The 47,229-nt window shown below is 39.5% G+C and carries 36 protein-coding genes and 1 riboswitch; of the genes, 26 read left to right on the top strand and 10 right to left on the bottom strand.

Annotation, left to right across the window (positions count from 1 at the left end; translation table 11 throughout):
- Window positions 1-64 precede the first annotated feature (64 nt).
- Window positions 65-277, bottom strand: coding sequence for a hypothetical protein (locus DCC39_RS13225; RefSeq protein ID WP_116555382.1), 213 nt, complete (start codon window positions 275-277; stop codon window positions 65-67).
- Window positions 278-429: 152 nt separating this feature from the next.
- Here DCC39_RS13225 and DCC39_RS13220 point away from each other — a divergent pair, with 152 nt between their 5' ends.
- Both DCC39_RS13220 and DCC39_RS13215 read left to right on the top strand, forming a co-directional pair.
- Complete coding sequence (locus DCC39_RS13220; RefSeq protein ID WP_116555381.1) at window positions 430-1,230, top strand: ion transporter; 801 nt, start codon at window positions 430-432, stop codon at window positions 1,228-1,230.
- Between the two features lie 151 nt (window positions 1,231-1,381).
- Window positions 1,382-2,215, top strand: coding sequence for a hypothetical protein (locus DCC39_RS13215; protein ID WP_116555380.1), 834 nt, complete (start codon window positions 1,382-1,384; stop codon window positions 2,213-2,215).
- Window positions 2,216-2,256: 41 nt separating this feature from the next.
- On the opposite strand, the gene DCC39_RS13210 is transcribed toward DCC39_RS13215, so the two are convergent.
- On the bottom strand, window positions 2,257-2,742 hold the full coding sequence (locus DCC39_RS13210) for a QueT transporter family protein (protein ID WP_116555379.1): 486 nt from the start codon (window positions 2,740-2,742) through the stop codon (window positions 2,257-2,259).
- An 8-nt stretch (window positions 2,743-2,750) separates the two neighbouring features.
- Window positions 2,751-2,795, bottom strand: a riboswitch (PreQ1 riboswitch).
- A gap of 264 nt (window positions 2,796-3,059) precedes the next feature.
- Between DCC39_RS13210 and DCC39_RS19650 the strand changes: the two genes are divergently transcribed.
- Both DCC39_RS19650 and DCC39_RS13200 read left to right on the top strand, forming a co-directional pair.
- A complete protein-coding gene (locus DCC39_RS19650) occupies window positions 3,060-3,194 on the top strand; it encodes a hypothetical protein (RefSeq protein ID WP_276309921.1) in 135 nt (44 codons plus the stop codon).
- 499 nt (window positions 3,195-3,693) lie between these two features.
- A complete protein-coding gene (locus DCC39_RS13200; RefSeq protein ID WP_116555377.1) occupies window positions 3,694-4,092 on the top strand; it encodes a hypothetical protein in 399 nt (132 codons plus the stop codon).
- Window positions 4,093-4,497: 405 nt separating this feature from the next.
- Here the strand turns inward: DCC39_RS13200 and DCC39_RS13195 are convergent, their stop codons facing one another.
- Complete coding sequence (locus DCC39_RS13195; protein ID WP_116555376.1) at window positions 4,498-4,671, bottom strand: aspartyl-phosphate phosphatase Spo0E family protein; 174 nt, start codon at window positions 4,669-4,671, stop codon at window positions 4,498-4,500.
- Between the two features lie 464 nt (window positions 4,672-5,135).
- Between DCC39_RS13195 and DCC39_RS13190 the strand changes: the two genes are divergently transcribed.
- The 4 genes from DCC39_RS13190 to DCC39_RS13175 all read left to right on the top strand — a co-directional run bounded on the left by DCC39_RS13190 (window position 5,136) and on the right by DCC39_RS13175 (window position 13,210).
- The gene (locus tag DCC39_RS13190; protein WP_165820871.1) at window positions 5,136-11,165 is read left to right on the top strand and encodes a Cna B-type domain-containing protein; all 6,030 of its coding nucleotides are present in this window, start codon (window positions 5,136-5,138) and stop codon (window positions 11,163-11,165) included.
- 136 nt (window positions 11,166-11,301) lie between these two features.
- On the top strand, window positions 11,302-12,426 hold the full coding sequence (locus DCC39_RS13185) for a response regulator (RefSeq protein WP_240613646.1): 1,125 nt from the start codon (window positions 11,302-11,304) through the stop codon (window positions 12,424-12,426).
- The gene (locus DCC39_RS13180) at window positions 12,423-12,989 is read left to right on the top strand and encodes a class D sortase (RefSeq protein ID WP_116555384.1); all 567 of its coding nucleotides are present in this window, start codon (window positions 12,423-12,425) and stop codon (window positions 12,987-12,989) included. Before DCC39_RS13185 ends, DCC39_RS13180 begins: the two co-directional genes overlap by 4 nt.
- A 5-nt stretch (window positions 12,990-12,994) precedes the next feature.
- Window positions 12,995-13,210 carry a hypothetical protein gene (locus DCC39_RS13175; RefSeq protein WP_116555374.1) on the top strand — a complete coding sequence of 72 codons (216 nt, stop codon included), beginning with the start codon at window positions 12,995-12,997 and terminating at the stop codon, window positions 13,208-13,210.
- Between the two features lie 8 nt (window positions 13,211-13,218).
- Here the strand turns inward: DCC39_RS13175 and DCC39_RS13170 are convergent, their stop codons facing one another.
- Window positions 13,219-16,314: a hybrid sensor histidine kinase/response regulator gene (locus tag DCC39_RS13170; protein WP_116555373.1), complete on the bottom strand. Its 3,096-nt coding sequence runs from the start codon at window positions 16,312-16,314 to the stop codon at window positions 13,219-13,221.
- A 257-nt stretch (window positions 16,315-16,571) separates the two neighbouring features.
- On the opposite strand from DCC39_RS13170, the gene DCC39_RS13165 reads away from it, so the two are divergent.
- From DCC39_RS13165 to DCC39_RS13090, 16 genes are all read left to right on the top strand, one after another.
- Entirely contained in the window at window positions 16,572-19,643 is a 3,072-nt protein-coding gene (locus DCC39_RS13165; protein ID WP_116555372.1) for a hybrid sensor histidine kinase/response regulator, read from the top strand.
- A gap of 263 nt (window positions 19,644-19,906) precedes the next feature.
- Window positions 19,907-20,689, top strand: a complete 783-nt coding sequence (locus tag DCC39_RS13160; protein ID WP_116555371.1) for an SDR family NAD(P)-dependent oxidoreductase — start codon at window positions 19,907-19,909, stop codon at window positions 20,687-20,689.
- A gap of 74 nt (window positions 20,690-20,763) precedes the next feature.
- Window positions 20,764-21,522 carry an SDR family NAD(P)-dependent oxidoreductase gene (locus DCC39_RS13155; RefSeq protein WP_116555370.1) on the top strand — a complete coding sequence of 253 codons (759 nt, stop codon included), beginning with the start codon at window positions 20,764-20,766 and terminating at the stop codon, window positions 21,520-21,522.
- Between the two features lie 73 nt (window positions 21,523-21,595).
- A complete protein-coding gene (locus tag DCC39_RS13150; protein ID WP_116555369.1) occupies window positions 21,596-23,170 on the top strand; it encodes an acyl-CoA synthetase in 1,575 nt (524 codons plus the stop codon).
- A 106-nt stretch (window positions 23,171-23,276) separates the two neighbouring features.
- The gene (locus DCC39_RS13145; RefSeq protein WP_240613645.1) at window positions 23,277-24,899 is read left to right on the top strand and encodes an acyl-CoA synthetase; all 1,623 of its coding nucleotides are present in this window, start codon (window positions 23,277-23,279) and stop codon (window positions 24,897-24,899) included.
- Window positions 24,900-25,002: 103 nt separating this feature from the next.
- A complete protein-coding gene (locus DCC39_RS13140; protein WP_116555367.1) occupies window positions 25,003-25,773 on the top strand; it encodes an enoyl-CoA hydratase/isomerase family protein in 771 nt (256 codons plus the stop codon).
- Between the two features lie 204 nt (window positions 25,774-25,977).
- The gene (locus DCC39_RS13135) at window positions 25,978-26,754 is read left to right on the top strand and encodes an enoyl-CoA hydratase/isomerase family protein (RefSeq protein ID WP_116555366.1); all 777 of its coding nucleotides are present in this window, start codon (window positions 25,978-25,980) and stop codon (window positions 26,752-26,754) included.
- A 155-nt stretch (window positions 26,755-26,909) separates the two neighbouring features.
- Window positions 26,910-27,950 carry a phosphotransferase family protein gene (locus DCC39_RS13130; protein ID WP_165820870.1) on the top strand — a complete coding sequence of 347 codons (1,041 nt, stop codon included), beginning with the start codon at window positions 26,910-26,912 and terminating at the stop codon, window positions 27,948-27,950.
- Window positions 27,951-27,959: 9 nt separating this feature from the next.
- Window positions 27,960-28,412 (top strand): hypothetical protein, encoded by a 453-nt coding sequence (locus DCC39_RS13125; protein WP_116555364.1) that lies wholly within the window; start codon window positions 27,960-27,962, stop codon window positions 28,410-28,412.
- Between the two features lie 73 nt (window positions 28,413-28,485).
- Complete coding sequence (locus DCC39_RS13120) at window positions 28,486-29,691, top strand: acyl-CoA dehydrogenase family protein (protein WP_116555363.1); 1,206 nt, start codon at window positions 28,486-28,488, stop codon at window positions 29,689-29,691.
- 18 nt (window positions 29,692-29,709) lie between these two features.
- Window positions 29,710-30,774 (top strand): phosphotransferase family protein, encoded by a 1,065-nt coding sequence (locus DCC39_RS13115; protein ID WP_116555362.1) that lies wholly within the window; start codon window positions 29,710-29,712, stop codon window positions 30,772-30,774.
- 323 nt (window positions 30,775-31,097) lie between these two features.
- Entirely contained in the window at window positions 31,098-31,496 is a 399-nt protein-coding gene (locus tag DCC39_RS13110; protein ID WP_116555361.1) for an OsmC family protein, read from the top strand.
- Between the two features lie 2 nt (window positions 31,497-31,498).
- Window positions 31,499-32,851 carry a purine-cytosine permease family protein gene (locus DCC39_RS13105; protein WP_116555360.1) on the top strand — a complete coding sequence of 451 codons (1,353 nt, stop codon included), beginning with the start codon at window positions 31,499-31,501 and terminating at the stop codon, window positions 32,849-32,851.
- A gap of 33 nt (window positions 32,852-32,884) precedes the next feature.
- Window positions 32,885-34,984: a hydantoinase/oxoprolinase family protein gene (locus DCC39_RS13100; protein WP_116555359.1), complete on the top strand. Its 2,100-nt coding sequence runs from the start codon at window positions 32,885-32,887 to the stop codon at window positions 34,982-34,984.
- Window positions 34,985-34,988: 4 nt separating this feature from the next.
- Entirely contained in the window at window positions 34,989-36,467 is a 1,479-nt protein-coding gene (locus tag DCC39_RS13095) for a hydantoinase B/oxoprolinase family protein (RefSeq protein ID WP_116555358.1), read from the top strand.
- Window positions 36,464-38,221: a hydantoinase B/oxoprolinase family protein gene (locus DCC39_RS13090; protein ID WP_116555357.1), complete on the top strand. Its 1,758-nt coding sequence runs from the start codon at window positions 36,464-36,466 to the stop codon at window positions 38,219-38,221. The genes DCC39_RS13095 and DCC39_RS13090 overlap by 4 nt, the downstream gene beginning before the upstream one ends.
- Before the next feature lie 69 nt (window positions 38,222-38,290).
- On the opposite strand, the gene DCC39_RS13085 is transcribed toward DCC39_RS13090, so the two are convergent.
- On the bottom strand, window positions 38,291-38,611 hold the full coding sequence (locus DCC39_RS13085; protein WP_116555356.1) for a type II toxin-antitoxin system RelE/ParE family toxin: 321 nt from the start codon (window positions 38,609-38,611) through the stop codon (window positions 38,291-38,293).
- Window positions 38,592-38,867, bottom strand: a complete 276-nt coding sequence (locus DCC39_RS13080) for a type II toxin-antitoxin system Phd/YefM family antitoxin (protein ID WP_116555355.1) — start codon at window positions 38,865-38,867, stop codon at window positions 38,592-38,594. The genes DCC39_RS13085 and DCC39_RS13080 overlap by 20 nt, the downstream gene beginning before the upstream one ends.
- Window positions 38,868-38,968: 101 nt before the next feature.
- Here DCC39_RS13080 and DCC39_RS13075 point away from each other — a divergent pair, with 101 nt between their 5' ends.
- Both DCC39_RS13075 and DCC39_RS13070 read left to right on the top strand, forming a co-directional pair.
- A complete protein-coding gene (locus DCC39_RS13075) occupies window positions 38,969-39,565 on the top strand; it encodes a DNA-3-methyladenine glycosylase (protein ID WP_116555354.1) in 597 nt (198 codons plus the stop codon).
- A gap of 345 nt (window positions 39,566-39,910) precedes the next feature.
- Window positions 39,911-41,143 (top strand): acetyl-CoA acetyltransferase, encoded by a 1,233-nt coding sequence (locus tag DCC39_RS13070; RefSeq protein ID WP_116555353.1) that lies wholly within the window; start codon window positions 39,911-39,913, stop codon window positions 41,141-41,143.
- 157 nt (window positions 41,144-41,300) lie between these two features.
- On the opposite strand, the gene DCC39_RS13065 is transcribed toward DCC39_RS13070, so the two are convergent.
- From DCC39_RS13065 to DCC39_RS13050, 4 genes are all read right to left on the bottom strand, one after another.
- Window positions 41,301-42,503: an acetyl-CoA C-acyltransferase gene (locus DCC39_RS13065; protein ID WP_116555352.1), complete on the bottom strand. Its 1,203-nt coding sequence runs from the start codon at window positions 42,501-42,503 to the stop codon at window positions 41,301-41,303.
- Between the two features lie 83 nt (window positions 42,504-42,586).
- On the bottom strand, window positions 42,587-44,317 hold the full coding sequence (locus tag DCC39_RS13060) for a class I adenylate-forming enzyme family protein (protein ID WP_116555351.1): 1,731 nt from the start codon (window positions 44,315-44,317) through the stop codon (window positions 42,587-42,589).
- Window positions 44,318-44,447: 130 nt separating this feature from the next.
- Window positions 44,448-45,872: a carotenoid oxygenase family protein gene (locus DCC39_RS13055; RefSeq protein ID WP_205948506.1), complete on the bottom strand. Its 1,425-nt coding sequence runs from the start codon at window positions 45,870-45,872 to the stop codon at window positions 44,448-44,450.
- Window positions 45,869-46,873 carry an NAD(P)H-dependent flavin oxidoreductase gene (locus tag DCC39_RS13050; RefSeq protein ID WP_240613644.1) on the bottom strand — a complete coding sequence of 335 codons (1,005 nt, stop codon included), beginning with the start codon at window positions 46,871-46,873 and terminating at the stop codon, window positions 45,869-45,871. Before DCC39_RS13050 ends, DCC39_RS13055 begins: the two co-directional genes overlap by 4 nt.
- Between the last annotated feature and the right edge of the window lie 356 nt (window positions 46,874-47,229).

Below are 47,229 nucleotides of genomic sequence, written 5' to 3'. Positions count from 1 at the left end.
CTGGCCAGTAACAAAGGCTTTCAGCCGTAGAGCAAACCACCCGTTCACACGGGTGGTTTTGATTTTACCTTTCGTTGTCGACGGGGTTCCCTCTCATTAGCCCTTCGAATTCTTTCATATCTTCATTGTTTAGTTCAGCAACATTATAAGGGTTTTTTTCTTTTTTATCTATTTTGATGCCCATTTTTTTGCCAATTGCGTCATTTAAAATACTTTCACGCCTTCCATCAAAGTTTGGTGTTGTTTCAACTCCAACATCATCACTTTCTCTCGGCATTGGGTTCAACTCCTTTCGTTCATAGCTTGGTTTTACATTCGCAAATTATACATGAATTCATTCTTTTTTTCATATTTATTTCTTGTACAATGAAAAGAAAAGGTAGGGGTGAAGTAAAAGAGTCTAAGCCGTAAAAAGAAAGGATTTGCAGGATGAGTGGGAACAATTCAAAAATAAGAACGATGCTTGCAGCGTTAATCAATGGCCATAAATTCAATATGTTCATTACAGTGCTTATTATTGTCAATGCGATCTTGATCGGGTTGGAGACGTACCCGGCTGTTTTTGAGCCGAACAAGAGAATGTTTCTTCTGCTGGATTACATCATTTTAATTATCTTTGCGATTGAAATTGCTCTAAAAATTATTGTTGAAAGAGCAAGTTTTTTTAAGAGCAACTGGAATATTTTTGATTTTATTATCGTGCTCGGAAGCGTCATTCTCTATAATACTCCCTATGTTAGTGTGTTAAGGATTTTTAGGGTGCTTCGAGTAATGCGTGCCATTACTGCCGTTCCTTCTTTAAGAAGAGTAGTCCGTGCGTTGTTTATGGCGATACCAACGATTACAAGTGTTATTATCGTCATGTCAATTATTTTCTATGTTTATGCGGTGATTGGGACAGCATTCTATTCAAAAATCGCGCCGGAGTACTTTGGGAACTTGCAACTTAGTCTTATCACGCTTTTCCAAGTTTTTACATTAGAATCATGGGCAAGTGGTGTATTTCGGCCAATTTTCGAAGAAATTGGCTGGTCATGGCTTTATTTTGTGTCGTTTATCATTATTGCTACGTTTATCATGATTAATCTTATTGTTGGTGAAATTGTAAATAATGCACAGAAAATATCGGAAGAAATTGAAAAAGAGACGAAAGAAATTAAAGATGATACATCAGAAATTGAAGATTTGAAATCAGACATAAAAGAACTAAAAACTATGTTGAAAAAATGAATAGAGAAACGTGATGGCAAAGCGGCTTCGGTTATCAGTGTGATTTCATGATGTAGAATCAGACTTTTTCCTTATTTTTTATAAAAAAAGGGAAAAGTTTTTTCTGTTTTTGATAGACTGTATAAGGCTAAGAAGAAAGGAAGTTGGTTTTATGGGCATTGCTTTTTTAGTGAAAGATTTTATAAACAATGATTTAGTTGTTCAATGGACGATCTATTTTCTCGGGTTTCATTTCATCGGTTTTTTCTATTTTTGGAAAGTCCACCCAAAATTATTTAAACCGAATGCAAGCGTTTTTCTTGCTGTTGTTTTTTCAAGCATTGGAATTGGCTTCGGGGAAGCATATAGCCGGCGTTTTTTAAGAGGCTTCTTCTTTTTAGGAGCCGTTACTGCATTTACAATCGCAAATAAAATCGAATGGATTCATTTGAGTGAGAGCACTTTTGAATTGAATCTTTTAGGATTGCTTTTTCTATCATTGCTCGATGCAGGAATTTGCGCGAGAGGCAGACAGAAAAAATTAATTGAAAAACGCATAGAGCAATTTTATCAAGAAAGAAAAGCTCAAATTGTAAATTTACATTCAAAAGGGTATGCCATTGCGGTTGATGCATCAATGCTTGTTCATGATTACGAAATTCTTGCCGAATTGGCTGAAGAACCTATTCAATTAACGATAAGCAACTCAACTTATGAAGTACTTGATGAATTGGGTGAATATGAATTCGATTTATGGGAAAATGTTATTCCGATTGTGAAAGACATTCTAAAAACCTATGAAAACAAAGGCATTTTAAAGGTTCTTGATGATCCAAATCCGGCTTTCCTTGAACGCTATGATCTTGGGGATGAACCTGAAGATAAAGAAATTGGAGCGTTTATGCATGAATCCCTCCATGGCAGCCAGAAAATGATCCTTTTTACATATGATGAAGCAGTAAAGTTGATCGCCCAAGATGTAGGTTTGCCTATCGCAGAAACATAAGAAGCAATGAAACCGAAAAGTTTCACTGCTTCTATTCTTTATTAGACCATTTTAGAAAAATTGATCCGTTTATTTAGCGCATACATAATCGGCGCACCAATAAGCATCACTGTTAATTCGCCGGCTGCCGTTGTAAGCCAGCCGAAGAAAAAAGGAACCCCAAAAGCCAGCTTTAATTCATACGCGATAATAAACATCGTAAACGTAAAGAGAGCGGTATTAAAAAGGAGGCGTGGCCATATTCCTTTAATAAATTTCTTTGCACCGATTAGGATAAGTAGTGTAATTAGCGAATGCCCGACACCAAAGATGAGATCGTATGCAACTAACGGTGAGAAAAAAAGATTCGTAAAAAAGACGCCTAACACCACTCCGAAAATATACTTCTTGTTAAAAACAACAAGATGATTAAATATCTCCGACACACGGAATTGTACATTCGTAAATCCAAACGGTTGGATTAGTGCGGATACAGCAATATACAATGCCGCTAAAATACCGTTGCTTACTAGCGTTTTTACATTCATATTCAATTGGCTCCTTAGTTTTTTTACGTGGGATGGTTTCGAACCACGGTGATTCTTCACAATTCATAAGTATAATAGAATCGTTGTTCGGCTGTCAAAACAAAGTTGTTCTGGCAGCTACCCAATGCCTTTTCCTGTCATACTGGCCGCAATAAACAAGAATTTAATGAATGCGCCAAGTAATTAGTCATTTTTTGTTTTGCCATAGTTGTTCCATCTTTCTTTTATAATTTTTTGTCGGATTGTGTTGGAATGGCTAAGTTGCCTTTAAAATTTTAAAAAAGAAGACGTTTTCAATAGACGAAGAAGGTGACTAGATGAAGAAAAAATTTAAATTTCCTCTAGCTTATCAAATCTTAGAATGTAATTATTTCTTCCTTACGGAAGCGGTCAAGGATTTAGAAAAGGAAAGTAAAGATATTAAAGAACAATTTTTTAATGGATTTTTATAATTGTTAAAAAATAAGAAGGTGGAAAATAATGAGTCTATATTTTCAAACTTATTTAAGGGTGCTTAAAAGTAACTTTATGTTAGTTGTCATGGCATCAGTCCTATTAGTTTTAACTTTTTTTATATGGGCTGGTTTTCCGTTCTTTTTAATTGGAGGCGCAGTAGCAGATTTAACTGCTAACTTAGCAATTATTCATTTTTGTATTTCACTTTCAAGGAGGACTACTTTTTTCCGTGTTCTTTGTGCCAATCAATCTAAAAGTTGCTAAAAATATAGCTAACATCAAACATCACAGTGTACTAAGTTCTTTTGTGATTATACAAACAATATGGACGTTAGTTTGTTCCGTCATTTTTGAAATAATTATGGGCATCGTTATTCAACTATAGGCGCATGAATTGAATTAGGAATCAATGAAAGGAAGGAATAGTTGAAGAAGGAATACAAACTTAATTACGGAATTATTGTCATTAGAAACGGTTTTTCAGGAGTTGGTTGAATGGAAAATTTAAATAAAATAGACTTTAGTTATTTTATCGGACAAGTTGTAACAGATGTAAATATTGATGAAAATCTGCCTTTGGGTATTATTTTTCAAAAAGGATGGCTAATGATCGAATGCCCTTGGAGAATTCGGAAAGGTAAAGAAATTATATTAGGTGAAACAGATTGTATATCCGAACCAAAAAAATTCTCACATAAAAACGTAAAAAATCTACTCGTTTCTAAGAAGATATTAAACATTTCATTTTATGAACAGCTAATATTTATTATAGAGTTTGAAGATAATCTTACCTTTGAATTATTTCACGCTAGCAGTTACTTCGAGGGATGGACACTACAAGGGGACAATGGATTTGACGTATTTACATTGCCTGGTGGGGAAGTCTGTTATTAAGCTAACGTATGCAATAGTGGAATGCCATTATTAGTCTTTAAAACATGTCTATAATGAAAACAAACTAGCCTTTTTGTTAATGGGTATTGATAAAGAGAATATTCTCGCTTTTGGTGTGCTAATCGTGTCCAAACTGTCTGAAAAACGAAAATAACCAACCTTAAGCCTGGCAAGTGAGTGATATTATCCCTTTTGTGTAGACAGTATGAAAAAACCATACTGCTATATAAGGGATTTATTTTGGCTTAAAAAAGGCAAAAACCATAAATTTGAAGGTGAAATGGCATATAAAGAACTTGCTAAGGAACTTGGTTTTCCTGACATACTTACTTATATTTATCGCTAGGTAAAAACGTATCGGGACTCGGGGAAGCAGGTCTTAATGATCATCGTGGGAAACCTAACTCACCTATACTTTAAAGAATTGTATATGTTCAAGGCTTGATCTAATTTTCTACTAAGTTCTAACGTTTCGTCATGATTTAATCCTTTAGTTACCCCAGAAAAAATCATTTCATCTCTTAGAAGTTTAATTTCATGTAAAAGCTTTTGTTTTACATCATTTTCAACATTATTCATTTCTACCCTCTCAAAACTCCCTATTTAGTATTTTCTAAACATACAAGAAAGAATTTTAGCAATTGTTTTAATAAAATACAAGCTTGTTGCAGTTTTTAGAAAATTAAAAATAATATCCATGATTTAGGGATTCAAAAAACGTCAATATAAACATATTTCAGACCGTCTTAAGCTTGGAAGTTTTGCTATTTAAACTGTAACAAAATAATGAACATCTTAATTTAGATGGCAAAATCCGCTGCAAAAGCGGTTTTATACTGTTTTTGTTCAGAAAATGTTCAGAAACGCAATGTATATTTCAAGGACATTAGACACAATCAAAATAGCGAACAAAGTGATGTTAAGACATCTAATGCAGGGATAAAAGCAACGATTCGTAAGGAGAAAGTCTCGTATTGCGGGAGAACGATGAAATAATTTTTGTTTCAAGCAATATTTTTGAAAATGATGAAAGGAGAATGGAATTGAGAAAAAAAATAAGTCTTATTGCGTTCATATTTATTCTAGTTTCCCATACGATTGCAGGTGGAATCGGGGTTCCCCATACGGCAATAGCAAAGGAACTAGGACAAAGTATATTGACAAACGTGAAGTTGAAGGATGAAAATGGTTCAATTATCGATGCCGGTAAAAATCATAATCATCTATCAAACTTAGATTCCGTGGTAAATGTGAATTATGATTGGACCTTAACAGGGTTGGAGGTAAACGGCGGGGATACATACTCATTTAAGCTTCCTGCGCAACTAAAGGTTCAAAAGAAACAACAAGGTAAAATAACATCGTCGGATAATATAGAAGTAGGCACTTTCAATGTTGCTGCAGACGGCACCGTAACAGTTACTTTCAATGAAGAAGTAAAAAACCATGCTGGTTCTGGTGGAAAGTTAACGATTGCAGCAGCTTTTAATAAGGAAATTATAGGCGGTAATGAAAAAATATCTATTCCTTTTAATTTAAAGGAACAAAAAAAGGTTATCAATGTTTCTTTTGAGGTTGATTCCAAACAGGAATCGGAAAAAATTCAAAAGGAAGATGAGAAAAACCAAAATGTGGAAGCAGAAGAAAAAAAAGACGAAAAAGTTGCAGATGAAAAAGACGAAGTAATCGCGGAGACGGAAGAAGCAGCGAAAGATGAAGACAAAGATATTGAAGATAATGATGAAGAAAACTTAACAGTAGAGACTCAAGACAAAGAAAAGGTTGAATCAGACTCAGATATTCAAGTGTTAAATGATGAAGAGCAACGAGAGCCAAAACTAATCGAGGAAAATATCATTAAAAATGGAACGTTAGTATTAGAAAAATCTGATGGTACATTTGTTAAAGAAAATGACACCCTTACTCCGGGAGATAAATTTCAACTAAAATTCGATTGGGAGTTGCCTGAAAACCATGAATACATCGCAGGTGATACATTCGAATTGCAATTACCTGAACAACTAAAAATTTATAATGAGATTACCGGTGAGTTATCAGAATTCGGATCGTATAAAGTTACTGAAGATGGAAAGGTTACCTTCACTTTTAATGAATCCATTAAAAATCATTCATTTGTCCACGGATATTTTCATGTAGAGACAGAATTAAATGAAGAAAAACTGACATCAACAGAAGATGTTTTGGAATTTAAAGTGAACGATGAGGTTGTAGAAAAAATCGCTGTGAACTATAAGCCAAAGGGTGGGCAAGCAATCGCTAAATCCGGTAAACCGGCAAATGGCAATAATTTCAATGCAGATGAAATTGAATGGACAGTGATTGTTAATACAACAAGGGAGTCATTAACAAAGGCAATCATTGAAGACGAAATATTAGCTGGGCAAGAGTTAATTATTGATTCTATTGAATTGAAGGAAGCTGAAGTAAATTTACAAGGTGTCATTATTAAAGAAAAAGACGTTGTAGACGTTGGTGATGGCAATAAGTCAACGGCCGAAAAATTATTGCTTGAACTTGGCGATACAAATAAAGCTTATAAACTTACGTTTAAAACAAAAGTGAAAGAAGAAGAAAAAGATAAAGAAGGCGTAACTGTTTATAAAAATACTGCGAGGTTGACTTCGGATAATAAAGACGGTGCCCAAGCAGGTGCATCCGTTTCTATTACACGCCCTGAATCACTTGTGAAAACATCCAATGCCTTCAATAAAGGGGACCGCTCAGTAGAATGGGAAGTGAAAGCAAACTTTAACGAAAAGAATCTTAAAAAAGGAGATACAGTAACAGACGAATTTACCTTTACTGTCGGTAAGGAACAGTACAATGATAAATTTGAAGTTGTTGACATTGAGATTTTACAAGTAGATGCCTTTGATGAAAACGGCAATGCTACGAAAACTTCCGACGCTTCTCGCATATTTGGATATCACATAGAAGGCAATAAAGTGACATACACATTGAAAGAAAATACGAACAAAGCGTTTATCTTCAAATATAAAACGAAGCTAAAAGAAGGCGAATATATTACCCATGATGGAAAAATTACAAATAAAGTAACGCTTGATGGCGAAACAAAAACAAGCAGTCAAGGCGTATACCAGCAAGTGGGTAAAAAAGAGCATGCTGCGATTAACTATGAAACTAAAACAATCGATTGGAAAATCACAATCAATGCAGATAAACAAGATTTGCGCAATTTCAAGTTAAAGGATGACTTTTCAGGATCCGGTCAAAAACTTGTAAATGGTTCAATAAAGATTGAGCCTGAGGCAGCTAATGCCAAAATTAACATTAATGAAAATGATGAAGGCTTTGAGATAGACTTTGGTAATATAACTAGAGATTATACCATTACTTACCAAACAACATTTGATTATGACTTTGGCAGCGAGGACAAAAAACCAAACTTCGTTAACAAGGTAAAATTATCATATGAAACGAGCGACGGAACAGAATATGGGCTCGACCTTGAAGACAAAGTCGATCCAAATACTCAAACGAAAAGCAACGGTGCGAAAAAAGGTGAACCTAATCAACAAACAAAAGAAATCACCTGGTCAGTGGATATTAACTACAACAAGTTAAAATTAGATAATGCAAGATTCGAAGATAAAATTGCAGACAATCAATCACTAGTAGAAGGCTCAGTTAAAGTTTATGAAACTACTATCAAGTCTGATGGTGGTGTAAATGTTGGCGATGAAGTAACGGATCAATTCAAAAATACAACTACTATAGATAACGATAAAATTACTATTGATTTCGGGGAAATCAACAAAAGTTATCGTATTGAATTTAAAACCGTTGACAAAGATGGCATCTATAACCGCGGTGAAAAATATGAAAACACAGCACAATTTATCCCGCGCAAAGACGAAACGCATAACTTAAATGCACATGTTCAATTGCCTCATCAAGGAGAATTTTTAGGTAAAAAAGGTGCCCACAATAAAGAAGATTGGACAATTGATTGGCAAATCGTTGTAAACAAATCAAAGTCTAAATTAACGGATATAATCGTAGCTGATGATTTGGGCGATGAAAAGTTACAGCTTTTACTTGAAGATACGATTAAAGTGACAAAAGAAGGATCAAACGAGACTTTAGCCGCCGATGAAGATTATGAGTTAGAAGTGAACGGAAACGGGTTCAAGCTGAAATTTATTAATGAATTTAAGGAAACAAATGAAACGTTCATCGTAAGCTACTCGTCCTATATATTGGCTCAAGAAACTGTTGACTTAAAAAATTTAGCAAATGTTTCTTCAAATAGTGAAATAGTTGGACAGACAGAAAAAGTAGATACTATTCATGTAGGAATTAGTACAGGCGGCGGTGGCGCCGAAGGTGTCACTGGAGATCTTCACCTGAAGAAATTTGAAGCTGGTTCGAACAAACCACTTGAAAATGTCGCTTTCGTATTAAAAACAAAAATCGGCAATAAAGAAATTACCGTTCGAGAAGGAACGACGGATTCAGAAGGTAAACTTTACTGGCCAGGACTAAAATATGGTAAGTACACATTAGAAGAGACGGTACCTGAAGGCTATTTAGCTGAAACACCATTAGAAATCGAACTTGTACGTGATCAGATGCCTGATGGGGTCAAAACGGTTGAGATTAAAAACAAACGTCAAGAAGGCACAGCAAAAATCATCAAACAAGATGCAGTAACAAAAGAGAAGCTAGCAAATGCAACTTTCAAAATCACTAATTTGGAAACAAATCAAGACTTCACATTAACGACTAATGAACAGGGTATTGCAGAAGCAGATGTTCCTTTTGGTGAGTACTCTGTAAAAGAAATTAAAGCTCCCAAAGGATATAAAAATGCAAAAGAGCTTAAGAATATTAAAATTGAAATCGGAAAAACAACAGAAATTACGATTGATAACCATGCAGTCGTCAATGTTTCCGGAGAGAAAACATGGATCGATGGCAATGAGACAAATCGTCCAGAGTCAATTACTGTTCAACTATTAAATGGTGATACAGTTATCCAAGAAAAAGAGGTAACTTCTAATGACAATTGGAAGTACACATTTACAGACTTGCCGAAGTATGACGAAAGTGGAAAGGAAATCAATTATACAATTAAAGAAGTTCCAGTAAATGGATATATTACGAATATTGATGGAGTCAATCTCATTAATATTGAAAAGACTAAATTAGATGGAGAAAAAACATGGAAAGATGGCAATTCAGAAGAACGTCCAAAATCGATCACTGTTCAAGTATTAGACGGTGACACGGTTGCTGCAGAGAAAGAAGTAACATCTGATGATAATTGGAAATACACATTTACAGAGTTACCTAAATATGATTCTGAAGGCAAAGTAATTAACTATACGATTAACGAATTACCCGTCCCAGGATATCATGCAGAAATAAATGGAACGAATATTACAAACACGAAATCAGCGAAAATAGATGTTGAAGGAACCAAAACATGGAAGGATGGGAATGCAAAAGATCGTCCAGATTTTATTACAGTTAAGCTTCTAGCAAATGGCGAAGAAGTAGCCGCTAAAAAAGTAACAGCTGAAGATAATTGGAAATATAGTTTTACAGATTTACCTGCCTATGATAATGAAGGTTTAGCAATTGAGTACACAATTAATGAAGCAAAGGTAGAAGGTTACAAGTCGATAGTAGAAGGCTACAATATCACAAACCTTCGTGTAGGCAAAACATCCGTAGAAGGTACAAAGACTTGGAAAGACGATGACTCCAAAGAACGTCCGAAAAAGATCGAAGTTCATCTTTTACAAAATGGTAAGATGATTGATACGCAAGAAGTCTCGGCTGAAACTGACTGGAAGTACAGCTTCTCTATTTTGGATGAATTTGACAAAGATGGTGCAGCTTACAAATACACAGTCGGAGAAAAGCCAGTGGCCGGTTACAAATCAATTGTAGAAGGCTACGATATCACGAATGTACGCGTGGGCAAAACATCTGTAGAAGGTAAAAAATCATGGAAAGACGATAACGCTAAGGATCGTCCAAAATCCATTAAAGTAAACCTCCTTCAAAATGGTGTTGTAGTAGACACGAAGGAAGTAACAAAAGAAAATGGTTGGAAATACAGCTTCACAGATTTAGCCAAGTACGATGAAGAAGGTAAAGCATATGCCTACACTGTAAAAGAGCAAGGTGTTCCAGGCTACAAATCAGAAGTGAATGGATATGACATCACGAATACAAGATCTGATAAAACATCTATTATCGTAACAAAAGGCTGGAAAGATGATAATTCCAACGATCGCCCCGATGCAATTACAGTGAACCTCTTGCAAAATGGCAAAGTAATAGATACGGTAGAAGTAACAGCAGCTGGCAGTTGGACATATGAGTTCACAGATTTAGAAGCTTATGATTCAGAAGGAGTTGCGTACGAATACGCTGTAGAAGAAGAAGCGGTAGAAGGTTACGAATCAACAGTAGATGGCTTCGATATCACGAATCTGCGAGTAAGTACAACATCTGTTGAAGTAACAAAAACATGGAAAGACGATAATTCATCAAACCGTCCAGAAATGATAAAAGTTGATCTTCTTCAAAATGGCAAAATAATCCATACAGAAGAAGTAACAGCCGACACTGATTGGAAATATACCTTTACTGGTTTAGATAAATATGATGAAGAAGGTAAAGAGTATACGTACACAGTTGCGGAGCAGCCAGTTGAAGGATACAAATCAACCGTTAAAGAAACAGATGCTGGATTTGAAATAACAAACATTCTTGTTACAGAACCTGAAGAGCCAGGAACGGATCCAGGAACAGATCCAAAAGAACCAGGCACAGATCCTAAAGATCCAGGAAAAGACCCGGGTACAGATCCAAAAGTTCCAAGTACGGGCCCTGCAGATCCTGGAAAAGTACTGGGCACAGATACAACACAACCAACTAAGCCGGATGATGACAGCGGAAAAACTGGCAACAATTTACCGAAAACAGCAACAAACTTCTTTAACTTAATTTTAATAGGCGTAAGTCTACTTATTGCTGGGATTGCTCTTCTATTATATAGAAGGAGATCTGCATAGCAAAAGGAACTTTCACATACTGCATTGTGTGTGAAAGTTCCTTTTATATAATAATCATAATGATCAGAAATCATATGTAGATGCTAATTAAATTTCGAATGGATGAGACGATAATATAATAAAAGGGGGATGCTTTGTGCGGGCTATTTTAGTTGATGATGAGCCTTTAATTCTTGCTCATTTTGAAAAAATAGTAAAAGATATTCACGGCATTGAAATTATTGGAGTATTCATTAATCCAAATGAAGCATTAACAGCAATTTTACAAACGAAGCCGGACGTTGTTTTTCTTGATATTGAAATGCCAGAGTTAAACGGGCTAGAGGTTGCTGAGCAGATTCAAAGTTCCTTTCCCCAAACAAATATTGTGTTTATTACAGCTTACAGTGACTATGCTGTTAAAGCTTTTGAACTAAATGCTGTTGACTATCTGTTGAAGCCCGTGAGGCATGAGCGATTAGTTGAAACCATCCGCCGTCTTAACAAAAGCAATACACACCCAAAAGCACCTACCCGTGCTCCAATGATCTGTTGCTTCCAATCCCTTCAATTTAAATGGTCTAATGATTTGTCCCAAAAGCTGGATGTTCGCTGGAGAACAAACAAAGCGAGAGAGCTATTCGCCTTCCTCGTCCATTATCGTCAAAAACCTGTGCGCAAAGATATGATACTCGATTTGTTTTGGCCCGACACCGATTGGGATAAAGGATTTACGCAATTATATACAGCGATTTACCAAATACGCAAGACGCTTGGCTCAATTAATTTTGATATTAGAATAACAAGTCATGAGAATAGTTACATGCTTGATTTGAACGAGGTTAAGGTGGATGTCGATGAATGGGAGAAAGGGATCAATGAATGCTCTTCCGTTACAAGAGATACGCTGCCAGTGCATCAAAAATTAATAGATCTATTTCAAGGGGATTACTTAGCTGAAAATGATTTCATATGGGCTGAAAATGAGAGGGAAAGGCTTAGAACTCTTTGGCTAAACCATGTCACGAAAGTGAGTAAATTTTTAGTTGCCAATGGTGAATATGCAAAGGCAGTTGAGCTGTATGATCGTATACAGAAACGTCATCCCCACGTGGAGGACAGTTATTTTATGCTTATGCAATTGTACGATAGACTCGGTGAACGATATTATGTTGAACAGCAATATGAAAAATTAACAAAGATGCTGGCAGACGAATTTTCAGTTAGACCAAGACAAGAGGTACAAATCTGGCATCGAAATTGGAAGAAAAATTTACGATGAGGAATATACTCAGCATTATTTTAATTGTGGCGGGAATGTTTTTTTTAACAGTCTCGCTTTATCAAATCTATCAGCATAAGGCAGGCACAACGAAAGCGTTGGAAAAAGCTGAACAGCTTGTTTCGCAAAAAAAAGATCAACCAAATAGTAGAAGCCAATTTTCTCCAAAAGAAAATGATGTGATTGGAGTTCTTCATATTCCCAAAATTGAAGGTTTGTTGCCTATTGTAGAAGGAACTGATGAAGAAATGCTTGAAAAAGGTGTCGGACATTATTCAGACACAGTATTTCCTGGAGATAAAGAGCAAATTCTTTTATCGGGCCATAGAGATACGGTTTTCAGGAATTTTGGCGAGTTGGAAGTTGGTGATCGCTTTATTGTAGAAATGCCTTATGGCAAATTTGAATACGAGATGAAAGAATCAGAGATTGTGAGTGCAGATGACAGAACAGTGATCGGAGCGAAAGGTGAGGAAGTGTTGACATTGTCAACATGTCATCCGTTCAGTTATATCGGCTCTGCGCCGGATCGATATATTATTTATGCTTATCCTGTGGAGTAAATAGAATGGGAGAAAAGGGAAAAATGAAATATATTCTTACTTACGTTCTGGAAGACTCTGAAGAGCGATTAGCTTTACTTGAGGCGAAAGATTATTATTCAGCCGAATGTAAAGCGAGAGAAATTTTAAGAAAGCTTTCCATCTCTAGTCGTAGAACATATTGTTTTATTGAACTGCAATCTTTGAACGAAATTAAAAAGCTGGATGCGTTGGCAGATTGAAGACGCATCTAGCTTTTTTGTTCAAGCGGGGGTGGCATTTTTGGTATTTTAAAATGAATCGTCGTTCCTTGATTTGGAATGCTGTGAATTTGTAATCCTCGTCCATATAATTTCTTCAAGCGTTGGTGGGTGTTGTTAACACCAATTCCTTGTGTTTTTTCAGAAAGCAACTGTCGTACTTTTTCGCTATCCATCCCAACTCCGTTATCGATAATGGTTATGATTGTGTCATTAAGGAAATGGGTAATTTTAATTTGGACTGTACCGCCTTGAATACGCTTTAAGATTCCATGTTTAATCGCATTCTCAACGAGTGGCTGTATCGAAAGAGGGGGTATCTGGATCTGTTTGATCGTTTCATCTATATCCCATTCAATATGTAGCCGATCGCCAAAACGTGCTTTTTCGATATATAAGTAAGAGCGTAGAAGTTCGAGTTCATGCTCAAGTGGGACGACTCGCTGCAAGTTTTGCGGATCAAAGCTCCTCCTTAAATAATTTCCAAATTCCTCTAGAAGCGAGGTCATTCTATCTGAATCAATCTCGCTAAGTGAAGCGATGGTATTTAATGTATTGAATAAGAAGTGGGGCTGAATTTGGGCTTGAAGCCATGCAGCTTCCATGCGCAGCCGTTCATTTATCGATTGCTTTAAATTAGTAAGTGCGTTCACTCGGGTTTTTAATTCTAATCCGCGGAGTGGTTTTGTTACGTAATCGTTAGCTCCCGAGAGGAAGCCTGAAACGATATCCTCGGGTTGGCTTCTTGCCGTTAATAGCAGGATAGGCAATTCTGTGATAGAAAATAATTCACGCGTTTTTCGCGTTAGTTCATACCCTGACATAATAGGCATCATAACATCAGCGATCATTAAATCCCACTCTTTTTGATTTAAGTAGCTGAGTGCTTTTTTACCGCTTGTTGCCGTTACAAGCTCGTATTGTTCGGGCGGCAAAATATCGGACAAAATCTTTAAATTAACGGGATCATCGTCTACCGCTAATATTTTTGGCCTTTCAATTAATTGGTTATCTGTAGCTATATTTGTAGCGTCGACATAAGTTAACGGAGAATCGGTATCAACTGCCATTTCTTCTTTTACTGTTTTATGCTGTTGTTCGTTGAAATGCTCCGATGTTTCTGCAAGAGGTAATGTAAAGGTAAATTCAGAGCCTTTACCTGGAACGGAGTTAACTTGCAACATCCCATCATGCATCTCGATGAGTTCTTTGCAAATGCTTAGTCCAAGTCCAAGTCCGCCTTCGTTTGCTGTTACATTCGGATTGCCTTGTTCATATGGTTGAAAGATTCTTTTTTGTGTTTCTTTATCGATGCCAATTCCCGTGTCTTTTATATGAATAGACGCCATACCGTTTCGAACGCTCGCATGAATAGAAATGACCCCATCATTCGTAAATTTGACTGCATTATGAAGCAAGTTGTACAAAATTTGAATCAATCGATTTTTGTCAGCTAAGACAGGAGGGAATGATTCAGGAATCTCGATGTTGAATTTGATATTCTTATTTTTCGCCATGAATCGAATCATGTCGAAAGCTCCAGAAGTTATCGTTTGAATAGAAACAGGTTGTTTATTCAGGCGAATCCCTTGTTCTTTCAGGCGCGTTATATCAATTAAATCGTCAAGCATAAGCGACAGCCGTCGACCGATTGTAATGAGTAGTTCCAGATTATTTTTCGTTTTTTCATTCAAAGTGTTTTTCTCGTGAGTTACGATCGATTCTGCGATATTAATCATACCGTGTAATGGGTTACGTAACTCATGTGATGTATTGGCAAGAAATCCATCTTTTCGCTTGTCTTCGTTTTGTAGCTTTTTTACCAATTCTTCATTTTCATCAGTCGTTTGGAAGAAACGTTTGAACCAATATGCAGAAAAAGTAAAAAGCGCAAAAATAAGATCAAAAGGATAGAACGTTGGCTCATAAGTAAAGAAACTGGTGTGAATAATTCCCCAAATTACACTGGAAGAGGTGCTTATTGCAGCAAACCAAAGAAGCAAGTATTGTTGTGTGCCTTTTAAAAGGATTTTTAAAATAAAAATTGAAATGGCGAAATACGAAAGTGCACTTAAAATAAAAAATACAGGCAATGCCAGCATGGTGTACTTTAATGGCGTGACAACGATAAAAATAGCTTCAGTGATTAAAAAAATACTAAAAAAATGAATGATCCGATTCTTCTTGTATAACGGAAAAAAATGCTTAATAAATAGAAGAAAAAATAGCGCGATTCCTGCATAGGATAGTCTAGCTAATTTAAAAGTCCATTCAAAAGTAGTAGGTAACCAGGCCACTAGCAATTTATCATCTGTAAGCATTATGGAAAGCGCAGCACAAAACATCGCTAATGAGAAGAAAAGGAATTCCTTTTTCCTCGGTCTTAAAAAAAATAAAATCAAAGTATATATCCCATGAATTAACATAATAACAGACATTAAAACCTGTAGACCAATGGACAGCATATTCTTGTTGCTTATGGAAGAATCAGTACCAAACTTAATCGATTTAGTGATTCCACCCGTATTGGGAAATTCATAGTTTGATACATGAATAACAATCTCAATTTCTTCATTCGAACCTGCTGTAAACGATGCAAAATCGGGCGTGTAATTTGCCTGGTGTTTGTTAAACTTTTCTGACGGATGACCATTTGCAATTATGGCGTGCCCGTTTGCAAATACAGTATATGCTGTTCGGATGGAGGGCGTTTTCAATCCGTATAATTGCTTTGTATCTTCATTTACTAGGATGCGAAGTCGGTATGTTCCAAAGTCAGAAGGTGAATTCGTTTCGTTAGGAATGAATTTGTTCCATTTTCTTGGAACCGGTATCAGTTCCTTTTGTTCGGTAAAAGAATGGCTTTCTATCTGTTCAGCTGTTAATAGTGTATTAGGGTAAAATTCCCACTCTCCATCAAGTGTTAAGATTGGGCTTTCTGAAAAGTCCCATTTTCGCAGATCTAATACTCCTCGTTTGGCTTGGGGCTGATCAGGCATTAAGTTAGAGGTAATCCAGACAATCCGAAAACTAGTAATGATGAGTAAAAATAAACTTGTAAAAAGGAAAATTTTTCTTTTTGTCATTTTCTATAATTATTGCGATAAAATAAGCGCAATCCCCTTAATCGATTTTGTATCATTAAAGCAAGCCGCTGTTAAGATTATAGTATATAGTAATAGATAATACACTGAAAAAGTGCAAACTTTCTTAAATTAACCCTGTTAATAATAGTGATCCAATATTTGCAATTGGTATGTGGGGATGAATGCTTGCTTTGTTGCATTTTGCAGGAAACTCCCATTTCAAAAACGGAAAGTTTTAAGAGGCGGGAGGTTCATTGATGCCAATTAAAAAAGTCATTTTTATAGTATCAGTGTTTCTTTCCATTCTTACAGTCTTTCGTTTTGTATGGCTTAATCTTTATACGACACCAAATCACCCACATGCCAATCAGGGTGTGCTAGATTTACGGAATTGGGAACAAATCTCAGATTCCTCGATTACGCTTGATGGTGAATGGGAATTTTACCCAAATACGCTTCTGATGCAGCGTAATGCGGATCCCCTTTTTCCCGAAAAAGGAAGTGAATTTATTCAAGTTCCGGGGAATTGGGATTTTGCTGACGAGGCATCCAGTACATACGGTTTTGGATCTTACCGTTTGCGGATACTGGTCGATCAGGAAAAAGGTAAAACTTACGGTATTCGCCTTCCAAACATTAGCAGCTCGTCGGAAGTGTATGTTAACAGGGAGCTGATTGCACGGTCGGGGAAACCTGGGAAGAATAGACAACAATATAAACCATTGAACGTTCCTTACACGACATACTTTACATTAGAAGAGGCGGGTGAAATCGAACTCGTTATTCAGGTTGCAAACTATGATAATCCTCGTAACGGAGGTATTATACGCTCGTTGAAATTCGGCTTAGCGGATCCCCTTAATAGGGACACTGGATTTGCCATCAATGTAGTTCTTGTCGCATGTATCATTTATATGTTACACGCTTTGTATAGCTTCATAATATTTTTGGTAGGGAACCGGGATAGAAGGTTTCTGTACTTTTCTTTCATGATCGTTTGTGTCGTTCTTGGAACGCTTATTGGGGAACGTTTATTGTTTGCATGGTTTCCTTTTCATTTTGATTGGAGTATAAAGGTTACTAATCTTGCATTGATCGCCGGGGGCTATTTTTTGCTGCAGTTTATCAAACAACAGTTACCTGACTTTTTGCGTGCCAAATTGGTAATCCCTTATGTCACTGTGTGCGGCATATCTGCGTTAGTGACGTTATTTTTGCCCGCCTCGTACAATTTGGTTTTAACACAATTTTACAGCATTGTTGTGCTCATTCCTTGCATATTAACAATATCGGTGATGTACCGTTCGGCAACATGGATCGATAAGAGTAACATCCTTTTGCTGCTGGCCGTGATTTCTGCAGTTTATAGCTTTATTTGGCTGCTAATCATTAATGTTCTAAAAATTGAAATGATTTCTTATCCGTTTGACCTTATGATTGCGATGATTTGTTTTGCTACGTATTGGTTCAAACGATATTTCAGCACATTGGCTGATTCTCAAACAATGACCATTCAGCTACAGGAAGCCGACAAGCGAAAAGACGACTTTTTAGTTACTGTTGCCCATGAGATGCGAAATCCACTTCATGGTATTTTAAACATTTCACAAGCGGTTGTGGAAAGGGAGAAAGGTACGATCAGGAAGAAAAGCGTACAAGATTTGGAATTGCTGATTACCGTAGGCCGCCGCATGTCGTTATTGTTAAATGACTTGCTTGAACTAGAAAGGTTTAAGGAAAACCGTATTGCCATACACCCTAAAGGCGTATCTGTTCATAGTGTTGCAGAAGCCGTTATGGATATGCTCCGATTTATGGCCCACGGGAAGACAATACAACTGGTTAATCGGATTCCAAGCAACTTTCCGGATGTCTTCGCCGATGAAAATAGACTGAATCAGATTTTATTTAACCTTCTTTACAACGCGGTAAAATATTCGCATGACGGCGAGGTGTCTGTCAGTGCTTATGTTCAGGAAGGCTGGGCTAGAATTTCGATTGCTGATAATGGAGTCGGTATAGATGAGGAATTTCTGGACAAAGTTTTTGAGCCGTATGAACAAGCTTCCCGTGGTGCTATACTGAATGACAGCGGAATCGGGCTAGGCCTTAGCATTTGCAAGCAACTGGTTGAATTGCATGGTGGTATACTGGAAGTGAGCTCGACACTGAATCAAGGATCGGTTTTTACGTTCACGCTCAGGTTATCCACTCCCTCCACTCAACAAAGGGACGTAACGAGTGCACCGACAGAAGCGGGAAATGAGCAAAGCGCCTCTGCGGCCGAAGCTTTTGATGGGAGCCGTGATGTAGCGGATGAAAATAGTACATCCCGATCAATCCGGATATTAGCCGTTGATGATGATCCTGTGAATTTAAAAGTGCTAGAAAGTACTTTTTCAATGGCGCCTTACGAAATTTTTACAGCTACCAATGGTCAAGACGCGCTGTCAATGCTAGACAGATACAAATGGGATATCATCATTGCTGATGTAATGATGCCGAATATGTCCGGTTATGAATTGACTTCGCATATCCGAGCCCAGTATTCCATTACAGAACTTCCCGTGTTGCTTTTGACCGCATACAACCGGAACGAGGACATAGAAGCTGGATTTCGAGCGGGCGCTAATGATTATGTAACTAAGCCGATGAATGCGGTGGAACTCAAATCAAGGGTTCAATCGCTAACTAAATTGAGAAGGTCAGTTAGTGAAAGGCTACGCATGGAAGCGGCATGGCTGCAAGCGCAAATCAAACCTCATTTTATTATAAATACGTTTAATTCAATAGCTGCACTCGGCAGAATTGATTTGGATCGAATGGATGCACTGATCGAGGAGCTATCTAATTACATTCGGCTTAGTATCGATTTTCAAAATTCCGATGGGGTTGCCCCGCTGAATGACGAGCTGCAGCTCGTCCGTTCTTACCTATTTATTTTAAAGGAACGTTTTGGTGATAGACTGCACGTAGTCTGGGATGTGGACGACTACATTCAATCAGACATTCCCCCACTAACGATTCAGCCTCTCGTGGAAAATGCGATTGATCACGGTATACTGAAGCGTGCGAAAGGAGGAGAAGTCCGCATCCGCCTTAAAGATGAAGGGCAATTTATTGAGGTATCTATAATGGATAACGGTGAAGGAATGGATGAAGAGAGGCTCAAACAACTATTGGACAGAAAATCAGGAAAGCGATCGGGAATTGGTTTGCTCAACATCGACCGGCGATTAAAACAACTTTATGGCAAAGGCCTTGAAATCAAAAGTAAATTGGGCGAGGGAACGACAATCTCATTTAAAATACCAAAAATGCTGAATTGATTAACCGAAGCGCTTGACTTCTTTTTTCAATTGGGAACATTGGCTGTCAAATGGGAATGTGATACAGACAAATTTTTGGATTCAGAAGGGGACATGGCGTTCCCATCGCAGCTCCCCTGATATAAGCAATTTAATAAGGAATAAACTTTCCGAATATTATTGAAACCGAATTTTTAATCGATTATATTTAAATATAGAAAGAAAATTTGAGGTTCGCCAATTGGTGATTCAATGGCAAGCACCATTTATGAGGAGGAAAATAAGTGGCAAGATTCAAAAACGCAAAGGCAGTAGTAACTGGAGCAGGAAGTGGAATTGGCGAATCCACTGTCAAAAGGTTGGCATCTGAGGGAGCATCGATCATTATTTGCGGCAGAACCGAATCGAAACTGGAAAGAGTTGCTGCTGAAATTAATGAAAAAGAAGGTGAAGGAAAAGTATTCCCGTTCGTTTGTGATGTTACTTCGAAGGATGATGTTGATCGTTTAGCTCAGCATGTTGAAAAGAAGTTTGGAGATTTGACGGTCTTGATCAATAGTGCCGGTGGTTTAGTGTACTCGACGATTCAGGAGACAACTTTTGAGAAATGGGAAGAAGTGCTAAAGCTTAACTTAAACAGTGTGTTTTATGTATCAAAGGTACTTGGAAAGCTGATGATCGATGGGGCTCAAAAAAATGGCCAAGAAAATATAAACCGTGCCATCGTTAACGTATCCTCTTTATCAGGGCATAGGTCAGCAACTAACTTTCCGCATTACAGTGCAGCAAAGGCCGGAGTCATTAACATGACGGCTGCATTAGCTAATGAATATTCACGCTATGGCATTCGAGTGAACTCGGTTTCTCCTGGTTTTGTGGACACACCATTAATAGAGGAATCTGTAAAAAATGATCGTTTCCAAAAATTTATTCAGAAAAAAACGGCTCTTGGAAGGGTTGGACACCCTGATGAAATTGCGAATGTCATTGCTTTTGTAGCTTCACCGGAAGCTTCTTATGTAACAGGGACAGATTTCCTTGTTGATGGCGGGTATTTGATTACATGATCATAGTCCAATAACCAAATGGTATCGAACAGTAAGCCAGTAAGTTACTCTGACAGAAGAGGGGCGGGTGTTAAATGAAGTCAATCGAAGAGTTGTTTTCATTAAAAGGAAAAAACGCACTCATAACCGGAGGAAGTCGCGGGTTGGGCAAGGAAATGGCATTGGCATTTGCGAAAGCGGGTGCTGATGTCATCATTGTCAGCCGAAAGAGAGAGGCTTGTGAAGCAGTTGCAAATGAGATTGAAGCTTTAGGCCGCCGGGCTTATCCGTATGCATGCCATGTTGGCAGATGGGAGGAAGTCAACCAGCTTGTTGAAAATGTATATAACGAGTTTGGAAAAATTGACATTCTTGTCAATAATGCAGGAAGTTCACCGCTCTATGACTCACTGGTCGATGTGAACGAAAAAATGTGGGACAGTGTACTTGGCCTCAATTTGAAAGGGCCATTTCGACTCTCGGTGCTTGTTGGAGACAAAATGTCAAAAGGAGACGGCGGTTCGATAATCAATGTTTCGAGCATCGCGGCGACTCATCCTGCTCCGATTGAAGTTCCATATGCTGCTGCAAAAGCCGGGTTGAACAATTTGACAAAGGCACTCGCAGAAGCTTATGCGCCAAAAGTAAGAGTGAATTGCATTATGCCCGGGCCGTTTTTAACGGATATTTCCAAAGCCTGGGGCGATGGCTTTAAAGAAAAATTCAAAAATAGTTTATTTCTTGGACGTGCAGGGGAACCGGAAGAGATTGTCGGGATTGCTCTTTATCTAGCTTCAGATGCTTCAAGCTATATGACTGGAGCAATTATTCCATTAGATGGAGGAAGAAAATAATCATAAATAAATCAATGCGGCAATTTCAGCCATCCTGGCTGTTTTCAGAATAAAATTAAGGAGGTTTTTAATAATGACCAGCTCTTCTTTACATTTATCTAGACAGCTTCTCGTTGGTGAAATTTTAAAGCGCACGGTCCATAAGACACCGGAAATGGAAGCCTATATTTTTGAGGATGAGAGAGTCACTTATGAAAAAATGGATCATAGGGCTTCGCATTTGGCAGGATGGCTCCAGATGCAAGGAATCGGCCGCGATGACAAGGTTGCCTTCATGATGAAAAATTCGATTGAATTTATAGAAATTGTCTTTGGGATTGCATTGTCTGGTGGTGTTGGCGTACCGGTGAATTTTCGGCTGCAAAGAGAAGAAGTCAGATATATTGTAGAGAACTCAGATTCTAAATTGCTGTTTATTGATGAAGAGTATGAAGAAATGATTCTTTCAATTAGGGACAAATTGCCTAAGCTGGAACAAATCATTGTTGTTGGCACAGAGCAGCTTCACCAAGAATTTGTAAACTATGAGTCTATCTATGAGACGGCAGCAGCATATCACCCTTGCGAGAGCTTGGTTGATGAGGACGCAGCTTTTATAGTATACACTTCAGGCACAACCGGCCGGCCAAAAGGAGCCGTTTTAACACACAAAAATATTTGTTTGAACCTGCAAAATATCATGTTTGAAGGAAAAACAGACTTATACCAAAAGCAATTAATTTGTGTGCCATTATTTCATATTGCAGGTCTTAATCTTATTATCATGTCGTGCCTGGCTAACGGTACAACCGTTCTGTTGCGGGAATTTAATCCGGTAAAATTGCTCGAGTCTGTTGAAAAAGAACAAGTCAATTCATTTTTCCTCGTTCCGGCTATGTGGAATTTCCTTTTCCAAGTTCCTAATTTTAATAAGTATGATCTGTCTTCTGTTACCACTTGTTCGACAGGTGCTGCAATTACTCCATTGGAACTAAAAAAGCGAATATTAAAGAGCTTTCCGAATGCGAAACTGAGTGACACTTTTGGCCAAACGGAAACAACAGCTTCTACTACTTATTTAAAAGGAGAAGACACATTAAGAAAAACCACTTCAGTCGGAAAATCCATGATCAATGTTGAAACGAGAATTGTAGACGAAAATATGAATGACGTCAGCGTCGGGGAAGTCGGTGAGATTGTTTACCGCGGTCCAACGGTAATGAAAGAATACTATAAAAACCCTGAAGCGACAGAAGAAGCATTCAAAGGCGGATGGTTTCACAGCGGAGATTTAGTTAAAAGGGATGAAGAAGGTTTTATTTATGTCGTTGATCGGAAGAAAAACATGATTATTAGCGGCGGTGAAAATATTTACCCTGCGGAGATTGAAGAAGTGCTTTATCAATTGCCAGAAATTTTAGAATGTGCAGTCATTGGAGTTCCTGATAAAGACTGGGGTGAGAGTGTTAAAGCTGTCGTTGTATTGAAACCAGATAAAAGATTAACAGCGGAACAAATTATTGAGTATTGCCAGCAAAATCTAGCATCCTATAAAAAGCCAAAATATGTTGAATTTATAGATGAGCTGCCCCGCAACGCTTCCGGTAAAGTTTTAAAGTATGTGCTTCAAAAAGAAGCAAGAGAAGCACTTGATACAGAAAAGTTGTAAACGCTTACCTTGGAGAGATGTAATATTGAAAAAATAGCTTGGTCAGCGTGATCCGATCAGCAAAATCCATGGAAAATTCTTTTAAAAACTTATCGGGGTGATGCAAATGAACTATAAAGAACTTGTAGAGAACTTTTCTTGGGAAAATGTGTACAGCTTCTTTAATTGGAGTCCTGGCGAACCTATAAACATGGCTAATATGGTTTGCGACCGCTGGGCAGACGATCCGAATCGGATCGCCATTCATTGGGAAGATCGGGAAGGAGCTACTCAAACCTGGACGTATAAACAGCTTAAAGATAAATCAAATCAAATGGCTCATGTGCTCAAGTCTCTCGGCATTAAAAAAGGGGATCGGGTGGCAGGCCTGCTAGGGAAAGACATGGAGCTCATTATAGGTGTTTTAGCGACATGGAAGATAGGGGCCGTTTATGTTCCATTATTTACAGCTTTTGCACGTGATGCGATTATGCATCGTGTAAACGAGGCTGGCATTAGCCTTTTACTGACAAATCAAGAACAGGCAAGCAAGCTTGATGATGAGAGTGCCACCTTTCAAACTCTTTTGACCGACGGTTTAACGAGCAGCGGAGAGACATTTTGGGAGTTTGTGGATTCATTCCCCGCAGATTTTATTCTTGAGCCAACAGGTGAAAAGGATCCAAGCGTGATTCAATTTACTTCCGGAACGACCGGGCTCCCTAAAGGCGCGGCAAGCGGGCACAAAAGCATTGTCACTCTCTATCCCTATATGAAATACGCCCTCGACATTGAAGAAGATGATATATTTTTTGGCGGCGCTGATATGGGTTGGTCTTATGGATTAATGGCTTGTGTTTTCGCGCCATTGAGCCTTGGTGTATCGATCGTCGTTTACAAAGGGCCTTTTGAAGTAGAAAAGGTTTACGAATTATTGGAAAAATATAAAGTGACAAATTTTACGTATGCCCCGACTGCATACAGAATGATGATGGCAGCAGGCTCGGATCTTCTAAAGAAATATGATCTGAAAGTAAAGAAATTCAGCAGTGCCGGCGAACCGTTAAACGGTGAGGTCGTTCGTTTTTTTGAAAAGAATTTTGGAAGAGCCATTTATGATCATTACGGGGCGACAGAAGCCGGAATGATCGTAAATAACTACAATTGTACAGATATGAAGATAAAACCAGGTTCCATGGGACTGCCGATACCGAGCTATAAAATAGGGCTTATTGACAGTGAAGGGAACGAAGTAAAGCAGGGGGAAACCGGCCAAATTGCCATCGATATGTCAGACGGCGCTTTCGACTTTATGGGCTATTGGAACAAACCCGAAAAAACTTCAGAAAAAAAACTCGGGAAATGGTTCCTTACAGGTGACCTTGCCCGGCAAGATGAAGAAGGCTACTTCTGGTTCCAAGGAAGGGCGGATGATGTTATCATGAGTGCAGGGTACCGGATTGGACCGACAGAGGTTGAAGATTGCTTAATGGAACATCCTGCAGTGATGGAAACGGCTGTCATCGGGAAGCCTGATGAAACAAAAGGCGAGATTGTAAAAGCCTTTGTTGTATTGAACCATTCCTTTGAGCCGTCTAAGGAATTAAGCCAGGAATTAAGTGAATTTGTAAAGAAAAAATTATCAAAACACCAATATCCTAGAGAAGTAGAGTTTATTGAAAGCCTTCCAAAAACCCAAAGTGGAAAAATTCAGCGTTACCTGCTTAGAAAAAACCGTGTAAAACATTAACATAGGCTTGAATGGAATGTTAATTTTCTTCTAAATATTTGTAAATATTAAATAAATGGTAGAATAGAGACGTAGAAATGAAAAGGAAGAAAGGAGATTTTTAATGGAGAAAATATCGGTCACAAAAAATAACGGCATCGCTACTGTTGTTATCGACAACCCTCCAATGAATGCACTTGGGGATCAAGTTAGAACAGAGCTTTTGGAAGCTTTTAAAGATTTAAAAGCGGATCATGAAGTTGTCGCCATCATTTTAACCGGTGCGGGAGAACGGGCTTTCATGGCAGGCGCAGATATTAAAGAATTTAATGAAAGCGGCAATCCGCACAAAAATAAGCCGGTTGAAGAGGAGAATGTTTTTAATTTTATCGAAAGCATTCCAAAGCCAACGATTGCTTTAATAAACGGCTATGCTCTTGGAGGAGGCCTTGAGCTGGCATTAACGTGCGATATACGCATTGCCGAAGAACATGCCAAATTCGGATTGCCTGAAGTGAAGCTTGGCCTGCTGCCGGGAGGAGGAGGAACGCAAAGGCTTCCAAGAATTGTCGGGCCTTCAAAAGCGAAGGAGCTCATGTTTACCGGAGATCATATTCCGGCAGAAGAAGCGCTTCAATTAAATATGATTAGTAAAGTTGTGCCAAAAGGCGAAGGGATGAAAGCGGCTATTCAACTCGCAGAAAAAGTAGCAAACCATTCCCTGCAAGCATTAAGCCGAATTAAACGCCTCGTTAACGAAGGAAGTGAACTCCCTCTCGATGAAGGATTGGTGATTGAAAGGCAATTATTTTCGGAGCTTTTTGAAACAAAAGACGCAAAAGAAGGGATAAGCGCTTTTGTTGAAAAACGCAAACCGGTATTTACTCACGAATAATTAAAATTACGTAAAGTTCGTGTTCAAAAAGGAGGACAACGAGAGGCAAGGAGGTCGAGGAAGAGCAAGCTGACGTAGAGATTCGCAGCCTATTAACGAAGTTCGATTAAAGGCATCACGTCCTGTGATAACGTCGAACTGACTTACCTCCTGTAAGCCTCCGGACTTTTTGAACATCCTCATTAATAGAAAGAGGTGGAGTGCATGTCAGACCTATTAAAGGTCCAGAAAGAAAATGGCATTGCCTATTTAACGATGAACCGGCCTGACAAGCTAAATGCGCTTTCGAAAGAGCTTGTCACCTTTTTAATCCGCGCTTTAAAGGATGCGGAAGCGGATGAAGAAATAAGGGCAATTATTTTGTCAGGTGAAGGAAAATCATTTTGTTCGGGCGGCGATATCGGAAATATGGGAGGGAAAATGGGCCCGGCCCAAACTTTGTCTTCCATAAAAGAAACCTCCGCTTTAACAAAAACAATTGTAGACTTGGATAAATATGTCGTTAGTGCGGTCCGCGGCTATGCAGCAGGGGCAGGCTTCAGCCTTGCGTTAGCATCGGATTTTATCATATCTGATCGCGGCGCAAAATTTGTTTCAAGCTTTAAAAATATTGGGTTAGTTCCTGATTTGGGGTTGATTAAGCTACTGACAGAACGCGTGCCGCTGCCGATTGCTAAAGAATGGATTTCTTCAGGTAAAAATATATCAGCTGAAGAAGCGTATACAAGAGGTGTCATTAATCGAATTGCGGAAACTGATGTTGTAGCGGAAGCCGCTGATTTTGCTCAATTTATTATTGACGGGCCGCCCATTGCCAATCAATTTGTTAAATACCAGACAAATCGTGCGAACGAGCTATCTTTTGAAACGAGCATGATGCAAGAGAATATCATCCAGTCTTTAATGTTTCAAACGAATGATACGAAAGAAGGCGTGACAGCCTTTATGGAAAAGCGTAATCCAAACTTTACTGGAAAGTAAAACTACTTAACTATTTACTGAAAACGAAATGGGCAAATTAATGTAATGAAACGGGATTCCTTGCATATCTATCATAGCGACAAATTTACATGGATAGAAAAGGAATCCCACACTTGGCTAATAGCTATTTAAAGCATGACAAAGGGTGTATAGAAATGGCTTTAGAGACGGATGATTTACAAGCGAAGCTAAGCGACTATATCGCTAAACATATCGTGAAACGGAAGGAAATTGAACTTACTGATTTTTCCCAGCCATCTGGAGGATGGTCTGATGAAACCTTTATGTTTACCATTTGTTGGGAGGAAAACAACCAGAAAAAAACGAAAGATTTTGTTGTCCGTAAAGTGAAAAAGGACGGATTAATGGCGAAAAATAAAAATTTATTTCCTCAATATAAAATGCTGGCCATGTTAAGCGAAAACACTAGCTTGCCAGTGCCAAAGGTTTATTCATATGAAAAAGATGAGAGTGTGTTAAACGGTGAATTTTTTGTCATGGAAAAACTGGAAGGCAAGAGTTATGTTCCTTGGTCAAAAGAAGGGAGGAAATTTTTTGCCGAAGCGGCAAAAAGTAAAAATATTACAGGAGAATTTGTTCGTTATTTGGTTGATTTACATACATTTGATTATAAATCAATAGGATTTGAGCCCTCGGCTAATGAGCCGGATTTCATAACTTATTTAGATGAAAAGATTAAAGACTTGGAAGATCGGTATTTGGCCTATAAGTTTTATGATGATCCGGTGATTACAGATGCCATGGAATGGCTTAAACATAATAAGCCAAACCCTGTTCCGTTATCGATCATCCATAATGATTACCGGACAGGCAACCTCCTTTATAAAGATGACCATATTTCAGGCATTTTGGACTGGGAAGCTGCAGAGATCGGCGATCCGAGAATGGACCTTGCCTATGTTTGCGCAAAGCCCAATCGAATGGATTCGCCTTTAGTCTGTTATTTACTTGAACGGGATCGCTTCCTTTCCTCATATAGAGAACAATCGAATATCGATTTTACGGATGAGGATATTTATTATTATGAGGTGTATCATCAATTCAGATTTTTGCTTATTTCTTTATCTGCAGCTCATGCCTTTGTAAGAGAAATGTCAACAGATTTAAGAATGTCAAGACAGGGCTACCGATTAACATTGATGAAAAATATGCTGGCAGAGCTTTTGGGCTATTGAGGTGATCATTTGTTTGATAAAGAATACACGATTCATCTAGTAAATCAGGTCATTAAAAACGAGATCATTCCGTCTTTAAATAACGGGATGGCCAGAGAGCAGGCGATCGCAATGATCTCTGTTTTGAAAAATGTCAATGCTAATACAAGGCAGAATTTAGATCCGTATAAGGAAGTAATTGATTTATTTGTTAAAGAATTAGATGTTCTATTTGAGCGGGTTTCGCAAGACAATAGCTTACAAGATACAAACTTAAATCGTAAAGTGAAGGAATTTCAAAATCAGCTTAACTCTATTAAAGCGAATCAAGAGATAAAAGAAACATGGGAAGAATTAAATGGGCTTACAAGTAAGTTCATTACATGTCTCTATGAAGACCATAGCCGTACATCTGGTTATATTTCCGCTGTTCGTAAATTAATGAGAAAGCAATTAAATATTGAAATGGCGCTTGTCAGCTAAAAAGTGAACATTCCACATATTATTTTCTGAAATTTTGGAATTTAAAAATAAAATTTGAAGGAGGCTTTATATCATGACAGTCCAATCCTCTCAGTTTCAAATGAGTCCGAGAGTGAAGGAATTAAGGAAAAAAGTTCGCGAATTTATAGATAATGAAGTTATCCCTAACGAGAAGAAAATCGGGAAATACGGGCCTGAAGGTATAGAAATTTTAAGGAACGTACAGCAAAAAGCGAAAGATGAAGGGCTTTGGGCTTTGGGTCTGCCGAAAGAAATTGGAGGCGGCGGGCTCCCTTTCATGGATTATGTGTATATTAATGAGATTATTGGGCGTTCACAAGCAGCGATGGTTGCCTTGGGAACACATACGGCGCAAGATGCTACGATGCTGCATTTATTTGGGACCGAAGAACAAAAAGAAAAATGGCTCTATCCGATGGTAAGAGGGGAAATCAGCCCTTCTGTCGGGCTGACGGAGCCTGAAGTGGCTGGTTCAGATCCGACATTAATTCAATCCACCGCTGTTTTGGACGGGAATGAATGGGTGATCAACGCGCATAAATGGTTTACGACAAACGCTGATAAAGCTGCATTTACAACAATGTTTTGTGTGACTGAACCTGATGCGCCTCCGCATAAAAGGGCTTCCATGATTATCGTGCCTACAGATTCGCCTGGCTATGAAATCGTCAGGATCGTTCCGACAATTGGCGAATTCGGAAACCATCCAGAAATACGGCTGACAAACGTCAGAGTTCCGAAAGAAAACATCATTGGCAACCGCGGAGAAGGGTTCGTCATTGCACAAAAACGGCTGGGCCCCGGAAGAATCTATCATTGCATGCGATGGCTTGGCCAGGCCCAAAGAGCGTTCGATTTAATGTGTGAAAGGGCGCTCAACCGGTATGCGCATGGTTCATTATTAGCAGATAAACAAATGATCCAGAAATACATTGCGGATTCAGCGACAGAAATCCAAGCGGCAAGATTAATGACATTTGAAGCCGCAAAGAAAATCGATGAAGGAAGCGATGCCAGAATCGATATTGCGATGATAAAAGTTTACGGTGCTGAGGTTCTTCACAACGTCATTGACCGGGCAATTCAGGTTCATGGCGCCCTTGGGGTTACGGCAGATACGCCATTAGAAGAAATGTACCGCAATGCGCGTTATGCGCGTATCTATGACGGGCCGGATGAAGTTCATACACAATCAATCGCAAGAAGGATTTTACGAAAGTATAAAGAAGGCAATGCGTGGGATCCAGCGGATTTTTAAAAGATGAGGAGGATCATGATGTCATCTGATATAATCCCTATTCGAAAAGGAGAAGAATTGGATCTTACAAAAATTGAAGCATTTTTAAGATCCCGGTTTCACGATTTGCCTGATGCTCCCTTAACTGCTGAACAGTTCAGTTTTGGAAGATCGAATTTAACCTATCAAATCAAAATCGGTGATTGGGAAGCAGTATTGAGAAGGCCGCCGTTAGGCCCAGTAGCACCTAGGGCGCACGACATGAAACGGGAGTTTACGATTTTGAAAGAACTTCATCCACATTATCATCAAGCGCCAAAGCCCTATGCGTTGGCTGATGAACACGTCATCGGCTCCCCTTTTATCGTTATGGAGAGAAAACGCGGGGTTGTCCTTGAAGACAAATTTCCAGAAGGGGTGGAAGTGACAAAGGAATTATGCCGAAATATTTCTGAAAGTATCGTTGATGGTTTGGTAGCACTCCATGCGGTTGATTATACAAAAACGAAACTAAAAGACATTACTAAACCGGAAGGATTTTTAAAAAGACAGGTTGAAGGTTGGATAAACCGGTACGAAAGGGCAAAAACAGACGATGTTCAAGAGATTGAACAATTAAAAAAATGGATGATGAGTCACATCCCTGTTTCACCAGAACCCACCGTTGTCCACTATGATTTTAAATTAAATAATGTGATGTTCACTCATGAATTAAACGAATTAATTGGCGTATTTGACTGGGAAATGACAACAGTCGGCGATCCGCTGGCTGATTTAGCTACCTCTTTAACCTTCTGGATAGAGAAAAATGATTCCCCTCTTATTAAGAAAGATGAGAATCAAGTGCCGATTACTTCATATGATGGGTTTATGACGAGAGAGGAATTTATGGAGGCTTATTCTAGAAAGAGTGGCAGAGATGTTTCCAATATGAACTTTTATTTAACATTTGCTTTCTTCAAATTAGGTGTTATCAGCCAACAGATTTATTATCGCTGGAAAAAAGGGCAGACGCAGGATGAACGGTTTAAAGGGTTAAACCGTTATGTGAATAATCTTATGCAGTATGCGCAGGAGACTGCGAGGAAAAATATGTATAGCTAAAAAAGCCAATGTCCAGTGGCGTTTAACTTCATTATATAAGATTCCAAATCCACCGAGAAAAAATGGTGGTTATTTTTTTGCGCGTTAGCGAAAGTATAAATTTGCAGCAAAGTAGAAAAGTCGACGTAGCGGCAAATTTTAAGTCCAAAGTATAAGGGCAACTACGCTTCTGTCTTCGCCTTTTAAGGCTCGCCAATCGGCGAGTTTTCTTCATCTTTAAATTATGATTTCCTCAAGCGTGAAACGATAGGATTGACAGATCACACAAATTAAAATTATAGTAAGTCTATCGGAATTACCGAGGAAGAATAGGAGGCATAGCCATGATAGATGTGAGATGGTCAGATAGCGGCTATAACATAATAAATGATTCAAACTTTGAAATGAAAGGAGCGTCCACACCTCGGACAGAAGGATTAACACCAATCGAATTGTTGGAAAGCTCGCTCGGGCTTTGTGTAGCGATTACAATCAACCAAATACTCGTGAGAGACGGGTATGGACAAGCGGAAGTTCAAGTTTCTGTCAAAGCGAAAAAAGCGAAAAGTCCGCCCTCTCGCGTTGAAAAATTTTTGGTGGATATCCGTTTCCCTGAAGGAAATGATTTAAAGGAAGAATATCGGGGGAAATTAATCATGCTAGCGGAAAGAGCCTGTACAATTGGGAACACTTTGCAGCAAGGTGCTGCAATCAATATGAAAGAAACTTTAGGGAGAGTATAAGCATGAATGAAGTCAAAGATGGGCAAGTCTCTAAAGGGCAGTTTGAAGATTATGCAATTGAACAGGTCCCTTTAGAAAAAAGGCGATCGACCCTCAATGTAGCCATTACGAGTTGTGCGTGGATCATCTCGTTATCTACCATCTTCACAGGAGGCGCGCTCGTGAGTGGGTTAAGTTTTTCAAATACGGTATGGGCTGCGGTTTTTGGTATGCTTCTCCTTGGGATATATGGTTATTTTCAAGGCTGGATGGGCGGAAAATACGGAGTTTCCACGACAATGCTTACACGGCATGCCTTCGGCAGGAACGGAGCGAATCTATTTGGAGTTTTGCTTGCCATTACAATGGGAATTGGCTGGTTTGGATGGCAAATTTCGTTCTTTGGCATAACCATTGCAGAAATGTTCCCCGGGAAGTGGTTTGCCATCCCTGAGGTTGCTATGGTTTGGGGTGGGCTTCTTATGATGCTGACAGCATTCATTGGATACAGAGGGCTTGCTACATTAAGCATGATTGCTGTTCCTCTCGTTGTTTTTCTGTCGATTTGGGGATTGCTGAAGGCGGTCAATTATGCTGGAAGCTGGGAAGCGTTATTTACTTCAGAGCCGACTGGTGACCCGATGCCGCTGTTTGCCGGGATTACGATTGTTGTGGGGAATGCTGCATTGGGAGCGGTCGTTTTTCCAGATGTAACCCGCTATGGCAAAAGTGCGTATAGAGGGGCTTTTGGAGCTTCTATCGGATACTTTTTGGGCGGTGTCTTTTGTATTATCGCAGGGGCAGCAATGGCAATCGCGGCACAGGTTCCTGGGCTTGGTTCGACACCAAATATTCCTGCAGCGATGAGTAAAATTGGCCTCGGTTTTTTAGCTTTTCTTATTCTTGTATTTGCCCAATGGACGACGAATGATAACAATCTTTATACTGGATCGCTCGGCATGCGGAATGTCATCCGATTGCCAAAAGCATTTATCGTATGCATTATGGGTGGGCTAGGTCTAGCGATCGCACTGATCGGTTTGCAAGATTATTTCGTCCCTTTCTTAAACTTTTTAGGCACGTATGTCCCGCCGATTGCAGGAGTGATGATTGCAGACCATTGGTTTGTCGCACCGAAAATCCGGAAGAAAGCGTATCAATTTGGGGTAAACACAGTCTATGCGAAGTGGAATATTGCGGCCATCGCCTCGGTTATCCTTGGGGGCTGGATTAGTACGAAATTAACGTTCGGCATCGGAGCGGTTAATTCTACAGTCCTTGCCTTTATTGGCTATATTGTACTCGTATTTGTTTTGGATAAATTAAATATTGCTTATGAAATTGGAGAAAAAAGGGAAGACGAGACTGGTTTCTAAACTAATAATTGGCAGAGAAAGGTTAGATGTAGAATGGCAAAAACGGGAGAATCTTCACAGTGGATTCTTGGTGTTGATGTTGGTGGAACATTTACTGATTTGGTCGCAATGGCTGAATCCGGACAGTTGGTTACAACAAAGACTCCATCTACTCGTGATCAATCTGATGGGGTTGCTAGTGGTATTGCTAAAATTGCTGAAAAAGTTGGCATGGAGGTTTCAGAATTTTTGTCGCGCTGTCCGCTTATTGTCCATGGAACAACCGTAGCGACAAATACGCTGCTTGAATATGACGGCGCAAAAGTAGGGTTACTCACAACTCAAGGTTTTAGGGATGAAATCGAATTTCGCAGAGCCTATAAAGAAAGCGTCTTTTCGGTACGATTGCAAGCCCCGCATCAAATCGTTCCGCGGCGCTATCGCATCGGCATACCTGAGCGCCTCAGCCATACGGGTGAAGTGATCACACCGCTTGATGAAGGAGCGGTCCGACTGGCAGTGCGCAAGCTTGTCGACGAAGGAATTGAAGCGATTGCCGTTTGTTTTTTGTTTAGCTTTGTTAACCCGCAGCATGAACTTCGAGTAAAGGAAATCATTCAGGAAGAAGCGCCACATCTTTTCGTATCTCTTTCGTATGAAGTATTGCCGCAGATTCGAGAATTTGAACGGGTCAGCACGACGGTTGTCAATGCTTATACAGGTCCTGCGCTTCAATCGTATTTAAACCATCTTGAAGCAAGGCTTCGTGAACAAAATTTCAAGGGTGAACTGTTTGTCATGCAGTCAAATGGTGGCGTCCAAAATGTTGTGCAAAGCGGGAGGTTTGCAGCAGGTTGCCTTCTATCAGGGCCGGCTGGCGGGGTAACAGCCGCTTCCTTTATCGGACAGCGTGCCGGCTACCCGAATTTAATTACGATCGATATGGGCGGGACAAGCTACGATGTATCGGTCATTGAGCAGCTTCAGCCAACCGTTACGACAGAGAACTGGATTAGCCGCTACCGTGTTGCACTTCCAATGATGGACATTCATACGATCGGATCAGGTGGAGGGAGCATCGCCTGGATTGACAGCGGCGGGGCACTTCAAGTTGGGCCGAAAAGCGCCGGATCCAATCCAGGGCCGGCATGTTACGGAAGAGGCGGAATGGAACCAACGGTGACTGACGTTAACGTTATGCTGGGCTACATTAATCCAGACAACTTCCTCGGTGGCGAAATGCAGCTTGACCGTTCATTGGCTGAAGAGGCGATTCGAACTCACATTGCAGAACCTTTAGGCATTTCAACAATTGAAGCGGCGCTCGCGATTTCAAGGATTGTGAACAGCAATATGTCAAATGCGATTCAGTATGTGACAACCCAAAGAGGCTTTGATCCGCGGCAATTTGCTTTGCTTGCCGTCGGTGGAGCGGGTGCGTTGCATGCCGGAAAACAGGCAGAGGATCTTCGTATAAACACAGTCATCGTTCCTTCGCTGGCTCCAGTTTTTTCAGCGCTTGGCGATGTGGCGGCCAATTTAAAAGTAACAGAGCTCAGAACACATTTCGAAGAAGTGGAAAAAGTAGATTTAGAAAAAGTGAATGATGATTTTGAAGAAATGGAGAAAATCGCCCGCGAAAAATTAGGCGGCCAAAATGTAACCGAGAAATTTGAAGTCCGCAAATATCTTGATTTGCGCTACAAAGGCGAGGTTCACGAAGTGACAGTGCCTGTCCGCTCCAGAACAAGAAGAATCACTGCACTAAATCTTGAAGCAACCCTTAATGATTTCCATGAGCTTCATGAACGCCTCTACGCCCACAAAGATCCTTCGCAAGAAGTGGAAATTTTAAACCTTCGTATGGATTTAATCGGGGTTCGTGAACAATTGCGCTTTGATGAAGAAGCGTTTGACAAAGAAGATCCAACAAACGCGAAAACAGGCGAGCGTACGATGTATTTTGAGAAAGACCCGGTGCAAGCACCTGTTTATAATGGGGCGCTCTTAAACCCTGGGAATTTAATTGTTGGGCCAGCCGTTATCGAACAATGGGGCACAACCATTGTCGTATATCCCGGCCATGAAGCATTGATTGATGCGTATCGCAACTGTGTCATTGAAGTCCGCCATTCCGTTGGAACTGTGGGGTGATGAGATGATTGAAGCACAAATTTTTTATAGTAAATTACAAGCGATTTGCAGGGAAATGGGCCACAATTTGGAACGGACTTCCCGTTCTCCCCTCCTTGCCTTAGATCGTTCGTATGCCAGTGCTATTTTAACAGAAGAGCTAGAGCTTGCCGTCCAGAAGCAATATGATGTGGGGCATCTTTATGCCCTTCGGGATAGTGTCGCAACGATGTTTGACTATTTTTCTTACGATTTGGCAGAAGGAGATATTATTTTAGTTGCCGATCCATACAGCGGTGGAACGCAAGGCCAAACTGTGACGATGGCTGCGCCGCTTTTTCAAGAAGGGGAATTGGTTCTTTTTCCTGTTGTAAGGGCACAAATGATGGATTTTGCAGGGGAATATCCGGGCGGCTACCATCCTGAAGCATTTGAAGTATGGCAGGAAGGGATAAGGGTGACGCCGATTAAGCTTTATCATCGTGGTGTTCTACAAAGAGACGTTTGGCGGTTTTTGCTGGCGAACAGCCGGGCACCGTCTTTGTTGGAATCAGATTTAAAAGCAATGGTTGCTTGTTTGCGCCTTGCCGAAGAGCAAATTGCCGATGTGCTCGGAAGCTATCGTCCGGAAGAAACCGAAGCATTTTTAAAGCACATCTTTCAATACAGTGAAACGCAAGTTCGCCGGCTGATCTCTGATTTGCCCGAAGTAACTTTTCAATCGAAAGCATGTTTAAAAGATGAAAAAGCAGGGGAAGTCCCCATTCACGTTAAACTGATGAAAGAAAATGACAGCCTCACCATTGATTTTTCGGGAACAGGAAATCAAGTAGAAACGCCATTAAACTCGCCAATTGCGTCAACAAAAGCTTATGCAGTTTGGCCATTTTTAACATCATTTGAAAATGGCATAGATTTGAACGAAGGAACATTGCTCCCGTTTCATTTCAACATAGAGGAAGGAACAATTGTTTCACCGCATTTTCCTGCGGCAACTGCATTTAGCGGTAAAATAACCGGGCATTTTATTTCGGAAGCTGTCGTTTCATCGCTTCGAAGCGGCGGGCTGAAGAAAGAAATAATCCCTTCCATTCACGGAATGGGTCCGGAAGCGGTTTTGTATCCGCCAATTGGGAAAGAAAGGGAGATTGAACCGCTATTTCTCGTGCCGGGATTTCCCATCTCTTCTTCAGGGTGGGGGCCGTCTCCATTATACGGGGAAAAACTGCTCGTCTCTGCTGAAGAACTGGAAATGCATGATGGCTTTCAAATGGTATCAAGGGAACTTGACAATGGACAAGGGATGACAGTCCAGCTTGTCAATCATCGAGCTGATATTTATGCAAATCTTATCCAGCCGGTGGCCAAAAATGAAGAATATGGTTCTATTGAAATTACCGGAAGCCGAACGGCATCTTTTCATGAAAGTGCGTTAGGAGAACTTTTGAAATATGGTGATCAAATCACGTTTCGTTATCCAGGAAAGGGAAGTGACGAGTCATGATAAATGAAGACCTTATTCTATCGCAAGTTGTAGGGGGATCGCTCGATGCAATCGCCCGTGAAATGAGTGCGACTGTCACACGCACAGCTCGTTCCCCTCTTTTCAATGAAGCGCACGATTTTACGACAGGTGTTTTTGATTTGGCAGGGAAAAAATCACGTCTCGTTGCACAAGCGCCGGGCTGTACGCTTCATTTGTATGCGGTTGTCGGGGCTGTCGATCATTTAATGGAAGCTTTTCGTTATGATTTGCATCCAGGGGATATTTTGTTAGTGAATGATCCTTACCACGGTGGCTCGCACAGTCTCGATTGGACAATTGTTATGCCTGTTTTTTACAACCGAAAACCGATTTTGCTTCCTGCCGTAAGAAGCCATATGGGAGACAATGGAGGTCCCGTTGCGGGGGGATATAACCCTCGTTCAAAAGACATATGGCAAGATGGACTTCGCATTCCCCCCCTCAAAATCTATGAGCGTGGTGAAAAAAGAAAAGACGTGTTTGACTTAATCGTGGCGAACAACCGTTTAGCTCATTGGCTTGAAGGAGATCTCGATGCGATGATTGGGGCTTGCAAGTTGGCTGCAAACAGGATTCAGTCGCTGCTTGACACGTATTCACCTGAAGAAGTCATTAAAGCGCTCGATAGCCGAATCCGTTATACAGAACGGCGCGTACGTGAGGAAATTGCCAGCTGGCCTGACGGAACGTATACGGCAGAAACGTACGCTGACCACGATTTTCAAGGAAATCGTGATATTAAAGTGAAGGCAACCGTGACGGTCTCAGGAAGTGACTTGCAGATTGATTTTTCAGGATCGTCAGCACAGGCGGAAGGATTTATTAACAGCCCATTATCCAATACGACCTCGTTTGCCTTTGTCGCGATTTCGACATGCTGCGATGAGGATATCCCAATTAATGAGGGATACATGAATCCAGTTACCGTAACCGCACCGCTTGGTACAGTTGTCAACCCGAAGTTGCCTGCGCCATGTGGCCATGCGACAGCGTGTGTAGGCGCGGAGATTGCTGAAGCCGTGCTGCTTGCTATTGCAGAAGCAGCGCCGAAACGTGTCGGTGTGAATGCCCACAAGCTTCCACTCGCATACAGCAACGGCTACTATGACGACGGGAACCCTTGGGTGAATTTGAACTTTTTCGGCTATACCGGCGGAGCGGGAGCAGCCTATGAAACGGATGGATGGGGGCTATACCCTCCCGTCATGACCGGCGTTATTCTTCCATCAATTGAGATGAATGAAATGCAATACCCAAGCCGAGTGTTAAAGCATGAATACACAAGCAATTTCACAGGTCCCGGCCGTTGGAGGGGAACACCAGGCCTTGATGTCCAAATTCAGCATTTGACAGAAAGCTGGACAAGTGTAATGATGGCGGGTGTCCGCAACACAACCCGAGGATTTTGCGGCGGAAAAGACGCACCAAGCAACAAGGTTATTGTTGACTACGGAACAGAAGAGAACGCGGAGGAAATCGAAGAAACAGCATTCGGCATAAACATGAAGCCCGGCGGCATTATCCAGTTTCACCGCGCAGGAGGAGGCGGCTGGGGCGACCCGCTTGAGCGCGACCCCTCTGCTGTGCTGGATGATGTGTTAAATGAATTCGTTGATGTCGAAGGAGCGCTGCGTGATTACGGAGTTGTCATTGATACTGAAACAATGAGTGTAAATATTGAGGGAACGAATCGTGAACGGGATAAAAGGAGACAAAATAAGACCACTAAATAAACGTTAGGTAGTACCGCCGGGATGAGCTGGATCATTTCAGGCGGTTTTTTATATAATAGTAAAAATCGATTATTCCATTTTAAATAGTTCGCGTAGATAATCTCTTCTTCCATGCAGTATGCGATGAATAAAAACTGTATTATGATTATACCTATAAAAAATCAAATATGGATGCACAACAATAAATCTGTATCCTTGTTTTACAAGTTCATAATCTTCATCAGACAATACTGTTCCCATTTCCGGGAAATCTGCTAATGCAATGATTCGATCATTTAATTTATTCAACAAAGCTTCCGCAGCTAAATGATTCTCTTGAGAAATATATGAGAAAATCTCATCCATGTCATCAGCTGCAACAGGTGCATACTTAATCTTCTTTTGTGGCATTTATTTTTCTCCGTATATTTGCGATAACTTGTTCATGTTCAATCAACTGCGAGCCTTCGTCTATTTGTTTTTCAGCAACAAGCAGTTTGGATTGTAATTTTATACGTGCTTCTCTACGCCGAAACGTTTCGTGGCTCATGACAACTAAGTCCGCTTCACCATTCCGAGTAAGTATGACTGGCTCATCTATTTCGTGACAATACTTGGAAAAACCATTATAATCTTGCCGAATTTTTGTTGATGGCTTTATATCCATACATTACAGCACCTTTCGAATATTATTATTCTGATGATATTATATCATTATTATAATATGTATTGAAAATGAAATGAATTAGAGATAATGGAGGATCTGCTTTGAATCAAAACTTTTTACCTAAACCATTGACAAGAAAATTTTTTCAACAGCCAACGCTTATTATGGCAAAGTCTTTGCTTGGCTGCCTGCTTATAAAAGAGACAGAAGAAGGAACGACGTCTGGCTTCATCGTGGAAACGGAAGCATACATCGGTCCGGAAGATCGGGCTGCACACAGTTTTGGAAACAGACGGACGAAGCGAACGGAAGTTATGTTCGGGGAAGCGGGCTATGCGTACACATATACGATGCATACGCATTGTCTTTTAAACGTTGTAAGTGGGGAATTGGATAAGCCTGAAGCGATTTTAATTCGGGCGGTAGAACCGTATTCGGGTATAGATTTAATGTTTGAGCGCCGTAAAATTGACAAGTTGAAAAACTTAACAAGCGGTCCCGGAAAATTAACGAAAGCCATGGGAATTTGTATGGAGGATTATGGACACCCTCTTTTTAAACAGCCGCTTTATATCGCCGAAGGGTACGAGCCTGAAACCATTTCTGAAGGAAAAAGAATTGGAATCCATAACACTGGGGAAGCAAAAGAGTATCCGTGGCGGTTTTGGGTTACGGGCAATCAGTTCGTTTCAAAATAAAAATGTCATTATTAATACGGTTAAATTTAAGTAAAAAATTTTAGCAAATAGGGCAGGCTGATAGTTTTAAAATAACAGCCTGTTTTTTGATTTAAATTACAATCAATGATTACTTTTTAACTCACTTTTTTTAAAAAAATATCGTTAAGTGACAACGTTAGCAGGTTATAGAATATGGCATATAACTTGCTTGTTAAAATAACAACAATTAAAAGAAAGGTGGAATTAGGTCTATCGTGTAAGAGCTAGTACTTCGAAGAATGGTGAGAGATATGCTAGGAGAGAAAGTTTTAAAATAGAAATATTCGAATTTATAATATTATGAACGAAGGGAGTGCATGAGGATTGGCAGCTAAAAAAGTTTATGTACTTGGAGGCTATCAAACAGATTTTTCCCTTAATTGGGCACGAGAGGGGAAAGAAATCTTTGACATTTTAAAGGATTCCGTCGTTGGAGCACTGGAAGCCACAAAAATTGATCCGAATGATATTGAAGTAGCACATATTGGTAATTTTATTGGAGAGCTAGGTAGTAGGCAAGGACAGCTTGGTGGCCTGTTTGCGTCGATTCATCCAGCATTTAGTGGAGTGCCAGCGAGTCGTCATGAAGCTGCGTGTGCATCTGGAAGTATAGCCATTCTTTCGGCAATGACAGACATCGAATCTGGGCGTTACGATTTGGCATGCGTAGCAGGTGTCGAACAATTACGTAATGTTCCAGGAGACCAAGCAGCAGATTACCTAGGCGTCGCTTGCTGGACAGGACGTGAAGCAATAGATGCTACGTATCCGTGGCCGTATTTGTTTGATCGTTTAATTGATGTCTACGATGAACGTTACGGTATTAAATATGAACATTTGGCACAAATTGCAAAAACAAATTTTAATAATGCGAAACGAAATCCAAATGCGCAAACGAGAAATTGGCAATTTAATGAGCGAAGTTTTTTAGAAGATGATGAACATAATCATGTCATTGAAGGGAGAGTTCGCCGACAAGATTGTGGACAAGTGACAGATGGAGGCGTAGCGATTTTTCTAGCTTCGGAAGAATATGCTAAGAAATATGCTTCAGAACGAGGATTGCAATTTGAGAATATTCCTTATGTAAAAGGGTGGGGGCATAAGACTGCGCCAATGTTGCTTGATGACAAGATAAAGCTAAGTGAACATAAGGAGTATATCTTTCCTCACGTACGTAAAACTATTGAAGAAATGTTTGTACGTGCAAGTATGTCTGGTGTAGAGAACGTAGATGCCATCGAAACACATGATTGCTTCTCTATTACGGAATATATGGCAATTGATCATTTTGGTATTACAGCTCCGGGCGAGAATTGGAAAGCAATTGAGTCGGGTGATATTTCATTCAATGGGCGGATACCAATAAATCCAAGTGGTGGATTAATCGGCTTAGGACACCCTGTAGGTGCGACTGGAGTTCGAATGGTGCTTGATGCCTATAAGCAAGTTACCGGAACAGCAGGAGATTATCAAATTGAAGGAGCAAAAAATGTAGCTACATTAAATGTAGGTGGGAGTACAACGACGACTGTAAGCTTTATAGTAGGTGTTTAAAAATATCGAAAGTTAAATACAATGAACAATTATAATCCCTCATGTGTAGTCAGTTAAGAAAATGCCTAAACTGACTCACAGGAGGGATTTTTTTGAAAAAAAGCAACTAATTTACAAGTATTTTCACGTTTCATTGAGCTTTTTAATTTCGTGTGAGTTATACCCTTTCAATGATCATTGCTGTTCCAACACCACCTCCACCGCTTATAGCAACAAGACCTCTCTGTAAATTTTTTCGTTCTAGCTCATCTAGTAATGTTATGATTAGCATGCCGCCGGTTGCACCCATAGCATGTCCTGTTGCGATTACCCCTCCATTCACGTTTAGTTTATTTTCATTAATACCAAGATCACGCATATATTTTAAAACAGTTGCAGCAAATGATTCATTATATTCAAATAGATCAATATCATCGACAGAAAAATCGGTTTTAGCCAGTATTTTTTCGGTTGCTGTTTGTCCGCCTGTTAATAAAAGTGGATTTGTAGATGCAGAGGTTACAGCTACAATTCGGGCACGAGGGCGTATTCCAAGTTTCTCCTCCGCTTGCTTGTTTCCGATAAGCAGAAGTGAAGCACCGTCAGCAAGGGAAGGGGAATTCCCGGGATGATGAAGGTGATTGATTTTTCCATCTAATTGTGGAAAGTCTCTATAAATTGCTTCTTCTGCTAAACCTGCTCCTACCTTCCCAAAGACAGGTACAAGTTGTGCCAATGAACCCACCGTACTATTCTCACGAATGAGTTCATCGTTCTCTAAAACTATATTATTTTCTGTATCATATATGGGCACGATAGAGTTAGAAAAATATTGATTTCTTCTAGCAAAAGCAGCCCGTTCATGGGATTGTATAGCATACTCATCAAGCTGTTGCCTTTCGAATTTTTCAAGTGTTGCGATAATATCAGCGGAAACGCCCATTTGGATAAAGTTCGTTTTCTTACTAACCTCAGGGTCTCTGTACCATGCACCGTTATCAGCAAACATCGGCACACGTGAAATAGATTCAATCCCACCTGCAAGAACGATATGTTCCGATCCGGCATTCGTTTTTTGTGCAGCAATTCCCACAGCATCAAGAGCGGAAGAACAAAAGCGGTTTACCGTGATCCCTGCGATGGATTCTGGTAAATTAGCAGCAATTGCAGCGATTTTCGCAATATTTGCTCCTTGATCGTTTACTTGAGTCACGCATCCTAGCACAATATCTTCAACTAATTCCTGATCCCATTGCTGTCGTTTATGAAGAGAGGAAAAGAGTTGCGAGAGGAGATTAATAGGTGTGATAGAGACTAATGCACCCGTTTTTCTAGCTGCTCCTCGTGGTGTGCGAACAGCATCGTAAATATAAGCATCCATGGAAAATCATTCCTTCATTTTTTAAAAATGCTTGATTTAGAACCTTCAACTTATTGTTATTATCGTGCTTTTAATAATTTTCATTAAGAAATTAAATTTTTGCTGTTTTCTGTCATAAGTTCGCGCAATTGCCGTTTCAAAATTTTACCAACAGGGTTTCTCGGCAATGAATCAAGAACCATTAGGCGCTCCGGAATTTTGAAATTGGCTACATTATTTTTTTTAAAATAATCTTTCACTTCATCTAATGTAATTTCGTGGGCTCCATTTTTTAATACGATACAGGCGCAAGCCTTTTCTCCCATTATTTTATCAGGATAACCAACGACAGCTACTTCGGAGACTTTTGGATGACTATGAAGCAAGCTTTCGATTTCTTCAGGTGAAATGTTTACACCGCCTCGAATAATCACATCTTTTGTACGACCTACATAACGATAATATTTAGGTATCTCTTCATCTCCAATAATTTCGAACATATCACCTGTGCAGAAAAAACCATTAGAATCAAAAATTTTTTTATTTAAGTCTGGTCTTTTCCAATAGCCTGTCAGCGTCCCTGCTCCTTTTATACGTAGTTCGCCAGGACGGTTAGGTTCTGTGATTTCTTCTTTGGTGCCGATATCGACAAGTTTCGTTTCAATTCGATTCGCAATTCTTGTTGACCATTGCAATCCTTTGACACCAAAGCGTGGAAAGAATTTTGCTCTCTTTTCAGGATCTGGAAAGTCTTTAGGGCCGCTCATTAATGTAATCCCTTCATTTGAACCAAAGTAATTAATAATATCAATATTATATTTTTCTTTCCAACCTTTCACCATCCAAGGAGATAAAGGAGCGGATCCTGAGCCAATTGCTTTTAACGATGAAATATCAGCTTTGCTTAAAATATCATCATTATTTAACATCATATTTAATAAGGCGGGAGGAGCAAGTGTATAAGTTGCTTTTTCTTTCATGATTTGCTCTAAAAATACGGATAAGTCAAATGGATGGTGCATAATGAGTTTACTGCCTGAGAGCAGCCAAGGTACAAACATTCCTGCAATACCTGCCATATTCACCATTGGAAATGTATTTAATAGTATATCTTTTTCAGTGAATTCTCCTATGTCAACCGAAGTGTAAGACGAAATGAACCATTCATTATGACTTCTTGGTACACCTTTTGGTTTTCCCTCTGTTCCCGAAGTCCAGCATATTGTAAAGATGTCGTTAGCTGTTTCTGCTAATGACGAAATATAATTGGTATATTGCTCTTTTTCCTGGCTAGTCAGAGTAATATCTTCTAGCGAAATTGTTTGATTAGATAAATTTTTCTCTCCCCAAGCAAATATTTTTTTCACTGTTGGCAATTTATGACGCAAATCAGCAAAGCATTGCGCATTGGGACGCTCACCTATTTGAGTCATGGTTAAAACAGCCTTAGCTTCGACAAAATTGATGAGTTCTTCATATTCATGTCCCCGATATTGAACAGGGAATGGACTTGCAATGGCGCCAATTCTTAAAATAGCTAGGTAAGCGATAACAATTTCGACAATGTTTGGAAGCTGAACAACGATGATATCATCTTTTTTTAGTCCATTTTTATATAAATAGGCGGCTAATTTCTCAACTTCTTCATAGATCTGCATGAAAGTTAATCGTTTGGGAGCACTATTGCAAATTTTCTCTCGATTCAGCGGATCAATAATCGCTTCGACATGAGGGCGATTATTAACATTCTTGTAAAAAATGTCGTAAATGGTTTCGGTTGTCCACCAGCCTTTTTTTGTATATTCATTAATTTTTGTTTCACTTGAAAGAATCATTCGCATTCATCCTTTCTTAAATTTTGGCTAAAATTTTTAATTTAAACGATGCCGCCTTTTGATGCGTAGCTTAAAATTAATTAGAACGACATCGTTTTTAATAGGAATCTCAATCTATTTAAGTTCGTGTTTATTTCTTATAAAGGTTTTTACCATTCACCCAAGTTGCATGAAAACCCATCGGAACTCGTTGTGGAATGGCAACCCGTGCGATTGGACCGAGTTCAAAGTTTTGTGCATCGATAATAATTAATTCTGAAAGGTCTTTTTCTTTATCATATATATAGGTAATGACATAACCATCATCTTCTGATTTTGCATTAATCCTTGGGGCAAAAGCCGCCTCATTACCATATTGATGGGGACCAAACATATACTTTTGCGATTGACCTGTCCAAGTGTCATATTTAACAAGGCCATCAAAGTTCAACGTATATGAAATATCGAGATGGACGTTATAGCAATAGCGTCCTTTTCGACCTAAATAATCTAAGTTAATGATTGGAAACTCTGTATTCAAGTCATCTAGGACACCTTCTTTAACGGCACCCGTTTTAAGGTTGAAACGCCAATAATATAAAGTAAATTCATTGCGCATTAACTGCAACATTCTCTCTATTTCACTAGCGCCTTTTTTTACAGGAGGTAAAGGGTTTTCTACACGGCAGCCAATTAATACGAGTTCGTCTCCTTCTTCCCACGCATTGATTGAATGGTAAATATAGCATGGTTTTGCTTCGAACCAACGAATATCATTTGAATTGCCATAACGAGGAATAACCCCAAAACGACTAGGCAGTTCATCAAAATATCCAAGTTTGTAACGACCATTTTTCAATGCTTCAGGGTCATTAAATAAAGGTAAATCCATTAAAATGGAGTAATTTTCCGAAATCCACATGTCATGAGGTAATCTTGGACCTGGCAGTTCGATCGGTACGCTGTGCAGCGACTTACCGTCTGCGGAAACTACACCATACATCATATAAGGGTAGGTGTTTCCATAATCGAAAAAGATAAATTCGCCTGTGTTTTCATCAACTTTAGAGTGGGCGGAAACATTATTTTTTAATTTTCCTCCAAAATCTTCAACACCTATTGTTTCTAACGTTTTTGCATCGACACGGTACGGTTCGCCAGAAATGTACCATAAACTGATTAAATTATTATTATGAAAAACGACATCAGTGTTTGATGTATTCTTTAAGGGCTCAAATTTAGGGTTCTGTGAAGGATTTTCCATTAGGCCAACCCACAATGATTTTCCTGCCTCTTTTTCATGTTGAAGCCCTTTTGTTTGAATATACCGATTTCGATATCCGACTTTCCCGTCTTTAATATAAACCGCGTGTAACATTCCATCTCCATCAAACCAATGATGTCTCCCAATGGGATCATATTTGGGATTGGGGCCGTTCCGTACATAAGCTCCATTAAAATCAGAAGGTACTTCTCCTTCAAGGACTGTTAGTTCATCTACCGTAATCTCTTGGTCGTTAGGGGAGTATAATATATCTGACAAATAAGGATTTGTCTCTGTTTTGGGAGTGCTCATATGAATCTCTCCTTTTCTTTTTGCGGGATCCATTGATTATTATTTTTAATTTCTTCATAGGCTTCTGCATATTCTTGGCGTAATTTTTCGATAATTTTCTTTACAGGCTGAACCTCCTTAATTGTTCCAACTCCATGTCCCGCCGACCAAATGTCTTTCCACGCTTTTGTATCACCTTGCGGGTTACTGAAATCGATTTTATCTTTAGGGACTAATTTATCTACATCTAATCCAGCTCTTTCAATACTTGGCTTTAACATGTTGGCATAGACGCCTGTGAATGCATTTGTTGAGATAATATCATCAAATTTAGCCTCAGTGAGCATTTTTTTATACTCTATATTAGCCATGCTTTCTTCTGAAGCAATGAATGATGTACCCATATAGACGAGATTAGCTCCAAGTGTCTGAGCAGAGAGAATACTTTTCCCACTTGAAATGCCACCTGCAAGAACGATAATGCCATCCCAAAATTGGCGTACAGCTTCAACAAAAGCGAAACCAGTGATTGTTCCAGTATGTCCTCCAGCTCCTGCACTAACGAGTATGAGACCATCAACTCCTGTTTCGGCCGCTTTTTTTGCGAATTTTATTGAATTGACGTCTGCAAAAACGAGGCCACCGTAGTCATGTACAGCATCAACTACTTTTGCTGGACTTCCAAGTGCGGTGATGACAATAGGCGGTTTGTAGCGAACAAGCAGTTCAAGTTCTTGTTCAAGTCGATCATAAGAACGATGAGCAATAATATTGGCTGCCCAAGGAGCGACTGGTAGCTCAGGTTGTTGGGATTTTGTCAATTCAAGTTCTTCCGTTATCGTTTTCATCCATTGTTCCAATTGTTCAATTGTCCGTGCGTTTGGCGCGGGGAAAGAACTTATCACACCATTTTTACAGCAAGCGATTATGAGCTCAGGACCTGAAACGAGAAACATTGGTGCAGCAATGATGGGTAAGACGGTTTGTTCAGCAATGTTTTGTAATTGTTTTTCTGATTTCAATCTATCCCCTCCAAGTTTTAACTTTCTAGTTTTCATTCTGTTATCTTTGCAAGAATAATGCCAAATAAAAATAATAGGCATGATAGGCAAAACGCTGCTCTATCCCACTTAATAACGATAAATTTTATAATCGCTGATTAGAAAACTAATCAGCCAACAAAACAAATAATGTCTTATATGGAATAATTGAAAAGTTGTAGTAACATTAGACGGACAGCTTATCGACAAGGAAGAAGTATCGAGCAAAAATGGCATGAATATTGCAACTTGGCATTATGTAGGAATATTGATCTAAACATACATGACCCGCCGGGTCACAAACTTGGGATGAAAATGGTTCCATCCAATAGTTACCA

The sequence above is a fragment of the Pueribacillus theae genome, assembly GCF_003097615.1.
In the GTDB taxonomy this organism is placed as follows: domain Bacteria; phylum Bacillota; class Bacilli; order Bacillales; family UBA6769; genus Pueribacillus; species Pueribacillus theae.
This window is presented reverse-complemented; position numbering and strand designations above follow the sequence as displayed.

What these genes read in the sequence shown, in the direction of transcription:
- DCC39_RS13175 (WP_116555374.1), top strand. Translation starts at nt 12,995, where the DNA reads ATGGGAGAAAAGGGAAAAATGAAATATATTCTTACTTACGTTCTGGAA.
- DCC39_RS13140 (WP_116555367.1), top strand. Translation starts at nt 25,003, where the DNA reads ATGGAGAAAATATCGGTCACAAAAAATAACGGCATCGCTACTGTTGTT.
- DCC39_RS13065 (WP_116555352.1), bottom strand. Translation starts at nt 42,503, where the DNA reads ATGGATGCTTATATTTACGATGCTGTTCGCACACCACGAGGAGCAGCT.
- DCC39_RS13130 (WP_165820870.1), top strand. Translation starts at nt 26,910, where the DNA reads ATGGCTTTAGAGACGGATGATTTACAAGCGAAGCTAAGCGACTATATC.
- DCC39_RS13150 (WP_116555369.1), top strand. Translation starts at nt 21,596, where the DNA reads ATGACCAGCTCTTCTTTACATTTATCTAGACAGCTTCTCGTTGGTGAA.
- DCC39_RS13225 (WP_116555382.1), bottom strand. Translation starts at nt 277, where the DNA reads ATGCCGAGAGAAAGTGATGATGTTGGAGTTGAAACAACACCAAACTTT.
- DCC39_RS13145 (WP_240613645.1), top strand. Translation starts at nt 23,277, where the DNA reads ATGAACTATAAAGAACTTGTAGAGAACTTTTCTTGGGAAAATGTGTAC.
- DCC39_RS19650 (WP_276309921.1), top strand. Translation starts at nt 3,060, where the DNA reads ATGAAGAAAAAATTTAAATTTCCTCTAGCTTATCAAATCTTAGAATGT.
- DCC39_RS13055 (WP_205948506.1), bottom strand. Translation starts at nt 45,872, where the DNA reads ATGAGCACTCCCAAAACAGAGACAAATCCTTATTTGTCAGATATATTA.
- DCC39_RS13165 (WP_116555372.1), top strand. Translation starts at nt 16,572, where the DNA reads ATGCCAATTAAAAAAGTCATTTTTATAGTATCAGTGTTTCTTTCCATT.
- DCC39_RS13195 (WP_116555376.1), bottom strand. Translation starts at nt 4,671, where the DNA reads ATGAATAATGTTGAAAATGATGTAAAACAAAAGCTTTTACATGAAATT.
- DCC39_RS13120 (WP_116555363.1), top strand. Translation starts at nt 28,486, where the DNA reads ATGACAGTCCAATCCTCTCAGTTTCAAATGAGTCCGAGAGTGAAGGAA.
- DCC39_RS13080 (WP_116555355.1), bottom strand. Translation starts at nt 38,867, where the DNA reads ATGGATATAAAGCCATCAACAAAAATTCGGCAAGATTATAATGGTTTT.
- DCC39_RS13220 (WP_116555381.1), top strand. Translation starts at nt 430, where the DNA reads ATGAGTGGGAACAATTCAAAAATAAGAACGATGCTTGCAGCGTTAATC.
- DCC39_RS13110 (WP_116555361.1), top strand. Translation starts at nt 31,098, where the DNA reads ATGATAGATGTGAGATGGTCAGATAGCGGCTATAACATAATAAATGAT.
- DCC39_RS13105 (WP_116555360.1), top strand. Translation starts at nt 31,499, where the DNA reads ATGAATGAAGTCAAAGATGGGCAAGTCTCTAAAGGGCAGTTTGAAGAT.
- DCC39_RS13215 (WP_116555380.1), top strand. Translation starts at nt 1,382, where the DNA reads ATGGGCATTGCTTTTTTAGTGAAAGATTTTATAAACAATGATTTAGTT.
- DCC39_RS13200 (WP_116555377.1), top strand. Translation starts at nt 3,694, where the DNA reads ATGGAAAATTTAAATAAAATAGACTTTAGTTATTTTATCGGACAAGTT.
- DCC39_RS13095 (WP_116555358.1), top strand. Translation starts at nt 34,989, where the DNA reads ATGATTGAAGCACAAATTTTTTATAGTAAATTACAAGCGATTTGCAGG.
- DCC39_RS13085 (WP_116555356.1), bottom strand. Translation starts at nt 38,611, where the DNA reads ATGCCACAAAAGAAGATTAAGTATGCACCTGTTGCAGCTGATGACATG.
- DCC39_RS13060 (WP_116555351.1), bottom strand. Translation starts at nt 44,317, where the DNA reads ATGATTCTTTCAAGTGAAACAAAAATTAATGAATATACAAAAAAAGGC.
- DCC39_RS13210 (WP_116555379.1), bottom strand. Translation starts at nt 2,742, where the DNA reads ATGAATGTAAAAACGCTAGTAAGCAACGGTATTTTAGCGGCATTGTAT.
- DCC39_RS13170 (WP_116555373.1), bottom strand. Translation starts at nt 16,314, where the DNA reads ATGACAAAAAGAAAAATTTTCCTTTTTACAAGTTTATTTTTACTCATC.
- DCC39_RS13100 (WP_116555359.1), top strand. Translation starts at nt 32,885, where the DNA reads ATGGCAAAAACGGGAGAATCTTCACAGTGGATTCTTGGTGTTGATGTT.
- DCC39_RS13155 (WP_116555370.1), top strand. Translation starts at nt 20,764, where the DNA reads ATGAAGTCAATCGAAGAGTTGTTTTCATTAAAAGGAAAAAACGCACTC.
- DCC39_RS13115 (WP_116555362.1), top strand. Translation starts at nt 29,710, where the DNA reads ATGTCATCTGATATAATCCCTATTCGAAAAGGAGAAGAATTGGATCTT.
- DCC39_RS13180 (WP_116555384.1), top strand. Translation starts at nt 12,423, where the DNA reads ATGAGGAATATACTCAGCATTATTTTAATTGTGGCGGGAATGTTTTTT.
- DCC39_RS13090 (WP_116555357.1), top strand. Translation starts at nt 36,464, where the DNA reads ATGATAAATGAAGACCTTATTCTATCGCAAGTTGTAGGGGGATCGCTC.
- DCC39_RS13135 (WP_116555366.1), top strand. Translation starts at nt 25,978, where the DNA reads ATGTCAGACCTATTAAAGGTCCAGAAAGAAAATGGCATTGCCTATTTA.